General features: G+C 61.7%; 56 protein-coding genes and 1 pseudogene (1 of these 57 cut by a window edge). 41 read left to right on the forward strand and 16 right to left on the reverse strand.

The features are described from left to right. Window positions 1-204, reverse strand: the start of a protein-coding gene (locus EFD55_RS16220; protein ID WP_125846062.1) for an SDR family NAD(P)-dependent oxidoreductase. The gene continues 648 nt to the left of window position 1, outside the view; the window shows 204 of its 852 coding nt (coding positions 1-204); the start codon lies at window positions 202-204; its stop codon lies beyond the left edge, outside the window. A 178-nt stretch (window positions 205-382) separates the two neighbouring features. Between EFD55_RS16220 and EFD55_RS16225 the strand changes: the two genes are divergently transcribed. Next, window positions 383-1606, forward strand: coding sequence for an argininosuccinate synthase (locus EFD55_RS16225; protein ID WP_125846063.1), 1224 nt, complete (start codon window positions 383-385; stop codon window positions 1604-1606). An 82-nt stretch (window positions 1607-1688) separates the two neighbouring features. Here the strand turns inward: EFD55_RS16225 and EFD55_RS16230 are convergent, their stop codons facing one another. Further along, window positions 1689-3095, reverse strand: coding sequence for an adenylate/guanylate cyclase domain-containing protein (locus EFD55_RS16230; RefSeq protein ID WP_125846064.1), 1407 nt, complete (start codon window positions 3093-3095; stop codon window positions 1689-1691). A gap of 279 nt (window positions 3096-3374) precedes the next feature. On the opposite strand from EFD55_RS16230, the gene EFD55_RS16235 reads away from it, so the two are divergent. Beyond that, window positions 3375-4016, forward strand: coding sequence for a LysE family translocator (locus EFD55_RS16235; protein WP_125846066.1), 642 nt, complete (start codon window positions 3375-3377; stop codon window positions 4014-4016). Window positions 4017-4022: 6 nt separating this feature from the next. On the opposite strand, the gene EFD55_RS16240 is transcribed toward EFD55_RS16235, so the two are convergent. Beyond that, window positions 4023-4454, reverse strand: a complete 432-nt coding sequence (locus tag EFD55_RS16240) for a hypothetical protein (RefSeq protein WP_125846068.1) — start codon at window positions 4452-4454, stop codon at window positions 4023-4025. Window positions 4455-4680: 226 nt separating this feature from the next. Here EFD55_RS16240 and EFD55_RS16245 point away from each other — a divergent pair, with 226 nt between their 5' ends. The 4 genes from EFD55_RS16245 to ppa all read left to right on the forward strand — a co-directional run bounded on the left by EFD55_RS16245 (window position 4681) and on the right by ppa (window position 10138). Further along, complete coding sequence (locus tag EFD55_RS16245; RefSeq protein WP_125846070.1) at window positions 4681-6768, forward strand: M3 family metallopeptidase; 2088 nt, start codon at window positions 4681-4683, stop codon at window positions 6766-6768. Between the two features lie 160 nt (window positions 6769-6928). Continuing rightward, complete coding sequence (gene typA / locus EFD55_RS16250) at window positions 6929-8749, forward strand: translational GTPase TypA (protein WP_125846072.1); 1821 nt, start codon at window positions 6929-6931, stop codon at window positions 8747-8749. A gap of 198 nt (window positions 8750-8947) precedes the next feature. Then, complete coding sequence (locus tag EFD55_RS16255) at window positions 8948-9454, forward strand: GNAT family N-acetyltransferase (RefSeq protein ID WP_125846073.1); 507 nt, start codon at window positions 8948-8950, stop codon at window positions 9452-9454. Between the two features lie 147 nt (window positions 9455-9601). Continuing rightward, a complete protein-coding gene (gene ppa, locus EFD55_RS16260; protein WP_125846075.1) occupies window positions 9602-10138 on the forward strand; it encodes an inorganic diphosphatase in 537 nt (178 codons plus the stop codon). A gap of 4 nt (window positions 10139-10142) precedes the next feature. Here ppa and EFD55_RS16265 read toward each other — a convergent pair whose 3' ends face one another. Together EFD55_RS16265 and EFD55_RS16270 are read right to left on the reverse strand one after the other, a co-directional pair. Continuing rightward, entirely contained in the window at window positions 10143-10454 is a 312-nt protein-coding gene (locus EFD55_RS16265) for a DUF167 domain-containing protein (RefSeq protein ID WP_125846077.1), read from the reverse strand. Then, window positions 10451-10840, reverse strand: a complete 390-nt coding sequence (locus EFD55_RS16270; RefSeq protein WP_125846079.1) for a YggT family protein — start codon at window positions 10838-10840, stop codon at window positions 10451-10453. Before EFD55_RS16270 ends, EFD55_RS16265 begins: the two co-directional genes overlap by 4 nt. Before the next feature lie 64 nt (window positions 10841-10904). Between EFD55_RS16270 and EFD55_RS16275 the strand changes: the two genes are divergently transcribed. Further along, window positions 10905-12146: an MFS transporter gene (locus tag EFD55_RS16275; protein ID WP_125846081.1), complete on the forward strand. Its 1242-nt coding sequence runs from the start codon at window positions 10905-10907 to the stop codon at window positions 12144-12146. Window positions 12147-12194: 48 nt separating this feature from the next. On the opposite strand, the gene EFD55_RS16280 is transcribed toward EFD55_RS16275, so the two are convergent. The 6 genes from EFD55_RS16280 to hemC form a co-directional block, all read right to left on the reverse strand. Next, complete coding sequence (locus EFD55_RS16280; protein WP_125846083.1) at window positions 12195-12968, reverse strand: glutamine amidotransferase; 774 nt, start codon at window positions 12966-12968, stop codon at window positions 12195-12197. Next, the gene (locus EFD55_RS16285) at window positions 12937-13422 is read right to left on the reverse strand and encodes a tellurite resistance TerB family protein (RefSeq protein WP_125846085.1); all 486 of its coding nucleotides are present in this window, start codon (window positions 13420-13422) and stop codon (window positions 12937-12939) included. Before EFD55_RS16285 ends, EFD55_RS16280 begins: the two co-directional genes overlap by 32 nt. 17 nt (window positions 13423-13439) lie before the next feature. Then, the gene (locus tag EFD55_RS16290) at window positions 13440-15056 is read right to left on the reverse strand and encodes a heme biosynthesis protein HemY (RefSeq protein ID WP_125846136.1); all 1617 of its coding nucleotides are present in this window, start codon (window positions 15054-15056) and stop codon (window positions 13440-13442) included. A gap of 1 nt (window position 15057) precedes the next feature. Next, window positions 15058-16341 (reverse strand): COG4223 family protein, encoded by a 1284-nt coding sequence (locus EFD55_RS16295; protein ID WP_183736740.1) that lies wholly within the window; start codon window positions 16339-16341, stop codon window positions 15058-15060. Window positions 16342-16409: 68 nt separating this feature from the next. After that, complete coding sequence (locus EFD55_RS16300) at window positions 16410-17117, reverse strand: uroporphyrinogen-III synthase (RefSeq protein WP_125846088.1); 708 nt, start codon at window positions 17115-17117, stop codon at window positions 16410-16412. Window positions 17118-17124: 7 nt separating this feature from the next. Beyond that, entirely contained in the window at window positions 17125-18054 is a 930-nt protein-coding gene (hemC, locus tag EFD55_RS16305; RefSeq protein ID WP_125846090.1) for a hydroxymethylbilane synthase, read from the reverse strand. Between the two features lie 72 nt (window positions 18055-18126). Between hemC and tsaD the strand changes: the two genes are divergently transcribed. Genes tsaD through EFD55_RS16330 form a run of 5 tightly spaced genes read left to right on the forward strand, consistent with a single transcriptional unit; the run spans window position 18127 to window position 21586 of the window. Continuing rightward, window positions 18127-19224, forward strand: a complete 1098-nt coding sequence (gene tsaD / locus EFD55_RS16310) for a tRNA (adenosine(37)-N6)-threonylcarbamoyltransferase complex transferase subunit TsaD (RefSeq protein ID WP_125846092.1) — start codon at window positions 18127-18129, stop codon at window positions 19222-19224. Further along, complete coding sequence (locus EFD55_RS16315; protein WP_125846094.1) at window positions 19221-20204, forward strand: NAD(P)H-dependent glycerol-3-phosphate dehydrogenase; 984 nt, start codon at window positions 19221-19223, stop codon at window positions 20202-20204. Before tsaD ends, EFD55_RS16315 begins: the two co-directional genes overlap by 4 nt. Window positions 20205-20214: 10 nt before the next feature. Beyond that, window positions 20215-20508 carry a YciI-like protein gene (locus tag EFD55_RS16320; protein ID WP_125846095.1) on the forward strand — a complete coding sequence of 98 codons (294 nt, stop codon included), beginning with the start codon at window positions 20215-20217 and terminating at the stop codon, window positions 20506-20508. A 2-nt stretch (window positions 20509-20510) separates the two neighbouring features. Then, entirely contained in the window at window positions 20511-20942 is a 432-nt protein-coding gene (locus EFD55_RS16325) for an EVE domain-containing protein (RefSeq protein WP_047615609.1), read from the forward strand. Further along, window positions 20939-21586, forward strand: a complete 648-nt coding sequence (locus tag EFD55_RS16330; RefSeq protein WP_125846097.1) for a class I SAM-dependent methyltransferase — start codon at window positions 20939-20941, stop codon at window positions 21584-21586. Before EFD55_RS16325 ends, EFD55_RS16330 begins: the two co-directional genes overlap by 4 nt. Here EFD55_RS16330 and EFD55_RS16335 read toward each other — a convergent pair. Beyond that, on the reverse strand, window positions 21583-22071 hold the full coding sequence (locus EFD55_RS16335) for a hypothetical protein (RefSeq protein WP_125846098.1): 489 nt from the start codon (window positions 22069-22071) through the stop codon (window positions 21583-21585). The two genes, EFD55_RS16330 and EFD55_RS16335, sit on opposite strands and share 4 nt — an antisense overlap. 314 nt (window positions 22072-22385) lie before the next feature. Between EFD55_RS16335 and sdhC the strand changes: the two genes are divergently transcribed. From sdhC to EFD55_RS16435, 19 genes and pseudogenes are all read left to right on the forward strand, one after another. After that, window positions 22386-22781: a succinate dehydrogenase, cytochrome b556 subunit gene (gene sdhC, locus EFD55_RS16340; protein WP_125846100.1), complete on the forward strand. Its 396-nt coding sequence runs from the start codon at window positions 22386-22388 to the stop codon at window positions 22779-22781. Between the two features lie 10 nt (window positions 22782-22791). Beyond that, window positions 22792-23172 (forward strand): succinate dehydrogenase, hydrophobic membrane anchor protein, encoded by a 381-nt coding sequence (sdhD, locus tag EFD55_RS16345; RefSeq protein WP_125846102.1) that lies wholly within the window; start codon window positions 22792-22794, stop codon window positions 23170-23172. A 7-nt stretch (window positions 23173-23179) separates the two neighbouring features. Continuing rightward, the gene (gene sdhA, locus EFD55_RS16350) at window positions 23180-25021 is read left to right on the forward strand and encodes a succinate dehydrogenase flavoprotein subunit (protein ID WP_125846103.1); all 1842 of its coding nucleotides are present in this window, start codon (window positions 23180-23182) and stop codon (window positions 25019-25021) included. Window positions 25022-25039: 18 nt separating this feature from the next. Next, window positions 25040-25819, forward strand: coding sequence for a succinate dehydrogenase iron-sulfur subunit (locus EFD55_RS16355; RefSeq protein ID WP_125846104.1), 780 nt, complete (start codon window positions 25040-25042; stop codon window positions 25817-25819). 365 nt (window positions 25820-26184) lie between these two features. Beyond that, window positions 26185-26700: a protease inhibitor Inh/omp19 family protein gene (locus EFD55_RS16365; RefSeq protein ID WP_125846105.1), complete on the forward strand. Its 516-nt coding sequence runs from the start codon at window positions 26185-26187 to the stop codon at window positions 26698-26700. A 59-nt stretch (window positions 26701-26759) separates the two neighbouring features. Further along, window positions 26760-27923, forward strand: a complete 1164-nt coding sequence (gene zapE / locus EFD55_RS16370) for a cell division protein ZapE (protein ID WP_125846106.1) — start codon at window positions 26760-26762, stop codon at window positions 27921-27923. Window positions 27924-28097: 174 nt separating this feature from the next. Further along, on the forward strand, window positions 28098-29060 hold the full coding sequence (gene mdh, locus EFD55_RS16375) for a malate dehydrogenase (RefSeq protein ID WP_125846107.1): 963 nt from the start codon (window positions 28098-28100) through the stop codon (window positions 29058-29060). Window positions 29061-29096: 36 nt separating this feature from the next. Continuing rightward, entirely contained in the window at window positions 29097-30290 is a 1194-nt protein-coding gene (gene sucC, locus EFD55_RS16380) for an ADP-forming succinate--CoA ligase subunit beta (protein ID WP_125846108.1), read from the forward strand. A gap of 8 nt (window positions 30291-30298) precedes the next feature. Continuing rightward, a complete protein-coding gene (locus EFD55_RS16385; RefSeq protein ID WP_125846109.1) occupies window positions 30299-30790 on the forward strand; it encodes a DUF1579 family protein in 492 nt (163 codons plus the stop codon). A 13-nt stretch (window positions 30791-30803) separates the two neighbouring features. Further along, entirely contained in the window at window positions 30804-31706 is a 903-nt protein-coding gene (sucD, locus tag EFD55_RS16390) for a succinate--CoA ligase subunit alpha (RefSeq protein WP_008528022.1), read from the forward strand. A gap of 168 nt (window positions 31707-31874) precedes the next feature. After that, entirely contained in the window at window positions 31875-34859 is a 2985-nt protein-coding gene (locus EFD55_RS16395; RefSeq protein WP_125846110.1) for a 2-oxoglutarate dehydrogenase E1 component, read from the forward strand. Between the two features lie 18 nt (window positions 34860-34877). After that, on the forward strand, window positions 34878-35186 hold the full coding sequence (locus EFD55_RS16400) for a YciI family protein (protein ID WP_125846111.1): 309 nt from the start codon (window positions 34878-34880) through the stop codon (window positions 35184-35186). A gap of 39 nt (window positions 35187-35225) precedes the next feature. After that, window positions 35226-36473: a 2-oxoglutarate dehydrogenase complex dihydrolipoyllysine-residue succinyltransferase gene (gene odhB, locus EFD55_RS16405; protein WP_125846112.1), complete on the forward strand. Its 1248-nt coding sequence runs from the start codon at window positions 35226-35228 to the stop codon at window positions 36471-36473. 11 nt (window positions 36474-36484) lie between these two features. Continuing rightward, window positions 36485-37234: a DUF4241 domain-containing protein gene (locus tag EFD55_RS16410; protein WP_125846113.1), complete on the forward strand. Its 750-nt coding sequence runs from the start codon at window positions 36485-36487 to the stop codon at window positions 37232-37234. Further along, window positions 37231-37761 (forward strand): hypothetical protein, encoded by a 531-nt coding sequence (locus EFD55_RS16415; RefSeq protein WP_125846114.1) that lies wholly within the window; start codon window positions 37231-37233, stop codon window positions 37759-37761. Before EFD55_RS16410 ends, EFD55_RS16415 begins: the two co-directional genes overlap by 4 nt. Then, a complete protein-coding gene (locus tag EFD55_RS16420) occupies window positions 37758-38510 on the forward strand; it encodes an SDR family oxidoreductase (RefSeq protein WP_125846115.1) in 753 nt (250 codons plus the stop codon). Before EFD55_RS16415 ends, EFD55_RS16420 begins: the two co-directional genes overlap by 4 nt. Window positions 38511-38579: 69 nt before the next feature. Then, window positions 38580-38753 (forward strand): annotated as a pseudogene (locus EFD55_RS16425) (LysE family translocator); the annotation flags it as partial. 25 nt (window positions 38754-38778) lie between these two features. Continuing rightward, complete coding sequence (lpdA, locus tag EFD55_RS16430) at window positions 38779-40185, forward strand: dihydrolipoyl dehydrogenase (RefSeq protein WP_125846116.1); 1407 nt, start codon at window positions 38779-38781, stop codon at window positions 40183-40185. A gap of 102 nt (window positions 40186-40287) precedes the next feature. After that, entirely contained in the window at window positions 40288-40788 is a 501-nt protein-coding gene (locus EFD55_RS16435; RefSeq protein WP_125846117.1) for a cytochrome b, read from the forward strand. A gap of 12 nt (window positions 40789-40800) precedes the next feature. Here the strand turns inward: EFD55_RS16435 and EFD55_RS16440 are convergent, their stop codons facing one another. Both EFD55_RS16440 and EFD55_RS16445 read right to left on the reverse strand, forming a co-directional pair. Further along, a complete protein-coding gene (locus EFD55_RS16440) occupies window positions 40801-41877 on the reverse strand; it encodes a TraB/GumN family protein (RefSeq protein ID WP_125846118.1) in 1077 nt (358 codons plus the stop codon). A gap of 82 nt (window positions 41878-41959) precedes the next feature. Then, on the reverse strand, window positions 41960-42895 hold the full coding sequence (locus EFD55_RS16445) for a tyrosine recombinase XerC (RefSeq protein ID WP_125846119.1): 936 nt from the start codon (window positions 42893-42895) through the stop codon (window positions 41960-41962). A gap of 138 nt (window positions 42896-43033) precedes the next feature. Here EFD55_RS16445 and EFD55_RS16450 point away from each other — a divergent pair, with 138 nt between their 5' ends. Beyond that, complete coding sequence (locus EFD55_RS16450) at window positions 43034-43987, forward strand: GNAT family N-acetyltransferase (RefSeq protein WP_125846120.1); 954 nt, start codon at window positions 43034-43036, stop codon at window positions 43985-43987. Between the two features lie 16 nt (window positions 43988-44003). Continuing rightward, window positions 44004-44438 (forward strand): GNAT family N-acetyltransferase, encoded by a 435-nt coding sequence (locus EFD55_RS16455; RefSeq protein ID WP_125846121.1) that lies wholly within the window; start codon window positions 44004-44006, stop codon window positions 44436-44438. A 31-nt stretch (window positions 44439-44469) separates the two neighbouring features. Here the strand turns inward: EFD55_RS16455 and EFD55_RS16460 are convergent, their stop codons facing one another. Both EFD55_RS16460 and EFD55_RS16465 read right to left on the reverse strand, forming a co-directional pair. Beyond that, the gene (locus tag EFD55_RS16460; protein ID WP_125846122.1) at window positions 44470-46095 is read right to left on the reverse strand and encodes a GMC family oxidoreductase; all 1626 of its coding nucleotides are present in this window, start codon (window positions 46093-46095) and stop codon (window positions 44470-44472) included. Further along, window positions 46092-47024: a dihydrodipicolinate synthase family protein gene (locus tag EFD55_RS16465; protein WP_125846123.1), complete on the reverse strand. Its 933-nt coding sequence runs from the start codon at window positions 47022-47024 to the stop codon at window positions 46092-46094. Before EFD55_RS16465 ends, EFD55_RS16460 begins: the two co-directional genes overlap by 4 nt. A 188-nt stretch (window positions 47025-47212) precedes the next feature. Between EFD55_RS16465 and EFD55_RS16470 the strand changes: the two genes are divergently transcribed. The 8 genes from EFD55_RS16470 (at window position 47213) to EFD55_RS16505 (ending at window position 55420) form a co-directional block, all read left to right on the forward strand. Then, window positions 47213-49429: a primosomal protein N' gene (locus EFD55_RS16470; RefSeq protein ID WP_125846124.1), complete on the forward strand. Its 2217-nt coding sequence runs from the start codon at window positions 47213-47215 to the stop codon at window positions 49427-49429. 241 nt (window positions 49430-49670) lie between these two features. Then, complete coding sequence (locus tag EFD55_RS16475) at window positions 49671-50060, forward strand: AGROH133_08824 family phage infection protein (protein WP_125846125.1); 390 nt, start codon at window positions 49671-49673, stop codon at window positions 50058-50060. Window positions 50061-50315: 255 nt separating this feature from the next. Then, on the forward strand, window positions 50316-50882 hold the full coding sequence (locus tag EFD55_RS16480) for a F0F1 ATP synthase subunit delta (protein ID WP_183604880.1): 567 nt from the start codon (window positions 50316-50318) through the stop codon (window positions 50880-50882). Beyond that, entirely contained in the window at window positions 50882-52411 is a 1530-nt protein-coding gene (atpA, locus tag EFD55_RS16485; protein ID WP_125846126.1) for a F0F1 ATP synthase subunit alpha, read from the forward strand. The genes EFD55_RS16480 and atpA overlap by 1 nt, the downstream gene beginning before the upstream one ends. A gap of 28 nt (window positions 52412-52439) precedes the next feature. Further along, window positions 52440-53324 carry a F0F1 ATP synthase subunit gamma gene (locus EFD55_RS16490; RefSeq protein WP_125846127.1) on the forward strand — a complete coding sequence of 295 codons (885 nt, stop codon included), beginning with the start codon at window positions 52440-52442 and terminating at the stop codon, window positions 53322-53324. A 22-nt stretch (window positions 53325-53346) separates the two neighbouring features. Beyond that, window positions 53347-54774 carry a F0F1 ATP synthase subunit beta gene (atpD, locus tag EFD55_RS16495; protein WP_125846128.1) on the forward strand — a complete coding sequence of 476 codons (1428 nt, stop codon included), beginning with the start codon at window positions 53347-53349 and terminating at the stop codon, window positions 54772-54774. Continuing rightward, window positions 54774-55013 (forward strand): hypothetical protein, encoded by a 240-nt coding sequence (locus EFD55_RS16500; RefSeq protein WP_125846129.1) that lies wholly within the window; start codon window positions 54774-54776, stop codon window positions 55011-55013. Before atpD ends, EFD55_RS16500 begins: the two co-directional genes overlap by 1 nt. Next, window positions 55013-55420 carry a F0F1 ATP synthase subunit epsilon gene (locus EFD55_RS16505; RefSeq protein ID WP_125846130.1) on the forward strand — a complete coding sequence of 136 codons (408 nt, stop codon included), beginning with the start codon at window positions 55013-55015 and terminating at the stop codon, window positions 55418-55420. Before EFD55_RS16500 ends, EFD55_RS16505 begins: the two co-directional genes overlap by 1 nt. The last annotated feature ends 226 nt before the right edge of the window (window positions 55421-55646 follow it).

Raw genomic sequence — 55646 nt, forward strand, 5'->3', positions numbered from 1 at the left:
TTCGACCGCCATCACGTTTTCCTCGCCGGCAATGGCCTTGAGTTCGTCGGCGGCGTTCGCCAGCTGATCGCCGCCGAGATCGGCGATGACGACGCTCATGCCGGCCTTGGCAAAGTGTTTTGCTGCGGCAAGGCCGATGCCGGACGCGCCGCCGGTGATGACGGCGACATTGGATTTCTTGAAAATGTCTTGAATATTCGTCACGGCTCAGCCTCTCCTGGAGCGTTGTTCTGACGTTGCCGAATATGGGCTCCGCTTTCGGACTGTCAAACGGTATCGGCGCCATCAGCCGTCGCACTTGCCCTTGCGTCACGCGCCAATCTCGCTAAAAGTGCCGCGACACCGGGTTTTCACCGGGCTTTATGTAACGGACCTCATCACCATGGCATCATACAAAGACGTGAAGAAAGTCGTGCTCGCCTATTCCGGCGGCCTCGACACCTCGATCATCCTGAAGTGGCTGCAGACGGAACTCGGCGCCGAAGTCGTCACCTTCACCGCCGATCTCGGCCAGGGCGAAGAGCTGGAGCCGGCGCGCAAGAAGGCCGAGATGCTCGGCATCAAGGAGATCTACATCGAGGATGTGCGCGAGGAATTCGTGCGCGATTTCGTCTTCCCGATGTTCCGCGCCAATGCCGTCTATGAAGGTGTCTACCTGCTCGGCACGTCGATCGCCCGTCCGCTGATTTCCAAGCACCTCATTGATATCGCCCGGAAGACCGGTGCTGACGCGATCGCTCACGGCGCGACCGGCAAGGGCAACGACCAGGTCCGTTTCGAACTTTCCGCCTATGCCCTGAACCCCGATATCAAGATCATCGCTCCGTGGCGTGATTGGTCCTTCAAGAGCCGCACGGACCTGCTCGCTTTTGCCGAACAGCATCAGATCCCGGTTGCCAAGGACAAGAAGGGCGAGGCGCCGTTCTCCGTCGACGCCAACCTGCTGCACTCCTCCTCCGAGGGCAAGGTTCTGGAAGATCCGGCGCTGGAAGCTCCTGAGTATGTGCATATGCGCACCATCTCGCCGGAGGCAGCCCCCGACAAGGCGACCACCATCAAGGTCGGCTTCCGCAAGGGCGATGCCGTGTCGATCAACGGTGTCGAGATGTCTCCGGCGACGCTGCTTGCGACGCTCAACAATTACGGCCGCGACAACGGCATCGGCCGTCTCGATCTCGTCGAGAACCGTTTCGTCGGCATGAAGTCGCGTGGCGTCTATGAGACCCCTGGCGGCACGATCCTGCTTTCGGCGCATCGCGCCATCGAATCGATCACGCTCGACAGGGGTGCCGCCCATCTCAAGGACGAGATCATGCCGCGTTACGCCGAGTTGATCTATTACGGCTTCTGGTTCTCGCCGGAGCGCGAGATGCTGCAGGCGCTGATCGACAAGAGCCAGGAGCATGTCGAAGGCGAAGTGACGCTGAAGCTTTACAAGGGCAACGTCATGGTCATCGGCCGCGAAAGCGAAAAGTCGCTCTATTCCGACAAGCTCGTCACTTTCGAGGACGACCAGGGCGCCTACGACCAGAAGGACGCGGCCGGCTTCATCAAGCTCAACGCGTTGCGCCTGCGCACGCTCGGCAAGCGGAACCTCGCGAAGTAATCACAGTTCTCTTTCGAACGGACATGAGCCCGCCGGCGATTTGCCGCGCGGGCTTTTTCGTGGGCTGAAGAGCGGTCTCAGCTTACGACAGGGCGAAGATTCTTACTTCTCTCCCGATGCCTTGAAGCTCTTCCATCCGGGAGGCCGATGAGATGCCGCTGTTGCGCAGGATCTCTGAAACCTGGGCGTCCCCGACAATCGCCTCCGTCGTCATGATCACATTGGGATCGGCAAGACCCTGGACGCGGGAGGCGATGTTGACGGTCTGGCCGAAGTAGTCCTGCCGGTCGTTCAGGTTGACCGCGAGGCATGGCCCCTCATGGATGCCGATCTTCAGGAGAAGATCGTCGCTACCGTGTTCGGCATTCAGTCGGAGCATCGCCTGCCGCATCCGCAGCGCGGCCGCCACCGCGCGGTCCGGGCTCGGAAAGGTCGCCATGACTGCATCGCCTATGGTCTTGACGACCGCTCCGGCTTCTGTCGCGACAATCTCGTGAAGAACCCTGAAATGCGCTCTCACCAGATCAAAAGCGGCAAGATCTCCGACGCGTTCGTAAAGGGCCGTCGAACCCCTCAAGTCAGTGAAGAGGAAAGTCAGGCTTGTGATCTTGAGGCGCTGGTCGACGTCGAGAGTGTCGGTCCGATAGATGTCCCGGAAACTCTGGTTCGTCAGCAACCGTTTGGCCGTCAGAAAAGCCCGCCTGCGGCCCAGCAACTCATGAAGGTCATCTCCCGCCACGCAGACGTTCGGCACCACTCTGCGATCGGTGTGGTTCTCGAGGGTGAGCCGCAGCAAGCCAGGACGCAGCGTCAGCGTCTCGTTCAGCGCATGCCCCCGACTGATGACCATCGAGAGGTTTTGACGCTCGTCGGTCGGTTCACCCTTTACGTCGATGAACTGTGCCGAGTGTGTTACCGCATCGAAGATGATGACGAATTGCGCCGGCAGTTGCAGTGAGACGAAAGCTTTCTCGCCCGGAGCCAGCTCGATCATCTCAAGCATAATGCGTGCGAATTTCGATTCCAGATTCTCCGGCAAGTCGACTCCAGAGCTGAAGAAGATTTGGCGGTAATACTCAAGCGGAGGCAGCAGATCGGGCTCATGGGCGGCAATCCTGCGAACACGAGGATTGACCGTGAAGGTTACCTCGACCATCTCGTCAAGGGTTGGTTCATATCCAGCCGCGCAGAGTGCGCAATGGTAGGTGTCCTGGACGACCCCTTTGAGGGTTGCGCCGCTGTCAAGGACGCCGCCGCATCCTGGGCAAAGGACATTCCAGGTCATCTCAAACACGCCAATGCGCGCTGCATGGAGAAACGCCGCGATCGTTTTCTCTTCGTCGAGATGGTGCTTATCGGCAAAGGCGAGCGCATTGATGCGATTGAGATCGCGATCCAAGCCATGCATGACCACGTTCTCGATGCACTCCACCGTCTGCGGGTCGGCCGCCTGTCGCAGTGTGGCAAAAAGCACGTCCACTTCGCTCATCAGACAAGTCTCTGTGCGCAGAACCTACGGCGGACAACGCCGATACCGCATCATAACACGGGAGTTTCCCAATAGAAATCTGCAGGCCCGGATAGTGTCCGCTTCCCGATCTGCCTGGATTGCCCATATGCGGCGCCGACAGCCGACGATATCCTCGACCGTTGCTGGTCAGGAGAAGCCGCCGGTTGCAATCTGATCCCGCTTTTCATGCCGTGCAACCACCCTTGACGGACGCCTGCGATCACTTACTCTGTCACGATCATCCTCCGGAGCATCCTCATGACGCAGTCCTTGGTCTTCGGCGCCTTTCTGGCGGCGCTCTTCTATGTGCTCATTCCGGGACCCGCCTTCCTGCAACTGCTCGGCATCGGCGCCGGGCAGGGCCGCAAGGCCGGCGCCTTCTTCATGATGGGGCATCTCGTCGGGGACATCATCTGGTCGTCGCTGGCGCTGATCGCGATCGTCGGTGCGAAGACGATCGGAACCTTCGTCTTCGACCTGCTCGGCCTTGCTTGTGGCTTCTATCTTGCCTGGATCGGCTGGAGCGCCGTCAATGCCAAGCCGAAGGCGGAGGGGCAGTCGCTTGTCATGGTCGAGCGGCCGTTTCGCCGGGGGCTGATCTTCGGCGTCACCAATCCGAAGGGTTATCCGGTGGCGCTTGCCACATTCACCGCGCTGGTCGCGGGCTCGGCCGGTGCGCTCGATTTCGAGGCATTGCCGATGCTTCTCGGCGTCTCATTCCTGGGTTTCGTGACGGCCGACATCATCCTGATCGGCGTCATCGGCGCAGGCGCGGTGCGCCGTTTCTATCGCGCGCATGAGCGGCTGATCGTGCGCTGCTCCGGCGTTCTCTTCATGGGATTTGCCGCGCAGGCGCTATGGCATGCGACGCCCGGCTTGCTCGGCTGGCGCAAGGCATAAGCGCGATCAGCCATCCAGGAAATTGACGATCGATTTCAGCGTCTGAACTTCGTTCGGATCGCCGATCGACATGGCGACCTGTAGCTGGTTCTTGTAATAGTCGAGGAAATTGAAGCTGGTGCCGTCGGTGACGCTGGAGAGATCGATGACGTTGCCGAGCGGATCGATCGCATGCATCGGCAGCGGTTCGGAGATCGCGGCATAGGTGTTCTGGTCGATCAGGCCGCTGTCGAAACTCTGGCGCGCGTAATTGCGCAGTTCTCCAGGGCTGACCGCGGTAAAATCCGGGCCTTCGCCAGCATCGTCTTCGATCTGGAATGAGGCCGGGGCGGGAGCTCTGGTCTCGATTGCAATATCAGAGGTCTTCGAACTTTTTGCGTTATTAGGATTGTTTTTAAATAGCAAACTCTGAGAAGACCGCACAGAAAAAATTTCCATGCCGCATGTCCCCTTACAAGAAGATTATCGGGAATCTAGCGCTTGCGCCTGATTCGCGTCAATCGTTAACAAATGGTTAATTTGCGTGCGTCAATTTTGTCCACCAGATTTGGCGAACGTGCATCAGATTGTTGGACGGGGCAAAAGGCGCACCGCAGCGACATACCAATTCGACCGCCGCTTCCCTATATTGACGATCCATTCGCATGCCAAAAAGGATTCTTCGATGCCTTCTCCACATGATTTCAATCCGGCTCTCGTCGACTGGGACGGTCTTCACGGCCTGCCGCGTTTCGATGCTTTGAACGACGGCGACTTTGCCGCCGCCTTCGAGGCGGCGCTGGCGGCACATGAAAGGGAGATCGACGAGATCGCCGGAAATGGCGATGTGCCGACGTTCGAGAATACGGTCGTGGCGCTGGAGATTGCCGGCGATGCGCTGTCGCGCGTCTCGGCGCTGTTTTGGAGCAGGGCGGGCGCGCATACCAACGACGTCATCCAGGCGCTGGAGCGGGAGATCTCCCCGAAGATGTCGCGCCACTATTCGAAGATCGGCATGAATGCCGCGCTTTTTGCCCGCATAGACACGCTCTGGGAGAAGCGCGAGAGCCTTGGGCTGACACTCGAACAGACACGCGTGCTGGAACGGCATTGGAAAGGCTTCGTCAAGTCGGGCGCCAAGCTTGAAAAGGCCGAGCAGGAACAGCTTGCCGCGATCAATGAAAAGCTCGCCGGTCTTGGCACCCAATTCGGCCAGAACGTGCTTGCTGACGAGAAGGCCTGGGCGCTCACGCTCTCCGATGGCGCCGAACTGGACGGCCTGCCGGAATTCCTGCGCGATGCGATGGCGGCAGCCGCGCGCGAACGCGGCGACGAGGGCAAATATGCGGTGACGCTGTCACGCTCGATCATCGAGCCGTTCCTGACCTTTTCGGAACGCCGGGATCTGCGCGAGCAGGCTTTCAAGGCGTGGGTCGCGCGCGGCGCAAACGGCGGGGAGACTGATAACCGCGCCGTCATCAAGGAAACGCTGACGTTGCGCCAGCAGGTGGCGACGCTGCTCGGCTACGGCAATTTCGCCGAGCTGAAGCTCGACAACACAATGGCGAAGACGGCCGATGCGGTGAACGGCCTGCTGAGGGCCGTCTGGGCGCGGGCGGTGAAACGCGCCGGCGAGGAAGAGGCCGACATTGCGGCGCTGATTGCCGAGGAAGGCCGGAACCATGAGGTGATGCCCTGGGACTGGCGCCACTACGCCGAAAAGATCCGGGCGCGGAAGTTCGATTTCTCCGAGGCAGAGCTCAAGCCCTATTTGCAACTCGAGAAGATCATCGACGCCTGCTTCGATGTGGCGGGCCGGCTGTTCGGCATTCGCGCGGTCGAGAAGAAGGGCGTGCCGGCCTATCACCCCGACGTCAGGGTCTTCGAAATCAGGGACCGGGAGGGCCGGCTGGTCGCCCTCTTCCTCGGCGATTATTTCGCCCGCGGCTCGAAACGATCAGGGGCCTGGATGAGCTCGCTGCAATCGCAGCACAGGCTGGAGCTGAAGAACGGCCGCCACGGCGAATTGCCGATCATCTACAATGTCTGCAATTTCGCCAAGCCGGCCGAAGGCAAGCCGGCGTTGCTGTCGCTCGACGATGCCCGCACGCTGTTCCACGAATTCGGCCATGCGCTGCACGGCATGCTTTCTAATGTCACCTACCCCTCCGTTTCCGGCACCGGCGTCTCCCGCGATTTCGTGGAGCTGCCCTCGCAGCTCTACGAGCACTGGCTGACGGTTCCCGCCATCCTCAAGGAATACGCCGTTCACTTCGAGACAGGCGAGCCGATGCCGCAAGTGTTGCTCGACAAAGTGCTGGCGGCCCGCACCTTCAATGCCGGCTTCAATACGGTCGAGTTCACCTCTTCGGCGCTTGTTGATATGGCGTTTCACACGCGGGAGGCCGTCGAGGATCCGATGGCGGTGCAGGCGGAGGTGCTGGCTGAAATCGGCATGCCGAAGTCGATCGTCATGCGCCATGCGACGCCGCACTTCCAACATATCTTCTCCGGCGGTTATTCGGCGGGCTATTATTCCTACATGTGGTCGGAGGTGCTCGACGCCGACGCTTTCGCCGCCTTCGAGGAGACGGGAGACGCCTTCAACGGCGAGATGGCGCGCAAGCTCAGGGAAAATATCTATTCCACAGGCGGTTCGGTCGATCCCGAGGATGCCTACAAGGCCTTCCGCGGCAAGCTGCCGAGCCCGGATGCGATGCTGGTCAAGAAGGGACTTGCGACCTTCGAGGAATTGACAGGCAGCGACGCTTAAGACAGTTTCGTGACGGACGCACGGGCGGCATGGTGGCAACCATGCCGCAGCTTTCGCGCGCGACCCCCTTTCGCAATCGCGAAAAAACCGGTATGAGCGCGCCAAACATAAATGGCGCGTCCATTTGGCGTAGCGCCCCAGCCTCAGAGATTATGACATTATGGCACTTCGCAACATCGCGATCATCGCGCACGTTGACCATGGCAAAACCACCCTCGTCGACGAGCTCCTGAAACAGTCCGGCTCGTTCCGCGAGAACCAGCGCGTTGCAGAACGCGTGATGGACTCGAACGACCTGGAAAAGGAACGCGGCATCACCATTCTCGCCAAGGCGACCTCGGTCGAGTGGAAGGGTGTTCGCATCAATATCGTCGATACTCCCGGCCACGCCGACTTCGGCGGCGAAGTCGAGCGTATTCTCTCGATGGTGGATGGCGCGATTGTTCTCGTCGATGCCTCCGAAGGCCCGATGCCGCAGACCAAGTTCGTGGTCGGCAAGGCTCTGAAGGTCGGTCTTCGCCCGATCGTCGCGATCAACAAGATCGACCGTCCTGATGGTCGCCACGAAGAAGTCATCAACGAAGTCTTCGACCTGTTCGCCAATCTCGACGCAACCGACGAGCAGCTCGACTTCCCGATCCTCTACGGTTCCGGCCGCGATGGCTGGATGAACGTCAATCCGGAAGGTCCGAAGGATCAGGGTCTTGCTCCGCTTCTCGACCTGGTGCTCAAGCACGTGCCTGAGCCGACCGTCGAAGAAGGTCCGTTCCGCATGATCGGCACGATCCTCGAAGCCAACCCCTTCCTCGGTCGTATTATCACCGGCCGTATCGCATCGGGCTCGATCAAGCCGAACCAGGCCGTCAAGGTCCTCGGCCAGGACGGCAAGCTGATCGAAACCGGCAGAATTTCCAAGATCCTCGCCTTCCGCGGCATCGAGCGCACGGCGATCGAAGAAGCGCATGCGGGCGACATCGTCGCGATCGCCGGCCTTTCCAAGGGCACGGTTGCCGATACTTTCTGTGATCCCGCCGTCTCGGAAGCCATGAAGGCGCAGCCTATCGATCCGCCGACCGTCACCATGTCCTTCATCGTCAACGACAGCCCGCTGGCGGGCACTGAAGGCGACAAGGTGACGAGCCGCGTCATCCGCGACCGTCTCTTCAAGGAAGCCGAAGGCAACGTCGCCCTGAAGATCGAAGAAGCTGAAGGCAAGGATTCGTTCTACGTGTCCGGCCGCGGCGAACTTCAGCTCGCCGTTCTCATCGAAACCATGCGTCGCGAAGGCTTCGAGCTTGCCGTATCGCGTCCGCGCGTCGTGATGCACAAGGATGAAAGCGGCCAGCTTCTGGAGCCGATCGAGGAAGTCGTTGTCGACGTCGACGAAGAACATTCCGGCGTCGTCGTGCAGAAGATGTCCGAGCGCAAGGCCGAAATGGTCGAGCTGCGTCCGTCGGGCGGCAATCGTCTTCGTCTGCGTTTTTACGCGCCGACCCGTGGCCTGATCGGCTACCAGTCGGAGCTGCTGACGGATACGCGTGGCACGGCGATCATGAACCGCCTGTTCCACGACTACCAGCCCTACAAGGGTGTTATCGGTGGCCGCGTCAACGGTGTGCTGCTCGCCAACGCTGCCGGCGAAGCCGTCGCCTATGCGATGTTCAACCTGGAAGATCGCGGCCCGATGATCATCGAGCCGGGCGAAAAGGTTTATGCCGGCATGATCATCGGCATCCATTCGCGCGACAACGACCTTGAAGTCAACGTCCTGAAGGGCAAGCAGCTCACCAACATCCGCGCCGCCGGCAAGGACGAAGCGGTGAAGCTGACGCCGCCGATCCGCATGACGCTTGATCGCGCGCTCTCCTGGATCCAGGACGACGAGCTGATGGAAGTGACGCCGAAGAATATTCGTCTGCGCAAGATGTATCTCGACGCCAACGACCGCAAGCGTTTCGAAAAGTCGAAGGCGGCTCTCTAAGAGCGTCAAAATATCCGTTTGAAACCCCGGCCTTCGCGCCGGGGTTTTTTATTGTGCGCTGCGCCGATTCCGGCTTGTGACAATCGTTAAAAAAGCGTTAAATTTTGACAGTCGTCCACATGTTAAGTCTGTGGGCAATCGACCAGAATGTGCCATCGCATATGGTTAATTGTCCCTGGCAGGGCCAGAGTAAACGTTATGAAGACGTTGTCGATCGATGTCCGGCGGGCCGAGCCGCACGATGCCCGAGCCATTTCGGAAACGCACAGGCTCGCCTGGCAGCATACCTATGCAGGCATCATTCCGCACCGCGCGCTGAGGCAAATGATCGAGCGGCGCGGTGAAAACTGGTGGCGCAAGGCAACGCGCGGACCTGCGACGCTTCTGGTTCTCGATGTTGCTGGGACTGTCGCAGGCTACGCGACGCTCGGCCTCAACCGCGCCCGTGCCCTGCCGCAGGAAGGCGAGATCTACGAGCTCTATCTTCGTCCCGAATATCAGGGCATCGGGCTCGGCAAGATGCTGTTTGGCGAGTCGCGCCGGCTTCTGAAGTCGCTCGGCTGCAACGGGCTGGTCGTTTGGTGCCTCGAGGAAAACGAGAACGCCAGCCGGTTCTACCGCAGTCATGGCGGCATCGATTTTTGCGAAGGCATGGAAAATTTCGACCACAAGCAGTTGAAGAAGGTCGGCTTCATCTGGAACTGAACCGCCTGGCTGACGGTCGACTCATCCCCTGAAATTTTGCTGTGATTGCACGCCGGTGCCATTGGGCATTTGGCGACGTGCTATGTTGCGTTGCCGTATGAAACTGATTATCTGGCTGCGAGCAATTCAACCTTGCAGGAGTTTCCTATGCGAATTGACGCCATTTCCATCGGCAAGAATCCCCCTGAAGACGTCAACGTTATCGTCGAGGTTCCGGTCGGCGGTCATCCGATAAAGTACGAGATGGACAAGGAAGCCGGCACGCTGGTCGTCGATCGTTTCCTCTATACGCCGATGACCTATCCGGGCAATTACGGTTTTGTGCCGCATACGCTGTCGGAAGACGGTGACCCGATCGACGTGTTGATCGCTAGCACCCGCCCGCTGGTTCCGGGCTGCGTCATCAATGTGCGCCCGATTGGCGTTCTGAAGATGGAAGACAATTCCGGCAAGGACGAGAAGATCATCGCCGTGCCGTCGCCGAAGCTGACGCTGCGCTACGAGAAGGTCAAGGATTACACCGACCTTCCGGAAATCACGCTGAAGCAGATCGAGCACTTCTTCGAGCACTACAAGGATCTGGAGCCCGGCAAGTGGGTGAAGATCTACGGCTGGGGCGATTCCAAGGAAGCCGGCCAACTCATCCTCGAAGCTGTCGAGCGCGCCAAGAAGACGAAAGCCTGATCGCTCAGCGCAGAAACGCCTCGAGCTTTCTTGCCAAATCCTCCGGGTCGCCCTCGATCCGGAGGATTTTTTTGCGCGCCGTCTCGCCGGAAATGAGACTGACGGAAGATTTGGGAATGCCGAGAGAGCCTGAAATCAGGAGGATCAACGCCTTGTTGGCCTTGCCCTTCTCAGGCACTGAAGTGACGCGCGCCTTCAGATGGGTCTCACCCTCGCCATCCGCTTCGATACCGTCGATCGCATCCCGACCGCCATTCGGCGTCAACCGAACGGCAAGGCGCAGATGATCGCCGAAAAACTTCCAGGGACGGTTCAAGCGACCAGCGAGTAGATGAAGGGCTTGATCGGATTGTTGAGGACGGCCTGGATGAAGACGATGATCAGCAGCAGGATAATCGGCGAGATGTCGATGCCGCCCAGATTGGGCAGAAAACGGCGTATCGGCCGCAACGCAGGCTCTGTCGCGTTGTAGAAGAACATGCCCAGCTGGTTCACAAACTGGTTGTGCGAATTGATGACGTTGAATGCGTACAGCCACGAGAAAATCGCGCTGGCAATGATCACGTACCAATAAATGTTCAAAGCCATATCGATGATTAGAAATATGGCTTGAAAAACTCCTGCCATTACCGTCTCCAGTTCGTTGTTGACAGATATGTAGACATTGGCGATTAAACGAGCAAGGGCCGTGTGGAAACGCATGGCAAATCATGTTTAACGGGTGGCTTCGCAGGCAATTCCGCACCCGTCTTCTCGGAAAACAGCTATGTCGTTTTCGCCCACCGGAGACCGATTTGCCGCGTTCCGGCATTCGTCCTACACCCGCTTCTTCTTCGCGCGCTTTCTGCTTTCCTTCTCGCAGCAGATCGTCAGCGTCGCCGTCGGCTGGCAGATGTACGACCAGACGGGCAAGGCGATCTATCTCGGCCTGATCGGCCTGGTGCAGTTCCTGCCGTCGCTGCTGCTCATCCTCGTCACCGGCTCGGTGGCCGACCGGCACAATCGCCGGGCGATCGCAGCGCTTTGCTCGCTGGTGAGCGCGCTCTGCACGCTGGCGCTGCTTGTCATGACGGCGACGGGAACCTTCGCGCCGTGGCCTGTCTTTGCGGTGCTTCTGATCTTCGGCATCGAACGGGCCTTCATGTCGCCGGCGGTGCAGTCTCTCGCACCCAATCTCGTGCCGGAGCATGCCCTTTCCAATGCCATCGCCTGGAATTCGTCGTCGTGGCAGCTCGCGGCGATCACCGGGCCGGTGCTCGGCGGTCTGCTCTACGGCGTCAGCGCGACGACGGCCTATACGGTGGCGGTGATCTTTTCCGTTCTCGGTGCGGCTCTCCTCTTCATGATCCCGAAGCCGGAACAGAAGACGACGGGTGAGGCCAAGAGCTGGGCGATGATCCTCGGCGGCTTCAGTTTCATCCGCGCGGAAAGGGTGGTGCTCGGCGCGATCTCGCTCGATCTCTTCGCCGTGCTGCTCGGCGGCGCGACAGCGCTGATGCCGATCTTCGCCCGCGATATACTGACGCTCGGCCCCTGGGGGCTCGGACTGCTGCGCGCCGCACCTGGGCTCGGGGCCATCGTCATGGCGATCTTCCTCGCCGCCTATCCGCTGAAGCATCGCGCCGGCATCTACATGTTCATCGGCGTCGCGCTGTTCGGTGTCGGAACTATCGTCTTCGGCGCTTCGACCAATACGGAGATCTCGATTGCCGCGCTGGCGCTGATGGGGGCGGCTGATATGGTGTCGGTCTACGTGCGCGAGAGCCTGATCGCGCTCTGGACGCCGGACGAGCTGCGTGGTCGCGTCAATGCGGTCAACATGGTCTTCGTCGGCGCTTCGAACGAGCTCGGTGAATTCAGGGCGGGCACGATGGCATCGATCTTCGGCGCGGTGCCTGCCGTCATCATCGGCGGGATCGGAACGCTGGCAGTCGCGGCGATCTGGGCTTCGAGTTTCCCGAAATTGCGCGCAATCGATACGCTCGACGCGCCCACCGCCCAAGCGTGACAGCGCGCCTGCCGGCGCAAACTGCCGCACGCTTTAGTCCGACATGCTTTATGCGGGAAGGGTGATCGGGGCGGTCGCCTTCGCTGCCTTGCCTTCGAAGACGATATCGAGAAATTCGGTCAGCCAGGCTTTGAGCGGCGCGTCGAACAGCATGCGGCCCTCGAGATGTTCGCGGCCCTGCTGGGCGTTCGGCAGTATGAAGCGGTGCGCGCCGTGCACGACCCAGCGATGCATCATCGCCCTGGTGAGTTCGGCATGGAACTGCAGGCCCCAGGCGTTGCCGTCATAGCGGAAGGCCTGGTTCGGATAGGCATCGCCTTCGGCCAGGAGATCGGCGCCGTGCGGCAGCTCGAAACCCTCGCGATGGAAGTGATAGACCATCTTTGGCCAGTGCATCAGCAGACGGCCCCTTTCCGTCGGCCGCAGCGGGTACCAGCCGATCTCCGTCGAGCCGTCGGCATTCGACTGCACCTTGCCGCCGAGATGATGGACCAGCATCTGCGCACCGAGGCAGATGCCGAGATAGGGGCGTTTTTCCCGCAAGGGAATGTTGATCCAGTCGATCTCCCTTTTGATGAAATCATCGGGATCATTGGCGCTCATCGGCCCGCCGAAAACGACGGCGCCGGCATGATGTTCAAGCGTCGTCGGAAGCGGCTCGCCGAGAACCGGTCGCCGGATATCGAGGCGGTAGCCTTTTTCGACGAGCAACTGGCCGACGCGGCCGGGGCTCGACCGTTCCTGGTGCAGGACGATGAGGATCGGGCGCGTGTCGCGGTTCGGATGTTGCTCAGTCGCTGTCATCTTGCACAACCTGGACATCGGTCACCCTGGCGGCGGCTTCCTGCCGCTTCTGGATGCGCTCGCGCGAGGAGACGCCGAGCAGGTCGGCGATGCGCCAGATCACGTGGTCTTCCATCTCGCTGCGCTCACCATCGGCATAGACGATGTCCCACAGGATGCCGATCAGCTCCAACCGCTGCTCGGTATTGAGATGGCGCTTCAGATCGGAGGTGAAGCGATAATAGTCGACGGCGGAGCTTTCGGCCTCGAGGCCAGCGGCCATCAAGGCGTCGAGCTGCTTGCCGTCGAGCGCATATTGCTCCTTCAAGAGCTTGCGCAGCCGCTTCTTCTCGCTTGATTTGATCTGGCCGTCGGCCTCCATGACCTGCATGCAGAGCGCCGCCACCGTGATGCGCGGATCATCCGGGGCGAAAGCTTTCCGGGAGTGATCGGCGGTGAGCTTCTGGAAGAATGCCTGAAAGCGTTCGAACATGCGGTTCTTGTTCCATTTCAGAAAAGGCGGAGCCGCGTCTTGGGTTCCGGTTCCGCCCTGGGATCGCGAACGCCGGGATCGTCAGGTAGTCCGCCGAAGAAAGGCTTTCCTTCGTTGGCTGCGGGGGGCCGATCGCTCACGGGTTCAGGTTTTGATTTTGCCGGCGTTGGTGCCGGTGCTGGCGCCGGGCGCACGGCCTCGGCAATGGTGGCTGCGCGTTCCAGTTCGATGATGCGATGATCGTTGACCGGGCTCTCCGGCTTGACGTCTCGCAGCGGCGGCAGCGTTTTCAGAGCGGTTTCGATCGAGGCCGGATGCGATCCCTCTTCGACCGGGCCTTCGATCTGGCCGAAGGGCGCTTTCCACTCGAAGGCGTCGAGGCGGCCGGTTACGGGCGAGACCGGCAGCCATTTGTCCGACACGAAGCCATCCGCGACCCAGGCCGGATCGCGCGGCGCCTTGAGCGCCTGCGCGAGCCAATGGCGCACCCGGCCCTGGTCGCCGGTTTCGGCTTCTTCGATATCGGCAAGCAGCAGGAAGGCGGCCTCGCGCGGCTGCATGCGGGCCGCCGCTTCCGCCTTGGCGCGGGCTTTGGCGAATTCTCGCGCGTCGAGCGCTGCCTGCGCGACGACGAGAAGGGATTCGGCATTGTTCGGGCGCAGCCCCTCCAGCCGCTCGGCGCGTTTCAGCCGGTCGAGCGTGGAATCGCCACTGCGGGCCCTGACATAGGCCTGGCCGATCTCAGGATGAGGTGCCGACTTCCACGCCTGTTCGAGGATGGACGCAGCCTTGCGCACACCGCCTTCGCGGAACAGGGCCTTTGCGGCAACGAGAGCGGCCGGAATGAAATCGGCAGAGAGCTTCAAGGCCTGCTGGGCGTCGTCGCGGGCACCGGTCGGGTTGCTTTCCAGCTTCTCGCCGGCGCGCGCCGTCAGAAGGACGGCGTGCAGGCGGTTGGCTTCGGCCTTTTCGACGACGCGGGCGGCCTTCTGCTGTTCGAGCAGGCGGATCGCATCGTCCCAGCGGCCGGCCTGGCTGCGATATTCGAGCGTCGCCTGCGCTGCCCAGGGCAGATAAGGCGCATTATCGGCAGCCTTCTCGGCATATTGGCGGGCGGCCTCGTTGGCCCCGAGGCGGCGGGCTTCCAGATAGAGGCCGCGGAGACCGAGCTCGCGCGTCTCGGGATCGTTGGCCATGGCCTCGAATTTGGCGCGCGCCTCGTCATGGCGGCCTTCAATCAGGGCGGCCTGGGCTTCGAGCAGGTTGATCAAAGGCTCCTGATCGGCGCGGATGAGGCCGCGCGAGCGGGCGGCCATCTTGCGGGCGAGAGCCGCATTGCCGGCGCCGGCGGCGATCAAGCCAGTTGATAGCGCTTGATAGCCGCGGTCGCGCTTGCGGGCGCGGAAATAGCGCGTCACCGAATGCGGCGAGGTCCAGACCAGGCGGACGAACCACCAGGCGATCATCACGGCGGCGACAAGAGCGATGATCGCGCTGGCGGCGACGATCAGCTTCGTCTGGTAGATCTGGCCTTCCCAGATCAGAGAAAGGTCGCCGGGACGGTCGGCGAGCCAGGAAAAGCCATAGGCGAGAAGCAGCACGAGCAGGGCGAAGACGACAAGTCTGATCATGATCTTACCCTTGCTTGCCGGTGCCGCTGACCGCTTTCGACAGCGCCCCGCCAACCAGTTCCTCGACACGGATGCGCGCTTCCAGCGACTGCTTGAAGGCGGCGGAAGCCTGCTTGCCCGAAGCGGGCAGATTGTTCCATTCGGCCGAAGCGCCGGGCAGATCGCCGTTCTTCACCTTGTCCTCCATGCGGGCGGCGATCGCTTCGACGCTCTCGCCCTCGATATTGCCGACGGGACGGACCGTCACCAGCGATTTCGCGCTCGCCATCAGGCGGTCCGACCAGCTCTGGTTCGGATCTGGCTGGTTGACGGCTTCGACGATCGCGGTCGCAACGTCGGGAACCTGACGCACCAGTTCGGTGCGCGAGGGAATGCCGGTTTCGGCAAAGGTGCGCAGGTCGGCAACGGCTGGATCGTCGGGCGCGACGCCGGCGAAAGTATCAAGTTCGGCAAGGAAGGGCCCGCCGCGATCAATCGCCGCCTTGAGGGCTGCCGCTGCGATCGCCCGGGCGACGGCGACGTCCTCGCGCGGCTCGTTGAGCTTCTTTTCGGCTTCTTCGAGCCGCTTGGCGATGTCGGCGCCGTTGCTCGTCTGCTGCTCGGAAGACTGGGCAAGTGTGGCGCGCAGTTGATCGACCTGACCGCTGAGCTCGGCAATCTTCTGGTTGAGTGCCTCGACATTTGCTGAATCGGCCGGCGCGCCGGCTGCGGGTGCCCCTGCCGCAGTTTCCAGCGCGGCGACACGCTTTTCAAGGGCATCATCGCCGGTACCCGCTGGGTTGGCGGCGAGATTGGCGACGGTCTGTTTCAGGCCATCGATCTCACCGGAAAGATCGGCGATGTCAGACGAGGCCGTCTGCGGCGTGGAGGAACCCGGGAGATATCCGGCATATTGAATGGCGCCTGCGCCAAGCAGCGCTACGAGGCCGCCGAAGATGCCGGCCGCGATGAGGCCGGAGGTGCCGGCGCTTCGTGCTGCCGGTTGTTCAGGAGGGGGCGTAACGGACGGTTCCTGGGTTGCCGGCTCTTCCTCCCGCGCATCCGTCCCAGGCTGGTCCTCGTGTTCGGCCCGTTCATCCTCGGTCAGCGACGCAGTTTCAGTTTCGGGCGTCGCGCCGGCATCGGCTGGGCTGTTGACGGCGTCGCCAACGTCATTCTCCACCGGCTTTGCGGTATCGGCTGCAGAGGCGAAATCCTGTGCTTCGAGGTCGATCGTGACCGGCTCTTCGGCGCTCTTGGAATGGCGTGGCGGGTTTCCCGATACCATGAGGTCCTCTTTATCCTGCATTGCAACGAAACTAGACAGTGATGCCAATTAAGGGAAGAGGTTAGATCAAATTTGGGCGGCTAAAGCATTCAAAGCAGCGACAAAAGACTCTTCTCATCCGGCATCGGCGCAATCGCCGCTTTTTTTTTCAAAGCCGCCGGAATGGCTTCCGCTACCGCCTCGCTGAGGCAGAGAAGCCGGATTCCGCTCTCCTCCGACAGGGCTGAACGGAGTTCCGCCACGTCGAAAAAATCGTCGGCCGTCTGCCGGGAATAAAAGAGAACGGCCTGCGGAGGGACGCCTGCGAAGATCGCCTCGATCTCGGCTGGGCTCGGAGCGACGGGCTGCATGCGGTAACATTCGGCGATCGAAAAGCGGATGCCGAGTTCGCGCAATCTTCCTTCGAAGGTTTCCGCGCGCGGGGTGCCTGCAAGGTAGAGCAAGCCGTCCGCTCTCTGCGCCGCGACGAGATCGGCGAGATCGCGGCCGTTGCCCGAGGATGTGGCGACCGACTGGAAGCCCAGGCTTTGCGCCTCTTTCGCCGTCGCCTCCCCGACCGCGAAAAGCGGGCGGCCAAGATGCGGACGAAGCGTCTCTCCGAGAGCGGAAACGACCCTGACGGCTTCGGCGCTGGTCATCGCGATCGGGCCGTTGGTGGCTGCAAGCGCGGTTGCGGCGCCGGCGCTGTCGTGCAGCGGCTGACGCAGCGGCAGCAGCACGGGCTCGTGGCCCATCTCGCGCAAACGTTGTGCGGTTCTCGTCGCCGAATGCGCGGGGCGGGTGACGAGAACACGCATGGCCGCTTCAGTGCCAGTCTTCGAAAAAGGCGCTGCCGGCCCTTGCGCGCACGTCCTGGCCGGCACGGGTGCCGAGCGCTGCCGCATCGCGGCGGTGGCCGTCGGTCGTCACCGCGTGCTGGCTGCGGCCGTCGGGGGTGATGATGAGGCCGGAAAACCGGATCAGATCGCCTTCGCAGACGGCATAGCCGCCGATCGGCGTGCGGCAGGAGCCGTCGAGAGCGGCGAGGAAGGCGCGTTCGCAGGAGACGGTGTCGAAGGTTGGCGCGTCGTTGATCGGGGCCAAGAGATCGTCAATCCCCGTATCGCCGATACGGCTTTCGATGCAGATCGCCCCTTGCGCTGGCGCCGGCGGGAAGGTGTCGGGGTCGAGGATATCAGTGAGCACCTCGACCTTGCCGAGACGTTTCAGGCCGGCAAGCGCCAGCAGGGTCGCATCGACCTGGCCTTCTTCGAGCTTGCGCAGGCGCGTTTCGACCGAGCCGCGGAAGGTGATGACGTTGATGTCGGGCCGCATGCGGCGGATCAGCGCCTGGCGACGCAGCGACGAGGAGCCGACGGTTGCGCCGTGCGGCAGGTCGATCAGCTTGCGCGCGGTGCGGCCGATAACGGCGTCGCGGATATCCTCGCGCGGCAGATAGGCGGAGAGATAAAGGCCATCGGGCAGTTTCGTCGGCATGTCCTTGGTGGAGTGCACGGCAAAATCCAGCTCGCCGGCGGCAAGCTTCTGTTCGAGTTCCTCAGTGAAGAGGCCTTTGCCGCCGATCTCGGCGAGCGACCGGTCGGTGATGCGGTCGCCCTTGGTCGTCAGCACGACGATCTCGAACATTTCCTCGGGCAGGTTATGCGCCGCCATCAGCCTGTCGCGGGCCTCATGCGCCTGGGCAAGCGCCAGCGGGCTGCCTCGCGTGCCGATCCGGAAAGGTTTTGTTTGCATCAGCTCTGTTCCGTTGTTACCGGAGTTCTCGTAAACGGGTTTCCGTACCATCGCAATCAACGAACAGGCCATATGGTTCCCTTTCTGCGCATCCTCGGCATCGAAACAAGCTGCGACGAGACCGCCGCGGCGGTTGTCGAGCGCGATGCGGAAGGGCATTCCAAGGTGTTGTCCGATGTGGTGCTTTCCCAGCTTGACGAGCATAGCGCCTATGGCGGCGTGGTGCCGGAGATCGCAGCGCGTGCCCATGTCGAGGCGCTCGACGAGCTGATCGAGGAGGCCTTAGCGCGCGCCAATGTGTCGCTGGCCGAGGTCGATGCCATTGCCGCCACGTCGGGGCCGGGGCTGATCGGCGGGCTGCTTGTGGGATTGATGACCGGCAAAGCGATCGCGAGAGCCGCCGGCAAGCCGCTCTATGCCGTCAACCATCTCGAAGGCCATGCGCTGACGGCGCGGCTGACGGATGGGCTTGCTTTTCCCTATCTGATGCTGCTCGTCTCGGGCGGCCATACACAGCTCATCCTGGTGCGCGGCGTCGGGCAGTACGAGCGGTGGGGCACAACGATCGACGATGCGCTGGGTGAAGCCTTCGACAAAACGGCAAAGCTGCTCGGCCTGCCCTATCCCGGCGGCCCGGCCGTGGAGCGGATGGCGCGGGATGGCAATCCCGATCGGTTCAATTTTCCGCGCCCGCTGGTCGGTGAGGCACGGCTCGACTTCTCCTTCTCCGGCCTGAAGACGGCCGTGCGGCAGGCAGCACAGGAGATCGCTCCGCTCAGCGATCAGGACGTCGCCGATATCTGCGCCTCGTTCCAGAAGGCGATTTCGCGCACGCTGAAGGACCGCATCGGCCGCGGTCTGCAGCGCTTCAAGACGGAATTTCCTGTAACCGGCGAGAAGCCGGCACTTGTCGTTGCTGGCGGCGTCGCCGCCAATCTCGAACTGCGCGGCACGCTGCAGACGCTGTGCGACAAGAACGGCTTTCGCTTCATTGCGCCGCCGCTCAGTCTCTGCACTGACAATGCGGTGATGATCGCCTGGGCGGGACTGGAGCGCATGGCGACGGGCGTTCAGCCTGACACACTCGACGTGCAGCCGCGTTCGCGCTGGCCGCTCGATTCCAAGGCGGAGACGCTGATCGGTTTCGGAAAACGAGGGGCCAAGGCATGAGCGAAAACATCGCCGTCGTCGGATCGGGGGCTTTCGGAACGGCGCTCGCCGCCGTCATCGCTCTTGCCGGGCGAAGTGCGGTGACGCTCGTCGGGCGCGATCCGTTGCTTATTGCGGATCTGAAAACCGAGCGGCTGCATGAAGCGGTACTGCCCGGCATCCCGCTCCCCGATACACTGGAATTTTCGGCCGAGGCAGACGCGATCACCGGCGCCTCCATCGTGCTTTTTGCGATGCCATCGCAGGCGCAGGCCGATGCGGCGCGGCAATATGGCCCCTACCTTGCCAAGAATGCCGTGGTCGTCACCTGTGCGAAGGGTATCGAGCGGGCGACCGGCAATCTCTTGACCGACATGCTGGAACGGGAACTGCCGGACCACCCGGTCGCCGTGCTCTCCGGTCCGGGCTTTGCCGCCGATATCGCCAAGGGGCTACCGACGGCGATGGCGATCGCGGCGGCTGATATGGAGACCGCGGAGCGGCTCGCTCAGGCAATATCGGGCCGGACCTTCCGGCTCTACGCCTCGGACGATCGCATCGGCGTGCAGCTCGGCGGCGCGCTCAAGAACGTGCTGGCGATTGCCTGCGGCATCGTCGAAGGCCGCGGTATCGGCGATTCCGCGCGGGCGGCGCTGATTGCGCGCGGGCTTGCGGAAATGTCGCGGTTCGTCGTCGCCCAGGGCGGGCAGGCGGATACGGTGCGCGGGCTTTCCGGCCTCGGCGATCTGGTGCTGACGGCAACGAGCCATCAATCGCGAAACCTGCGCTACGGCATTGCGCTCGGGCGCGGCGACAAGACCGATCCCCTGCATGGCGCGCTGGTGGAAGGCGCGTTTGCCGCCTCCGTCGCCTCGCGGCTTGCGGCGAAATTGAAGGTCAGCATGCCGATCACCGATGCCGTTTCCGCCATCATCGACGGCCGTCTCGATATATCAGATGCGATCGAGCAGCTGATGACGCGCCCAATCACCACCGAATAGGAGAACAGACATGCTTTTCGCCCTTCTCTGCAAGGATAAGCCGGGGCATCTGAATGTGCGCATGGAGACGCGGCCGACGCATCTCGACTATCTCAACGGGCTGAATGCCGAGGGCACGCTGAAGATCGCCGGCCCGTTTCTCGACGATGACGGCAAGCCCTGCGGCAGCCTGATCGTCGTGGAAGCGGAATCGAAGGAGGCCGCGCGTGCGCTCGCCGATGCCGACCCCTATGCCAAGGCCGGATTGTTCGAAAGCGTCGACGTCAAGGCCTACAACTGGGTCTTCAACAAGCCGGAGGCGTGAGCATGGCGCACTGGCTCTATAAATCCGAACCGGCCTCCTGGTCCTGGGAGCAGCAGAAAGCTGCCGGCGAAAAGGGCACGGAATGGACGGGTGTCCGCAACTATCTGGCACGCAACAACATGCGGGCGATGCAGATCGGCGACAAAGGCTTCTTCTACCATTCTAATGACGGGCTGGAGATCGTTGGCATCGTCGAGGTCTGCGCGCTCTCGCATCCGGATTCCAGCGCCAAGGGCGATCCGAAATGGGATTGCGTCGATATCCGCGCCGTCATGGATATGCCGAAGCCGGTGACGCTGAAGGATGTCAAGGCAAGCGAGAAGCTTGCCAAGATGGCGCTCGTCACCTCGATGCGGCTTTCCGTGCAGCCGGTGACGGAGGAAGAATATCTCGAAGTCTGCCGCATGGGCGGGCTGGATAATCCGCCACGTTGAAAACCGATCCGGAAGCCTTCATCCGCGCCAATACCGGCCTGATGGCGCCGCCGCATGTGCCGGAGATTTCGCTCCATCTCGCAAGCGAGGCGCATGAACTCTGGCTGAAGACGGAAGAGGAACTGGAAGCGATCGGCCTGCCGCCGCCTTTCTGGGCTTTCGCCTGGGCGGGCGGCCAGGGACTGGCGCGCTATATTCTCGATCATCCGGAAATGGTGCGCGGTGCGCGCGTGCTGGATTTCGCCAGCGGCTCCGGGCTTGTCGGCATTGCCGCTGTGATGGCCGGCGCCCGCGAGGTCACGGCGAGCGATATCGATCCCTGGGCGGAAACGGCGATCCGGCTGAATGCCGGCGCCAATCGTGTTTTGCTCGGATTTACCGGCGCCGACCTGATCGGACAGACCGTCGATGCGGATATCATGCTTGCCGGTGATGTCTTCTACGACCGCGCTTTTGCCGATGCGCTCGTTCCGTGGTTCACACGGCTGGCGGCGGAGGGCAAAACGGTTTTGGTCGGCGATCCCGGGCGAAGCTACCTGCCCCGGGAGCGGCTGGAATTCTGCGCGGTTTATGAGGTGCCGGTCACGCGGGCACTGGAGGACAGCGAAATCAAGAAGACCACGGTGTGGCGCTTCTGCTCCTAGGGCCGGATGACACAGACATTGGCTTCGTAAGTGCAGGGGTCGTCCTGGACGGCGACATCGATGACCTTCGCCTTCGGCGCCGTCGGTTCGGGCCGCGGGGGATAGAAGCCATAGCCATTGCCGCCGACATAGGTTCCGCCGTCGACCTGATAGACATAGGAAGAGCCGGAATAGGTGCCGCCGCCGTCCCAACCCTGTGCCTGGGGGGCGATGATGAGGAGATTGTTGCGAAATACGCGATTTGTTGCCGCTGACGAAAACTGCGTCAGCATCGGCATCCTGTTCCTGCCTCGGTGGCCATGGAAATTGTCGAAACCTATGCCGCGGTTGCGCCAGCTCAAGCGCTCGCCAAGAAGCAACCCGCCGTGGAAGGCGTGGCGATGGCCGGGGAAGCGGTCAAAATGGCGGCGGTCGCCCGCAGTCGCGGGGAGCGCGGCAAGTGCTGCGAGCGCAAGCAGGGTGACTGCGGACAGACTGCGAAACATGGATGCCGGCCTCCGGAATTCCGATCGTTAACAAATCGTTAACGACAGATTGCGCCAAAAGCGGCGGCTTGTCCATTCGCGCGGGAGGAACGGCATAAATATTGAGCGTGAAATGCCAGTTTGGTTGGACTGCAAACTTCCCGGTAATCCGAATCGATTAAATTAAATGCAGACAGCGATTGTGCTTGTCGTCTGGCTTTTCGGTGAGTAAACGTCGCAATTGATGCAACGCACACAGAGAATTTTGTCATTCGTGTGGTTGACTGAGCATGCTCCGAAATCCGGGAGCGCAGAGAAGCCGCCGCGAGGTTCTGATGGCGAACGTGACAAATAACCGGCCCCTGTCGCCGCATTTGCAGATTTACAAACCTATTCCCACTATGGTCATGTCCATCGTCCACCGCATCACCGGAGGCGCGCTCTATGTCGGCACGCTGCTGGTCGCTTGGTGGCTGATCGCGGCCGCAAGTGGCCAAGGCTCCTATGATTGGGCCAACTGGGTACTCGGCAGCCTTATCGGCAAGCTCGTGCTCCTCGGCTATACCTGGGCGCTGCTGCACCACATGCTCGGCGGCTTCCGCCACTTCATGTGGGACCTCGGCTATGGCTTCGAGAAGGAATTTTCGACCAAGCTCGCCATTGCCAACATCATCGGGTCGCTCTGTCTGACCGTGGTGGTCTGGGTGATCGGCTTCCTCATTCGCTTCTAAAGGTCCTCTCATGGATATGCGCACCCCCCTCGGCAAGGTTCGCGGGCTCGGCTCCGCCAAGGACGGCACGGACCATTTCTGGCGCCAGCGGCTGACGGCTGTCGCCAATGTTCCGCTCATCCTTTTCTTCCTGATCTTCATGATCGCCTATGCCGGCGCGCCGTATGCGGATGTGGTTCGCGCGCTGTCGAACCCCTTTGTCGCCGTCGTCATGGGACTGATGGTGATCTCCGGCGTCATCCACATGAAGCTCGGCATGCAGGTCATCATCGAGGACTACGTGCACGGTGAGTTCGGCAAGGTCGTCCTCCTGATGCTGAACACCTTCTTTGCGATCTTGATCGCCGGCCTCTGTCTCTTCGCCATTCTGAAAATCGCATTCGTAGGATAAGCTCGACATGGCACCGACCTCCCCCGCCCAGAATGGCAAGGCCTACAAATATGTCGATCACTCCTATGACGTGATCGTCGTCGGCGCCGGCGGCGCCGGCCTGCGCGCCACGCTTGGGATGGCTGAGCAGGGTTTCCGCACGGCCTGCATCACCAAGGTTTTCCCGACCCGCTCGCACACCGTCGCAGCCCAGGGCGGCATTGCCGCTTCTCTGCGCAACATGACGCCCGACAGCTGGCAATGGCACCTCTACGACACCGTCAAGGGTTCGGATTGGCTCGGTGACGTCGACGCCATGCAGTATCTTGCCATGGAGGCGCCGAAGGCGGTCTATGAGCTCGAGCATTACGGCGTGCCGTTCTCGCGCAACGAGGAAGGCAAGATCTACCAGCGTCCGTTCGGCGGCCACATGCAGAACTACGGCGAAGGCCCGCCGGTGCAGCGCACCTGCGCCGTCGCCGACCGCACCGGCCATGCCATCCTGCACACGCTCTATGGCCAGTCGCTGCGCAACAACGCGGAATTCTTCGTCGAATATTTCGCTCTCGACCTGATCATGTCTGAAGACGGCAGCCGCTGCACCGGCGTCGTCGCCTGGTGCCTGGATGACGGCTCGATCCATCGCTTCGCCGCCAAGATGGTGGTGCTGGCGACCGGCGGCTACGGCCGCGCCTATTTCTCGGCAACGTCTGCCCATACCTGCACCGGCGACGGCGGCGGCATGGTGGCGCGTGCCGGCCTGCCGCTGCAGGACATGGAATTCGTGCAGTTCCACCCGACCGGTATCTATGGTTCGGGCTGTCTGATCACCGAGGGCGCGCGCGGCGAAGGCGGTTATCTCGTCAATTCCGAGGGCGAACGCTTCATGGAGCGCTACGCGCCGTCTGCCAAGGACCTTGCCTCGCGTGACGTCGTCTCGCGCTGCATGACCCTGGAAATCCGTGAAGGCCGCGGCGTCGGCAAGAACAAGGACCATATCTTCCTGCATCTCGACCACCTCGATCCGGCCGTTCTTCATGAACGCCTGCCGGGGATTTCCGAGAGCGCCAAGATCTTTGCAGGCGTCGACGTCACCCGCGAACCGATCCCGGTTCTGCCGACCGTTCACTACAACATGGGCGGCATTCCCACGAACTATTGGGGCGAAGTGCTGAACGCCGACGGCGCCAATCCGGAACGGATCATCCCTGGCCTGATGGCTGTCGGTGAAGCCGGCTGCGCCTCGGTGCACGGCGCGAACCGCCTCGGCTCCAACTCGCTGATCGACCTCGTGGTCTTCGGCCGCGCCGCTGCGATCCGCGCCGGCGAGGTCATCGACCGTGCCGCGCCGGTTCCGGCGTTGAACGTTGCTGCCTGCGACAAGATCATGGACCGGTTCGACGGCCTGCGCCATGCCAGCGGCGGCACGCCGACGGCTGACCTGCGCGAGAAGATGCAACGCGCCATGCAGGAAGACGCCGCCGTCTTCCGCACGCAGGAATCGCTGGAATCCGGTTGCCGTCGCATCTCGGCGATCTGGCAGGAGATGCGCGACATCAAGGTCACGGACCGTTCGATGGTCTGGAACTCGGACCTGGTGGAAACGCTGGAGCTGCAGAACCTGATGGCCAACGCCATCACGACGATCTACGGCGCCGAGGCCCGCAAGGAAAGCCGCGGCTCACATGCCCGCGAAGACTTCACCTCCGGCTCCTTTGGCGGGCGCGACGACGTCAACTGGCGCAAGCACACGCTTGCCTGGGTGAACGAGGCAGGCGACGTGAAGCTCGATTACCGGCCGGTCCACACCGACTTGATTGCGGAAGGCATCGATCCGCACAAGATCGAGCCCAAGGCCCGCGTCTACTGATCTCAAGAGGAACCTGATATGGTTGAACTCGCTCTCCCCAAGAATTCTCAGATGCGCGAAGGCAAGGTCTGGCCGAAGCCGGCGGGTGCGACGAACACCCGCGAGTTTCGCGTCTATCGCTGGAGCCCGGACGACGGCCAGAACCCGTCGATCGATACCTTCTACATCGATGTCGATGATTGTGGCCCGATGGTGCTCGACGGTCTGCTCTACATCAAGAACAAGATCGACCCGACGCTGACGCTGCGCCGCTCCTGTCGCGAGGGCATCTGTGGGTCCTGCGCGATGAATATCGACGGCACGAACACGCTTGCCTGCACCAAGGGTCTCGACGATATCAAGGGCACGGTGAAGATCTATCCGCTGCCGCATCTGCCCGTCGTCAAGGATCTGGTTCCTGATCTGACCAACTTTTACGCCCAGCATCGTTCGATCGAGCCCTGGCTGAAGACGGTCTCGCCGGCGCCGGCCAAGGAATGGAAGCAGAGCCATGAGGACCGGCAGAAGCTTGACGGCCTCTATGAATGCATCCTCTGCGCCTGCTGCTCGACCTCCTGTCCGAGCTACTGGTGGAACGGAGACCGCTATCTCGGCCCGGCCGTTCTGCTCCAGGCCTATCGCTGGCTCATCGACTCCAGAGACGAAGCGACCGGCGAACGTCTCGACAATCTGGAGGATCCGTTCCGCCTCTACCGCTGCCACACGATCATGAACTGTGCGCAGACCTGCCCGAAGGGCCTCAACCCCGCCAAGGCAATCGCCGAAATCAAGAAGATGATGGTCGAGCGCCGGGTCTGATCAACGTGCATGGCGACGGTGGTATAGACGGCTTCGATCCCGAAGCCGTCAGAGAGATCCGGTCGCGAGCAGTATCTGTGTCGGGCCGGTGTGATCCTTTCCGTAGAGCTCGTTCGAACGTCATTCGGAAACATTGCCGGAATTCGACAGGAATGCGGACAGGGATGAACGCGCCCAACACCTTGCTGACAAATTCTATGTGCAGGAAGTTTTGCAGCGGGATAGTTGAACTGTATCGTTTTTCGGTTAGTTGTTGTCACGGGCAATTTGTGCCGCCCGACTTGATTAACCAAACCGAATTACGATAATCGACCTTGTCTCACGCCCTTTTCTCTCCGGCCAATGCCGAATCCAGGAGTATGATGATGCAGTTGCGATATGCGATGACAGGTCTGGTGGTGGTTCTGTCGCTAGCCGGTTGTCAGCGTACGGCATATGATTACAGCTCCAACTCGAGCGCCGCGCCGGCGCCGTTGACGGCGCAGCCGGTTCCTTCGGTGCAGGGCGGGCAGCTTCCGCCACCGACCGGCGGTTCGCAGTTTCCAGCCGCGCCGGCGTCAACGTCGCCAATGCCGGGTGCGCAGCCGGGCGCGGTTGCCTCGAATGCGCTTGACGTCACCAAGGAATCGATGGTCGGAAGCTGGCGTGTCAACGGCTCTTGCGACATGTTCCTGACGCTCACCAATCTCGGCAGCGGTTCACGCGGCGGCACACGCGGCTGCGTCGGCGAGCTGACGGCGATGGGTTCCTGGGAGGTTGCCGGCAAGCAGGTGCTGCTCAAGGACCGTTCGGGCAACCAGATCGGCAGCGTCTACAAGACGGCCGACAACCGCTTCGAGGGACAGACCAGCACAGGTCAGCAGATCAGCCTCAGCCGGTAAACCAACCGGCGCGGTAAACGATCCGGCGGTTCCCGCCGGTGACAGGCGGATATGCCCTCATGCAGCCAATGCCAGATTATGCGCTCAGCGTCTGCGAACAGCTCAAATCGCTGACGGTTTCCGGTGCGCTGCAGGTCGATTCCGCCCAGATGGACGTGGCGAAAAGCCTGGACCGGGTGCTTGCCGGGTTGAAGCAGCAACGCCCGGCGGCAAAATCGAGCGCGCTCGGCTGGCTGTTCGCCTCGAAGAAGAAGTCCGTGGGCGGCATCAAGGGGCTATACATCCACGGCAGCGTCGGACGCGGCAAGACCATGCTGATGGACATGTTCTTTTCGATGGCGCCGTCCAGGAAGAAGCGTCGGGCGCATTTCCACGAATTCATGGCTGATGTGCACAACCGCATCGCGGCGCACCGGCTGAAGCTGAAGAACGGCGAGACCAAGCAGGCCGATCCGATGCCGCCGGTCGCCGCAGCGCTCTACGAGGAAGCGGAACTGCTCTGCTTCGACGAGTTCACGGTCACCGACATTGCCGATGCGATGATCCTGTCGCGGCTGTTTTCCGAGCTCTTTGCGCGGGGATGCGTGCTGGTCGCGACTTCGAACGTCGAGCCGGACAATCTCTACAGGGATGGCCTCAACCGCGGCCTCTTCCTCCCCTTCGTCACCCTGCTCAAGCAGCATGTCGATGTCGTAACGCTGGATTCGCCGACCGACTACCGGATGGAAAAGCTGAACAGCCAGCCGGTCTACCTGGTGCCGATCAGCGAACATAACGACATGGCGATGGAGGCCTCCTGGACGCAGGCGCTGCACGGACGCAAGGCGCAGCCGCTCGAGATTCCGATGAAGGGGCGCTCCATTCATGTGCCGCTCGCCGCCGACCGCATGGCGCGGTTCTCCTTCGCCGACCTTTGCGACAAGCCGCTCGGGGCGAGTGATTTCCTCGCCATCGCCAAACGCTTCGATACGGTCTTCCTCGATCACGTTCCCTTGCTCGGGCCGGAAAAACGGAACCAGATCAAGCGATTCATCATTCTGGTCGATACGCTCTACGATCACGCCGTGCGGCTTTACGTTTCCGCGGCGGCGATGCCGGAGGAACTGCTTCTCCACCGCCGGGGCACCGAGGGCTTCGAATTCGACCGCACGGCATCGCGCCTGTTTGAGATGCGCAGCGCGGAATATCTTGCGTTGCACCATGAGAAGCACGCCGCAGAGTAACAATCCTATGACATAATATCTTACGTTTACGTAAGAATTTTAGTATCTAAACGATTGAAAATGCTGCATCAAAAATAATGGATTGCCATTTTTAGGCTTTGGGTCTATGCGATTGCGTCATTGGGCGGTGCCTTGGCGTCGTCCGACGAATTTGATCGCAAAGGAAACGGCGAAATGGCGCGTAACAAGATCGCACTCATTGGTTCTGGCATGATTGGTGGCACGCTGGCGCATCTCGCCGGCCTGAAGGAGCTGGGCGACATCGTCCTCTTCGACATTGCGGACGGCATTCCCCAGGGCAAGGGTCTCGACATCGCACAGTCCTCCCCGGTCGAAGGCTTCGACGCCAACCTGACCGGCGCCAGCGACTATTCCGCGATCGAAGGTGCCGACGTCTGCATCGTCACTGCCGGTGTTCCGCGCAAGCCGGGCATGAGCCGCGACGACCTTCTCGGCATCAACCTGAAGGTCATGGAGCAGGTCGGCGCCGGCATCAAGAAATATGCCCCGAACGCTTTCGTGATCTGCATCACCAATCCGCTCGACGCCATGGTCTGGGCGCTGCAGAAGTTCTCCGGCCTTCCCGCCAACAAGGTCGTCGGCATGGCCGGCGTTCTCGACTCCTCGCGTTTCCGCCTCTTCCTCGCTCGGGAATTCAACGTTTCCGTCCAGGACGTGACCGCTTTCGTTCTCGGCGGCCACGGCGACACGATGGTGCCGCTCGCCCGCTACTCCACCGTCGGCGGCATTCCGCTCACCGATCTCGTCACCATGGGCTGGGTCACCAAGGAGCGCCTCGAAGAGATCATCCAGCGCACCCGTGACGGCGGCGCCGAGATCGTCGGCCTGCTGAAGACCGGCTCGGCCTACTATGCGCCGGCCGCCTCGGCGATCGAAATGGCCGAATCCTACCTCAAGGACAAGAAGCGCGTCCTTCCTTGCGCTGCCCACCTCACCGGCCAGTACGGCGTCAAGGACATGTATGTCGGCGTTCCCACGGTCATTGGCGCCGGCGGCGTCGAGCGCATCATCGAGATCGATCTCAACAAGACCGAGAAGGAAGCCTTCGACAAGTCCGTCGGCGCCGTTGCCGGTCTCTGCGAAGCCTGCATCAACATCGCGCCCGCCCTCAAGTAATTGGTGCGCTGACGTTATCGAAATAGGGACAAACCCATGAACATTCATGAATATCAGGCCAAGGCTCTGCTGAAGGGCTATGGCGCGCCGGTCGCGCAGGGTGTGGCTATCCTCAAGGTCGAGGAAGCCGAAGCTGCCGCCAAGTCGCTTCCCGGCCCGCTTTACGTGGTCAAGAGCCAGATCCATGCGGGCGGTCGCGGCAAGGGCAAGTTCAAGGAACTCGGCCCGGATGCCAAGGGCGGCGTTCGCCTCGCCAAATCGATCGACGAAGTCGTAGCGCATGCCAAGGAAATGCTTGGCAATACGCTGGTAACCGCGCAGACCGGTGAAGCCGGCAAGCAGGTCAACCGCCTCTACATCGAAGACGGCGCCGATATTGCTCGCGAGCTCTATTGCTCACTCCTGGTTGACCGCTCGGTCGGCAAGGTGGCCTTTGTCGTTTCGACCGAAGGCGGCATGGATATCGAAGCCGTTGCTCACGACGCGCCTGAGAAGATCCACACGATCGCGATCGATCCGGAAGCTGGTGTTACGGCTGCCGACGTTGCTGCGATCTCCAAGGCGCTTCAGCTGGACGGTGCAGCTGCCGAAGACGCCAAGTCGCTCTTTCCCGCACTCTACAAGGCGTTCGGCGAAAAGGACATGGCCCTGCTCGAGGTCAACCCGCTGATCGTCATGAAGGATGGCCACCTGCGCGTCCTCGACGCCAAAATGTCCTTCGACGGCAACGCACTGTTCCGCCATGACGACGTGAAGACTCTTCGCGATGAGACGGAAGAAGACGCCAAGGAAATCGAGGCCTCCAAGTGGGATCTCGCTTACGTGGCGCTCGACGGCAATATCGGCTGCATGGTCAACGGTGCCGGCCTTGCCATGGCGACGATGGATATCATCAAGCTCTACGGCAAGGAGCCGGCTAACTTCTGTGACGTCGGCGGCGGCGCCGGCAAGGAGAAGGTTGCAGCGGCCTTCAAGATCATCACGGCTGATCCCAAGGTCGAAGGCATTCTCGTCAACATCTTCGGCGGCATCATGAAGTGCGATGTCATTGCCGAAGGCGTCATTGCCGCGGTCAAGGAAGTCGGTCTCAAGGTTCCGCTCGTCGTGCGCCTGGAAGGCACCAATGTCGAGCTCGGCAAGAAGATCCTGAACGAGTCGGGTCTCGCGATCACGGCGGCTGACGATCTCGACGATGCGGCCAAGAAGATCGTCGCGGCGATCAACGGCTGAGGACGGTCATGGCTTTCCAGTCCACGCCATCGGCTGCTCATTTCCGTCTCAACGCCTTTGCCGGCGTCTGGGAAGGAGAAGAGTATATTGCGGCATCGGCGTGGACAAGGGAAGGCAAGGCCAGCGCCCAGCTTTCGGGCGAGACGCTGTTCGGCGGATTTTTCCTCGAGCAGCGTTACCGCCAGATGCGCGACGGAGAAGTTTCGTTCGAAGCCCGCAATGTTTTCGGCTTCGACAGTTCGGACCAGGCCTACAAGCTCTACCAGTTCGATACTGCGGGTTTTGCGCCGCCCTCGCCGGCTTCCGGCCACTGGAACGGCAATGAACTCGTGCTGATGAAGACTTCACCGCGCGGCAGACAGCGCACCGCATTCGCATTCGAAAATGAAGACTGCTACCGGATGGGCGTCAGCTTTTCGCCTGCAGGCAGCGATACTTGGCAGGAGGTCGTCAGCGGCACCTATCGTCGCGCGTCCCTCACGTCTTCCCACCTCTCCTAAACAAAGGCCTCGCATGTCCATTCTCGTCAACAAAGACACCAAGGTTCTCGTTCAGGGCCTGACCGGCAAGACCGGCACTTTCCACACCGAACAGGCGCTCGCTTACTACGGCACCCAGATGGTTGGCGGTATCCACCCGAAGAAGGGCGGCGAAACCTGGACTGGCGCGAAGGGCGAAAGCCTGCCGATCTTCGCAACCGTTGCCGAAGGCAAGGAAAAGACCGGCGCCGACGCGACCGTCATCTATGTCCCGCCGGCCGGTGCCGCCGATGCGATCATCGAGGCGATCGACGCCGAGATCCCGTTCATCACCTGCATCACCGAAGGCATCCCTGTCATGGACATGGTGCGCGTCAAGGCTCGCCTCGACCGCTCCAAGTCGCGCCTGCTCGGCCCCAACTGCCCTGGTATCCTGACGCCGGAAGAATGCAAGATCGGCATCATGCCGGGCTCGATCTTCCGCAAGGGTTCGGTCGGCATCGTTTCCCGCTCCGGCACGCTGACCTACGAAGCCGTCTTCCAGACTTCCAACGAAGGTCTCGGCCAGACGACGGCTGTCGGCATCGGCGGCGACCCGGTCAAGGGCACCGAGTTCATCGACGTGCTGGAAATGTTCCTGGCCGACGAAGCCACGACCTCGATCATCATGATCGGCGAAATCGGCGGCTCGGCTGAAGAAGATGCGGCCCAGTTCCTGAAGGATGAAGCCAAGAAGGGCCGCAAGAAGCCGATGGCAGGCTTCATCGCCGGCCGCACGGCGCCGAAGGGCCGCACCATGGGCCATGCCGGCGCAGTGGTATCAGGCGGCAAGGGCGATGCGGAATCGAAGATCGCGGCGATGGAATCGGCAGGCATCAAGGTGTCGCCGTCTCCGGCCCGCCTCGGCAAGACGCTGGTTGAAGTCCTCAAGGGCTGAAGCCACCTATAGACCGGGCGGAGGAACGGCATCTGCGCCTTCCGCCCGGCTCGAATACCAGACCAGCAGATGCGCCGCGGACAGGCGGCGATCGGAATGCGGCAGCCGGCGATGAAGCCGGCAAATTCATCAAAGTCAGGAGGCGGACGGAAGCGTCCGCATATCACCATGGCACGGCAAGAAGCCAACGAGCAGTTTCAGATCACTTCGTTTCTGGATGGCGCCAACGCCGCCTATATCGAGCAGCTCTATGCGCGCTACGAAGAGGATCCGGCGTCGGTCGACGACCAGTGGCGCACCTTCTTCAAGGCGCTGGAAGAGGACCCTGCCGATGTGAAGAAGGCAGCTAAGGGAGCTTCCTGGCGCAAAAAGAACTGGCCGCTGCAGGCAAGCGGCGATCTGGTGTCGGCTCTGGACGGCGACTGGGGTATCGTTGAGAAGGTCATCGAGACCAAGGTGAAGGCCAAGGCCGCAGCCGAGGGCAAGCCTGCTGACGGCATCGACGTTCTGCAGGCGACGCGCGATTCCGTGCGCGCCATCATGATGATCCGCGCCTATCGCATGCGCGGTCACCTGCACGCGAAGCTCGATCCGCTCGGCATCGCCGCTGCTGTCGAAGACTATCGCGAGCTGTCGCCGGAAAATTACGGCTTCACGGCCGCCGATTACGATCGCAAGATCTTCATCGACAATGTGCTCGGCTTGGAATACGCGACCATTCGCGAGATGATCGAGATCCTTGAGCGCACCTATTGCTCGACGCTCGGCGTCGAATTCATGCACATCTCCAATCCGGAGGAAAAGGCATGGATTCAGGAACGCATTGAAGGTCCGGACAAGGGCGTCGCCTTCTCGGCTGAAGGCAAGAAGGCGATCCTCGCCAAGCTCGTTGAGGCTGAAGGCTACGAACAGTTCCTCGACGTCAAGTTCAAGGGCACCAAGCGCTTCGGCCTCGACGGCGGTGAATCGCTGATCCCGGCGCTTGAGCAGATCCTGAAGCGCGGCGGTCATCTCGGTCTCAAGGAGGCCGTATTCGGCATGGCCCATCGCGGCCGTCTGAACGTGCTCTCCCAGGTCATGGGCAAGCCGCACCGCGCCATCTTCCACGAGTTCAAGGGCGGCTCCTACGCGCCTGACGAAGTCGAAGGTTCCGGCGACGTGAAGTACCATCTCGGTGCATCCTCCGACCGTGAATTCGACGGCAACAAGGTGCACGTCTCGCTGACGGCGAACCCGTCGCATCTCGAAATCGTCGACCCCGTCGTCATGGGCAAGGTTCGCGCCAAGCAGGATATGAGTGCCACCGTCTGGGACGGCGACATCATTCCGCTTTCGGAGCGCGCCAAGGTTCTGCCGCTCCTGATCCACGGTGATGCGGCCTTTGCCGGCCAGGGCGTCATTGCCGAGATCCTGGGTCTTTCCGGTCTGCGCGGCCACCGCGTTGCCGGCACGATGCATGTCATCATCAACAACCAGATCGGCTTCACCACGAACCCGGCATTCTCGCGCTCGTCGCCCTATCCGTCCGACGTCGCCAAGATGATCGAAGCGCCGATCCTGCACGTCAACGGCGACGATCCGGAAGCGGTCGTTTATGCAGCCAAGATCGCGACCGAATTCCGCATGAAGTTCCACAAGCCTGTGGTGCTCGACATGTTCTGCTACCGCCGCTACGGCCACAACGAAGGCGATGAGCCGTCCTTCACGCAGCCGAAGATGTACAAGGTCATCCGCGCCCACAAGACGGTGCTGCAGCTCTATGGGGAACGTCTTGTCCGCGAAGGTCTCCTCACCGATGGCGAAGTCGAGAAGATGAAGGCCGATTGGCGCGCGCATCTCGAGCAGGAGTTCGAGGCCGGCCAGCACTACAAGCCGAATAAGGCCGACTGGCTTGACGGCGAGTGGTCGGGCCTGCGCACGGCAGACAATGCCGACGAACAGCGCCGCGGCAAGACCGCCGTGCCGATGAAGACATTGAAGGAGATCGGTCGCAAGCTCTCCGAGATCCCGGCTGGCTTCAATGCGCATCGCACGATCCAGCGCTTCATGGAAAACCGCGCCAACATGATCGCCACCGGCGAAGGCCTCGACTGGGCGATGGCCGAAGCGCTGGCTTTTGGTTCGCTCTGCATCGAGGGCCACAAGATCCGCCTGTCCGGCCAGGATTGCGAACGCGGCACCTTCTCGCAGCGCCACTCGGTTCTCTACGACCAGGAGACCGAGGAACGCTACATTCCGCTCGCCAACCTGTCTCCGACGCAGGCCCGTTACGAAGTCATCAACTCGATGCTTTCGGAAGAGGCCGTGCTTGGTTTCGAATATGGCTATTCGCTCGCCCGCCCGAATGCGCTGACGCTCTGGGAAGCGCAGTTCGGCGATTTCGCCAACGGCGCGCAGGTGGTCTTCGACCAGTTCATCTCGTCGGGCGAACGCAAGTGGCTGCGCATGTCGGGCCTCGTCTGCCTGCTGCCGCACGGCTACGAGGGTCAGGGTCCGGAGCACTCCTCGGCTCGTCTGGAACGTTTCCTGCAGCTCTGCGCGGAAGATAACATGCAGGTCGCCAACGTCACGACGCCGGCGAACTACTTCCATATCCTGCGCCGGCAGCTGAAGCGTGACTTCCGTAAGCCGTTGATTCTGATGACCCCGAAGTCGTTGCTGCGCCACAAGCGGGCAGTCTCCACGCTTGCCGAACTGGCGGGCGAATCCTCCTTCCATCGCCTGCTCTGGGACGATGCTGAGGTGATCAAGGACGGCCCGATCAAGCTGCAGAAGGACAACAAGATCCGCCGCGTCGTCATGTGCTCCGGCAAGGTCTATTACGATCTTCTCGAAGAGCGTGAAAAGCGCGGCATCGACGACATCTATCTCCTGCGCCTCGAGCAGCTCTATCCGTTCCCGGCAAAGGCGCTCATCAACGAGCTGTCACGCTTCCGCAACGCCGAAATGGTCTGGTGCCAGGAAGAGCCGAAGAACATGGGCGCCTGGTCGTTCATCGACTCGTTCCTCGAGTGGGTGCTTGCGCATATCGATGCGAAATACCAGCGTGTCCGCTACACCGGTCGGCCGGCCGCCGCCTCGCCGGCGACGGGTCTGATGTCCAAGCATCTGTCGCAGCTTTCGGCATTCCTCGAGGATGCATTGGGCAGCTAAAACCACGGGGAGGGCGCAATGGCTTATTTCTTTTTGAGACTGCTGTCGCCGCGCCCAACCTTCCCGCATGACGGGACCGGAGAGGAAATGGCGGCAATGAAACGCCATGCCGAATACTGGCAGCGGAACGCCTTTGCGGGATCGGCGATAGCAGTCGGCCCCGTCTTCGAGGGTGAAGGCGCCTGGGGCATGGCGGTCGTCGAAGTCGAAGATCAGGCAGCAGCGCAGGCTCTTGCCGACAGCGATCCGATCATCACTTCCGGTCTCGGTTTCCGTTTCGATATTCTGCCGATGCCTTCGATCATCTCGCGGCCGCCCGCCGTCTGAAACGCATAAACGAACACACACGAAATCAGGATCTGAACAATGGCCACAGAAATCCGCGTTCCAACTCTCGGTGAATCCGTCAGCGAGGCAACCGTCGGCACCTGGTTCAAGAAGGTCGGCGACGCCATCAAGGCTGACGAGCCGATTCTCGAGCTTGAAACCGACAAGGTGACCATCGAAGTTCCCGCACCCGCCTCCGGCACGCTTTCGGAAATCGTCGCCGCTGCCGGCGAAACCGTCGGCCTCGGCGCGCTGCTCGGGCAGATCGCCGTAGGCGCTGCCGCTGCTGCCGCGCCGGCTGCCACTGCACCGGCCGCAGCCCCCGCTGCTCCAGCGCCGGCCGCCCCGGTCGCTGTTGCCGCATCGTCGTCGAGCGCTTCCGTCTCCGCCATGCCAGCCGCCCCGGCGGCTGCCAAGATGCTGGCCGAAAACAATCTGTCCGCCGATCAGATCGACGGCAGCGGCAAGCGCGGCCAGGTGCTGAAGGGCGATGTCATCGCCGCCGTCGCCAAGGGTATTTCCGCTCCGGCGGCAACACCGACAGCGACGCCGGTTGCCGCGCGCGGCCCCTCGACGGTCCAAGACGCCTCGCGCGAAGAGCGCGTGAAGATGACGCGCCTGCGCCAGACGATCGCCAAGCGCCTCAAGGACGCGCAGAACACCGCCGCTATGCTGACCACCTACAACGAGGTGGACATGAAGGCGGTCATGGACCTGCGCAACAAGTACAAGGACGTTTTCGAGAAGAAGCACGGCGTCAAGCTCGGCTTCATGGGCTTCTTCACCAAGGCGGTGACGCATGCGCTGAAGGAGCTTCCGGCTGTTAATGCCGAGATCGACGGCACCGACATCATCTACAAGAACTACTGCCATATCGGCGTTGCCGTCGGCACCGACAAGGGCCTCGTGGTTCCGATCGTGCGCGATGCCGACCAGATGTCGATCGCCGAGATCGAAAAGGAAATCGGCCGCCTCGGCAAGGCAGCCCGCGACGGCCAGCTTTCGATGGCCGACATGCAGGGCGGCACCTTCACCATCTCGAACGGCGGCGTCTACGGCTCGCTGATGTCCTCGCCGATCCTCAACGCGCCGCAGTCCGGCATTCTCGGCATGCACAAGATCCAGGAGCGTCCGGTGGCGATCGGCGGCCAGGTGGTCATCCGTCCGATGATGTATCTGGCGCTTTCCTACGATCACCGCATCGTCGACGGTAAGGAAGCGGTGACCTTCCTCGTGCGCGTCAAGGAGAGCCTCGAAGATCCCGAACGTCTGGTTCTCGATCTCTAAGGGAGCTTTCCATGCGGAACCGGATCATGCGAGCGGCGCGCCTTCTTCTTTGCGCTGCCAGCGTGCATGCTCCGGTTTCCGCATCGGCAGCCGGCTGGGATATCGGCAAGGCGAGCAGCAATTTCGAGCTGGCGGCTCTGAGCGACTTGGAACTGTCCGGACGGTCGATCGAGGTGATTCATATGGGCAATGTCGAGTTGACCTCGGGGCGCATCGTCGCTGCCGATCTGCTCGCCCAGCCGGATCGTCCCGCATTCGCCAGAACGGTTGTGCCGGGACAATATCCGGTGACGCTCTACCGGGTCCGCGGACGCATCGCGGCCGCCAGCATGCGGTTTGCCGAAGGCAAGCCGGATCATTGGGAGCTTGCGGTCCTGCCCGGGCAGGACACGGCAACGCTGAAGGATGGCGAGATCTTCGGCTATCCCGTCGATGCCGGCCTCGGCTGCTACATGGATGCAGATACGCTCGATCTGATGGGGGAGCGGGAGGCGCAGGTTCAGGCGCAAAAACCTGATGCCGACGTCAACTATTATGACGACGTGCTGGCCTCGGACCTCAATGCCAACAAGGGCGCCTATGCGCTGCACCGGCCGGTCGCTGATAAAAAGGGCAATGTCGCCGTATTCCGGAGCGGCTGGGGCGACGGTTTCTATCCCGTCTTCTGGGCGCTCGACAAGGACGGCCACCCGCTGGTGTTGCTGACCGATTTCAGCGTGATCGAGAATGCCGACGGGCGGCGAGAGCCGAAAGTACAATGAGCGGAAGGATCGGTATCACGACGGGAGGTAAGAGTGTGGCCGCGCTGGCAGCCGCAGCGTTTCTCGCCGTTCCCGCTACCGCGTTCACTGCAGCATGCAAGCAGGAACGGGCCGTCTACGTCGATCGTGACGGCGCCTATGAGCTGCGCTTTGCGCCGCTGAATTCTGCCTCGGCTGCCGCCAGCAATCAGTTCAAGATCAGTGCGCTCAAGACATCCGTCATCATGGAAGGCTATGTCATGCCATCGGAAGATCCGGTGCGCGCCATCGGCATCCTGATGTTCAATTGCCCCGAGGGCGACGCGACCGGTGCCGATCTCGACGCCTGCACGGTCTGGCAGGGCGCCGTCTACGGTGTGGATGCCAAGGGCGAGATGGACAATCTGCAGCCGGAAGGCGCCGAGGCCGCCGAAAAGCTCGTGCTTCCCGGCCTCGGTCCCGCCATCCGCGAATCGAGCGCCTGGGGCGAGGGCAAGGCTTCCGTGGCGCCCTGGGATGTGCTGACCTTCAAGGAGTGCGCGACATGAGTGATGCACCTGTTGTTCTCGTGACCGGCGGAAGCCGGGGCATCGGCGCGGCCGTCTCGCGGCTTGCCGCACGCCAAGGCTGGCGTGTTGCCGTGAACTACGCCGCGAACCGTCAGGCGGCGGAGGTGGTCGTTGCGGCGATCACCGAGGCCGGCGGCGAGGCGATTACGATCGAGGGGGACGTCGGCAAGGCTGCCGACATCGTCTCGATCTTTGCCGCCGTCGATCGTCATTTCGGCCGGCTGGACGGGCTCGTCAACAATGCCGGCGTCGTCGACTATCCGCAGCGGGTCGACGAGATGTCGGTGGAGCGGGTCGAACGAATGCTGCGCATCAATGTAACCGGCTCCATCCTTTGTGCGGGAGAAGCCGTGCGCCGCATGTCGAGCCGTCATGGCGGCGGGGGTGGCGCGATCGTCAATGTCTCGTCGATGGCGGCGGTTCTCGGCTCGGCGACGCAGTACGTCGATTATGCCGCCTCGAAGGCGGCCATCGATACGTTCACGATCGGGCTTGCGCGTGAAGTCGCGGCAGAGGGTGTCCGCGTGAATGCGGTCAGGCCGGGCATTATCGAAACCGATCTGCATGCTTCGGGCGGGCTGCCGGACCGGGTGCGCGAAATGGCGTCATCAATCCCGATGCAGCGCGCGGGGACGGCCGAAGAGGTGGCGGAAGCGATTCTCTATCTCCTTTCTCCTTCGGCTTCCTATGTAACGGGCGCGATCCTCAATGTGAGCGGCGGCCGCTAGAGCGACAGGGCGAAGAACAGCATGCCATATATCTTCGAATTTCTCGGCCTGATGGCCGTCTTCTCGATCGGCATCGGCGTGGCGACGGCGCTGGTCGCCTTGGTTGCCGGCGCCTCTGATTTCTTCACGGTCAAGGCGATCCGTGACCGCTTCATCGCCAGCGGCAAATGGTTCAACCGCATCACCGGAGCGGCGCTCGTCGGCTTCGGCTTCCGCCTCGCGCTGTCGCGCGCGGCCGACTAAACGAAAAATCCAAAGGGAAAAAGCAATGTCCTACGATGTGATCATTATCGGAACCGGCCCGGGCGGCTATGTCTGCGCGGTCAAGGCGGCTCAGCTCGGCCTCAAGGTTGCCGTCGTCGAAAAGCGCGCGACCTATGGCGGCACCTGCCTGAACGTCGGCTGCATTCCGTCGAAGGCGCTGCTACATGCTTCCGAAATGTTCCATCAGGCCGGCCACGGATTGAGCGCGCTCGGCATCGAAGTGCCGGCGCCGACGCTCAACCTCGTCAACATGATGGCGCACAAGGATGCGACGGTGAAGTCGAATGTCGACGGCGTCGCCTTCCTCTTCAAGAAGAACAAGATCGATGCCTTCCAGGGCACCGGCAAGGTCGTCTCGGCCGGTAAGGTTTCCGTGACGGCGGAAGACGGCACGGTGCAGCAGATCGAAGGCAAGAACATCGTCATCGCCACCGGCTCCGACGTCGCAGGCATTCCGGGCGTCCAGGTCGAGATCGATGAAAAGACCATCATTTCGTCCACCGGCGGCATTGCGCTGGAGAAGGTGCCGGAGACGCTGATCGTCGTCGGCGGCGGCGTTATCGGCCTCGAACTCGGCTCGGTCTGGTCTCGCCTCGGTGCCAAGGTCACGGTCGTCGAATATCTCGACACCATCCTCGGCGGCATGGACGGCGAAGTCTCCAAGCAATTCCAGCGCATGCTCGCCAAGCAGGGCATCGATTTCAATCTCAGCGCCAAGGTCACCGGCGTCGAGAAGGGCGGCAAGGGCGCCAAGGTCACTTTCGAGCCGGTCAAGGGCGGCGACAAGGTGACGCTCGATGCCGAAGTCGTGCTGATCGCCACCGGCCGCAAGCCTTATACGGCAGGCCTCGGCCTCGAAGAGGCAGGTGTGGCGCTCGACAATCGTGGCCGCGTCGAGATCGACGGCCACTTCAAGACGAATGTCGACGGCATCTATGCCATCGGCGACGTGGTGAAGGGTCCGATGCTAGCGCATAAGGCGGAAGACGAGGGTGTGGCGCTTGCCGAAATCCTTGCCGGCCAGCATGGCCATGTCAATTACGAGGTCATTCCGAGCGTCGTCTACACCCAGCCGGAAATCGCCTCCGTCGGCAAGACCGAGGAAGAGCTGAAGGCGGCAGGCATCGCCTACAAGGTCGGCAAGTTCCCGTTCACGGCGAACGGCCGCGCCCGCGCGATGCTGGCGACCGACGGTTTCGTCAAGATCCTCGCCGACAAGGAAACCGACCGCGTGCTCGGCGGCCATATCGTCGGCTTCGGTGCGGGCGAAATGATCCACGAGATCGCCGTGCTGATGGAATTCGGCGGGTCGTCGGAAGATCTCGGCCGGACCTGCCACGCGCATCCGACGATGTCCGAAGCGGTCAAGGAGGCTGCGCTCGCGACCTTCTTTAAGCCGATCCATATGTAAGCTTACATCTTCGTAAGGAAGCATGCAGCCGCTTGCCGAAAGGTGAGCGGCTGTTTTAGTTGTCTGGGATCGCAGAGTTCGAGCATCCCACGGAGATCAGGAATGCAGCAACCGTCCATCATGACTTACAGTGTCAGCCAGCGTTTCCTTCACTGGGCGGTGGCGCTGCTGATCTTCTTCAATCTGTTGTTTCCCGACGGAATGAATATCTGGCACCGGCTCATTCGCAGGGGTGAGGTGCCGACGCCCGAGCAGATTTCGTCGGCGAATATCCATGCCTATGTCGGCATCGCTATCCTGGTGCTCGCCATCCTGAGGCTCTGTCTGCGTTTTATCCAGGGTGTGCCGTCCGAGGTCTCGGAGGAGCCGGCGATCTTCCGTCTTGCGGCGAAGCTTGCCCATGGCGGGCTTTATATCCTGATCTTCGCAATGCCGCTTTCGGGTATCGCCGCCTACTATTTCGGCATTCATTCCGCCGGTTCGCTCCACGCGGATATCCTGAAGATCATTCTCTGGGCGCTGATCGCGGCCCATGTCGCCGGCGCGCTCGGCCATCAGTTCTATTGGAAAAGCAACGCGCTGCGCCGCATGACGCTTGGCTGATCGCCTGTCGGCTCAGTTGAGCGCGGTGACGGTAAAGCCCTGCTTGCGCAGCAGTTCGATGACACCCTGCTCACCGGGCAGGTGTAGGGCGCCCACGGCCATGAAAACGTTGCCGCTGTCGAGGATGGGGGCGGCGCGCTCGGCCATCACCTTATTGCGGTCTAGGATGACGCGCTGTTCGAAGGCGGCGTAGTCGCTGCTTTCGTCTTTTTCCTGCGGCGTCACGGTCTTCAGCATCGGCATGGTCATACCGATGTCGCCGGAGAGATAGAGATCCGTCATCGTTTCGACGACGTCGTTCATCTTGTCGCCGAGCTCCAGCGTCTCGATCAGCGACTTCACATGGAATTCGACCGGCAGGTCGGCCATGGCCTGGATCTGCTCGGCAAGGGTTTCCAGCCCCTTGACCTGCTTTCCCTGGGCAACGGCGTCGGTGGCGATTTTCTGGTCGAGGAACTGCACGCCTTTCGCCTTGCGGGCGATTTCGCAGGCCGGAAGGGCAACGGCGCTTGATATCATCCAGGGCCGCATGCGAGAGACGGCGCTAAGCGGGATGCCGCGCTGCTTGAGGCCGGTTTCGAGGCGCTTGTAATCCTCCGGCGAGAGCAGCTTGTCGATCGTCGTGCCGTCGGTGAACATCGTCAGCTCCGGCTTTGCGAGCAGGGCTGCGGTCGCTTTGCGTTCATCGAGGATTTCGTCGGATTCGATGATGATCGTATCGGCGGCGTCGTGGGCGGCCTGGGCGCGCGGCGGCAGGGCCAGCACACGCGGATCGGTGACATGCATGCTGCCGAGCAGCCAAGAGGGCTCAATTCCAGGTTTCTCGATCTTCCAGAAGATGCCCTTGCCGTTCGGCGTCGCGTCGGCTTCCTTCAGCGCTTCGGCGTAGCGGGTGGGGTCGTTCTGCTGAAGCTCGACCATCAGGTTGCGGCCGGTACAGGTCTCATCGGCGGCCGTCGCCGGCCGCGCAGCTAGAAGCACGGCAAGCAGGGCCGCGAGAAGCAGCATGTGAAAGGCTGCCATCAGCCAGAGCAGCAGATTGCCCGGCGCTGCAAGGTGAAACGTCCGGCGGCCGATTGATGTCGTCATGATGGTATTCCCTACATGCCTTTGCATCATGCTCTACGCCCGGCTTGCGCATATTCCTTTAAGAGAATGCGTTAACAGAAAGTTACGCGCGCGGATGGGCGCGATCATACACCTCAAGCAGCCGCGACGCATCGACGCCGGTATAGACCTGCGTCGTGGAAAGGCTGGCATGGCCGAGCAGTTCCTGAATGGTGCGCAAATCGCCGCCGCCCGCAAGCAGGTGCGTGGCGAAGGAGTGGCGCAACGCATGGGGCGTTGCTGTTTCCGGCAGGCCGAAAGCGCTGCGCATCTTCTGCATGGCCCGCTGGATGATTGCCGGCTGCAGCTTGCCGCCGCGGGCGCCGCGAAACAGCGGTTCGCCACTTTCGAGATGATAGGGGCAGAGCGCGCGATATTTCTCGACGGCGTCGAAAACCACCGATAGCAACGGCACCAGCCGGGTCTTGTTGCCCTTGCCGGTGATGCGCAGCGTCGTTGCGCCCTTGTGGAGATCTGTGGGTACGAGATCCAATGCCTCGGAGATACGCAGGCCGCAGCCGTAGAGCAGCGTCATGACGGCCGCATCGCGCGCGGCGATCCAGGGTTCGTCGTGAAGCTGGGCTTCGCCGCTGACGACGGTGATCGCCTGTGTGTCGGAAAGCGGCTTGGGCAGCGATTTCGGCTGCTTGGGCGAGCGTATCGCGCCGGCGCCAGCGGCATTGACCAGCCCTTTCTTTTCGAGGTGGCGCAGCAGCGAACGAAGACCGGCCAGATTGCGGCCGAGCGAACGGGCACCGGAGCCCTGCTTGCGCCGGGCTGCGAGGAAGGCGCGGAAATCGGCCGGGCGCAATTCCCTTATATCGCCGAGTGTCACCGGGCCGGCGAGATGACCGGTCAGGAAGGTCAGGAACTGGCGGGTGTCGCGCTCGTAAGCGTCGAGCGTGTGCTCTGAAAGACGACGCTCGCGGGCGAGGTTTTCGAGCCATGCGGCCCGTTCCGCCATCAGGCTCGGGTCGGCGATGATCAATAGTTCATTCACGTCACTGGCCTTGAATTTGCCTTCAAGTCCGCCAATTTGAAGCAGGAACGGTTATGGAATTGCTAATGCCGGCCAGGCCTTGTCATCCTTAGATCATATTGTACTGCGATAGCTTATTCCCCATAGACAGGATCTTTCATGGCACGGCGCGGCTCCATGACGGCTTTCGGACAACTCGCGGAAGCGATCGCTCTCGTCTCACAGGGAAAGCCCGGTCATATCGTCGATACGCTGATTGCCGAACGTGGCCAGAGGATTGTGAAAAATCCGCTCTGGCCCGTCATGCGGCCGTTCCTCTACACGCTTCTGCGCTACAACAAGGCGATCGAATTCGCCAACGCCGTCGCCAAGATGCCGGGCTTCCAGTCGTTCGAATATCTGAGCGACGTGCTGAAACTCGACATCAGCATCAACAACGGCGAACGCATTCCCGCTTCCGGCGGCTTCATCCTCGTCAGCAACCATCCGACCGGTATTGCCGATGGCGTCGCGGTGTTCGATCTCCTGAAGGCGCGCCGGCCCGATATGATGTTTTTCGCCAATCGCGACGCGATTCGCGTCAATCCGCGCTTTGCCGAGATGATCATTCCCGTTGAGTGGCGGGAGGAGTACAAGAGCAAGCTCAAGGCGCGCGAGACGCTTCAACTGACAAATCATGCGGTGAGGGAAGGTAAGGCGACGGTGCTCTTCCCCTCGGGCCGCATCGCCTACTGGGCCAACGGCCGGCTGAACGAACGCCCATGGAAGACCTCGGCCGTCGGGCTGGCGCGCAAATACAATCTGCCGATCCTGCCCGTCCACATGACGGCGCGCAATTCCGGCCTGTTCTACTGGCTGGCGAAATGGTCGACGGAACTTCGCGACATGACGGTTTTTCACGAGCTGCTGAACAAACGCGGGGACCGCTTCGATTTCGTGATCGGCAATCTCATTCCCGCCGAACAGCTGGACGGTGACCTCAACGAGGTGACCAAGGCTCTGGAGAAACATACGGTGCACGACATGGCTGGGGATGGAGATGCCGTATTCCGGCCGGTGAACAAAGCGGCTACGCCGGCGCTGCACCGGAAGGTCCCTGTTCCCGCCGTCTAGACAGGTCGGCATCGCCATGACGATCGATATCCGCGAAATCCGCGATCGACTGCCGCAGGAGATCGTAGCTCTCGAGAGCGAGGCCCGGCGGGAAGGCTATCAGCATATCACGCGCCTCATCCAGGAATGGTCGGCCGGCGAGACCAGATTCGAACATGACGGCGAAAGGCTGTTTGGCGCTTATGTCGGCGAGACGCTCGCCGGTATAGGAGGCATGACCGTAGAACACGATGTGGCGGGAGCGTTGCGGATGCGGCGTTTCTACGTTCATCCCGCAATGCGTCGGTACCGCGTCGGCCGGACGATCGCGCTCGCTCTGCTCGACCATGCACGATCCTTCTGCAGCATCGTCACCGTTCATGCGGGAAACGACGACGCGGCAAAATTCTGGGAATCGCTCGGGTTTCAGCCCCGCGGGCGGGACGGCCATTCTCATGTTTTCGAGCTTTAGAAGGTAGGGCCTCGACGTGTAGCCTACGGCATTATTGATGATCCTCGGCGATCATGCTTGCCGCTTTGGAGCCTATCGCCATGGCCGGGGCGTTGGTGTTGCCCGACGGGATGAAGGGGATGATGGAGCAATCGATCACCCGCAATCTGTCAACGCCGCGTACACGCAGCCTGCCGTCGACGACCGACATCGGATCGTTGTCCGGTCCCATCCTCAGGCTGCCGGACGGATGGTAGTTCGTCTTGACCGTCTGTCCGGCGAATTTCGCCAGTGATTGCTCGTCCTGCAGCGATCGTCCCGGAAGGATCTCGTCAGCGATCTTGCCTTTGAAGGGTTCGGTTTCCAGAAGCCGGCGTGCCGTCTTCAGCGAGGCGAGCGTCAGGCGGAGATCGTCGGGATCGCCGAAGAAATTGCAATCGACCAAGGGCTGATCATCAGGGTTCGCCGAGCGCAGCTTGACGCTGCCGCGCGCGTTCGGCCTCAGCAGGCAGGAGGTGAAGGTGACGCCATAGGTCGGCTTTGCCGAGGAGACGTCGCGGTCGAGATAGACGATCGGCGCACAATAGAGCTGGATCGTCGGGCGGTCGCCACCGTCGGGATCGTAGAACAGGCAAGACTCGATGCCCGTCGTGGTGACCGGGCCGGAATTGAACAGCAGATATTGCAGGCCGTTGCGGATCATCGGCCAGCCGCGGTCCTGGCCGAAATACCCGGATTTCGATTTCGTCGAGGCGATGACCGGCACCTCGTGATGATCCTGCAGATTGGCGCCCACACCTGGAAGATCAGCGACAACGGCAATGCCATGCTCGCGAAGATGGTCGGCTGGGCCGATGCCGGAGAGCATCATCAGCTTGGCGCTGTTGTAGGTGCCGGCGGCCACGAGCACCTCGCGGTTGGCCAGCGCCTTGTGGCTCTCGCCGTTGCTGGTATAGACGACGCCGACGGCGCGGCCGTCTTCCACGAGAACACGATCGACCCTCGCCTGCGTGGCGATTTCCAGCCTGCTGTCGCCGGCAAGAGGATCGAGAAACGCCTTCTTGGCATCCGATCGCTCGATCCGTCGACCCCATTGCGCGAAAGTATGCTGCATGATGCCGACGCCGTTCTGCCGCGCGCCGTTGAAATCCGGATTATAGGGATGGCCGAGCCCCTGCGCCGCCAGGATGAAATCCTCCGTCGTATCGGAGATGTGGCGCGGTTCTGAAACCCTCAGATTGCCCGAAATTCCGTGATACCGGTCGTTGAAGCGGCTATTGGCCTCGATGCCCTTGAAGTGCGACAGCATGTCCTCATAGGACCACTCGCTACCGTTGCCGAGATGGGCGGCCCAGCCGTCGTAATCCTCTTTCTGGCCGCGCATATAGACCATGGCATTGACGGCGCTGCCGCCGCCAAGGGCTTTTGCCACGGGCACGATCGGTCCCCGTCCACCGAGCTGGGGTTGTGGCACCGTATGATGCATTTCGAGGAAATCGTCGCGGGCAAGATATTTCATATAGCCGGCGGGAAAGGACATCAGCCTCGTCGTATCGCGCGGCCCGCGCTCGACGATGAGCACCGAAAAACCGAAGTCGCGCACCAGACGCATGGCGGCAACGCACGCGGCGGACCCGCCGCCGGCGATGATGAAATCATAGCTTTTGCCGGCCGTCATGCACCGATCTCCTTGAGGCGGATGGCCTGGCGCGCCAGCAGCCGCTCGACATCGACGATGTCGGGCGCCGAAAGCCGGGCGCCCGGCTTGCGCAGGGTGGCGGACTTGATGACGCCGCGTTTGGCAAGGACGTATTTGCGGCAGGCAAGCCCGATGCCCTGCTGCTGTTCGTATCGAGCGAGCGGGAGATAGGCGTCGAAGATCTCATGGGCGCGATCGGGATTTCCGGCGGTATAGGCCTCGACGACGCCGACCATCATCTCCGGATAGCAGAAGCCGGTCATGGCGCCATCGGCGCCGCGCCCCAGCTCTTCCGGCAGGAAAAGCCCGCCATTGCCGCAAAGGATCGAGATGCGCCGCATGGCGCCGCTGTCGCTGGCGACGCGAAGCGCTGATATCTTTGCAAGACCCGGCCAATCCTCATGCTTGAGCATGACGCAATTGGGCACTTCCCTGACGATACGCTCGATGACCTTGGGCGCAATCGTCACATTGGTGGTGAGCGGATAATCCTGCAGCACGAAGGGCGTGTCATCCAGGGCTTCGCCGACCGACTGGTAGAAGGCGAAGGCCTGGTCGTCGGTCTTGACGGTCCAGGGCGGCGCGACCATGACGCCGGCCGCGCCAGCCCCCATGACGGCTTCGGCCAGTTCGCGCATCGGTGCAAGTCCCGGCGCCGACACGCCGACAATGACGGGAAGACGGCCGTCGAGGCGCTTCAGCACGCGCTCGACCACGATCCGCGATTCCTCCGCCGTCAGCTTCGGGGCTTCGCCGAGCTGGCCAAGTACCGTCAGGCGGGTGACGCCGGCGCTTTCGTAGAAATCAACCATGCTGTCGATGCTGGTGAGATCGAGCGCGCCGTCATCGGCAAAGGGTGTCACGGCAATCACATAGACGCCCTTGGCATCTTCGGTCAGTCTGGCCATTCGTTCCTCTCCCATTCCGTCGCCAAATAAAATCGTCCGGCAATCTATGCGGCTGATCGCTTACGCAGCAACCTCTTCGTAAAGGTGCGGGCAATCTTGGCAAGCCTTCGCAGTTCACATTCTCGCCAGATGCGCCGCTTCGTCTTTGCGGTTCCAATTGCTATGATTTGCGGGCATGGTCTCGCCCGATGAGCACAGATTCGTCCGATCTCTTTGGCGCGCTTTTCGAGGCACCGCCCGCGAACCGAACGGTTCCGGTGCTGGTGCCGATGCCGGCGCCGAAACCCTATTCCTATTCGGTGCCGGAGGGCATGGCGGTCGAGCCCGGCTCGGTCGTGCAGGTGCCGCTTGGGCCGCGGCAGGTGATTGGCGTCGTCTGGGACGGCGGCGAGGATGGCGTCGATCCGAAGAAGCTCCGGCCGATCAGCCATGTCTTCGACTGCCCGCCGCTCTCCCGGGAAATGCGGGATTTCATCGACTGGGTGGCGACCTATACGCTCTCCCCGCCCGGCCTAGTCGCCCGTATGGCGCTCCGGGCGCCGAATGCCTTCGAACCGGAGCCGATGGTGGAGGGGCTGAAGCTCGTCGGCAGCGAGCCGGAGCGGATGACGCCGGCGCGTGCCCGAGTGCTCAATACGGCCTCCGACGGTTTTTCGTGGACGCGCAGCGGCCTGGCGCATGCGGCGGGTGTTTCGACAAGCGTCGTCGACGGGCTGATCACGCTCGGCATTTTCGAGACGGTGTTCCTGCCGCCGGCGCCTGTTGTGGCTCTGCCGGATCCGGATTTTGCTGCCGCGCGCCTGGAAGGGCCGCAGAAAGAGGCGGCCGAGGAGATCGTCTCCGAAATCCGCAAGGGTGAATTCTCGGTTTCGCTGATCGACGGGGTAACGGGATCGGGCAAGACCGAGGTCTATTTCGAAGCGATCGCGGAAACGCTGAAACGCGGCAAGCAGGTGCTGATCCTGTTGCCGGAGATTGCGCTGACCGCAAGTTTTCTGGAGCGCTTCCAGGATCGCTTCGGGGCGAAGCCGGCCGAATGGCATTCCGATCTCGCCTCACGCATGCGGGAGAAAGTATGGCGCCAGGCGGTGACCGGCGAGGTCAGGGTCGTGGCCGGCGCGCGCTCGGCACTTTTCCTGCCCTTCGAAGATCTCGGCCTCATCATTGTCGACGAGGAGCACGATCCCGCCTACAAGCAGGAGGACCGCGTCTTCTACAATGCCCGCGATATGGCCGTGGTGCGTGGCCGCATCGGCGATTTTCCCGTCATCCTGGTGTCGGCGACACCCTCGGTCGAAAGCCAGGTCAACGGACAGAGCGGGCGCTACAGCACCGTCCATCTGCCGACGCGTTTCGGCGATGCGGCGCTGCCGGACCTGCATCTCGTCGATATGCGTAGGCACGCGCCGGAGCGGGGCAGCTTCCTGTCGCCGGTCCTGATTCGGGCGATCGGCAAGACGGTGGAAAGGCGCGAACAGGCGCTGCTCTTTCTCAACCGCCGCGGTTATGCGCCGCTGACGCTCTGCCGGGTCTGCGGCCACCGCTTTCAATGCCCGCAATGTTCGAGTTGGCTGGTGGAGCATCGGTTCCGCAAACAGCTGCAATGCCACCAGTGCGGCCATGCCGAGCGCACCCCCGAGGCGTGCCCGGAATGCGGCACGCTCGACCATCTCGTCGCCTGCGGGCCGGGGGTCGAGCGCATTGCCGAAGAGGTGGAGCGACACTTCCCGGAGGCGCGGACGATCGTTCTCTCCTCGGATATCATGGGCGGGGTAAAGCGGCTGCGGCTGGAGCTGGAAGCGATCGCCAAGGGCGAGGCCGATATCGTCATCGGCACCCAGCTCGTCGCCAAGGGGCACAATTTTCCGCTGATGACGCTGGTCGGCATCGTCGATGCCGATCTTGGCCTTGCCAATGGCGACCCGCGGGCTGCCGAACGCACTTTCCAGCTTCTGTCGCAGGTGACGGGCCGGGCCGGCCGCACCGGCCTCAAGAGCCATGGGTTGCTGCAGACCTACCAGCCGCAGCATCCCGTCATGCAGGCGATCGTTTCCGGGGATTCCGGCGCCTTCTACGAGCGCGAGATCACCGAGCGCGAACGTGCAGCGCTGCCGCCGTTCGGCAGACTTGCCTCGATCATCGTCTCGGCCGAAACCCGCCACGACGCTGAAAACCATGCGCGCGGCATGCGCAACGCTGCACCCCAGGTGTCCGGCATTTCGGTGCTCGGGCCGGCGGAGGCGCCGCTTGCGCTGGTGCGCGGCCGCCACCGCTTCCGCCTTCTGGTGCATGGGCGGCGGAATTCGGACATGCAGGGGTTCTTGCGCGCGATGCTGTCGCAATCGCCCAGGGAGCGCGGATCGGTGCAGGTGCAGCTCGATATCGATCCGCAGAGTTTTCTGTAGATCAAATTGGAGCCTCCTCTCGCTACCAGGCAGGCTTGCGAAAGGGATAAGAGCTCGTTCGTCGCAATTCGTATATTTATCCCCATCGCATGCATAATTTATCAAAAGGGATAATGCCAATATTTACATGATGTTGCCCTGCCAGAGTGAGCTAGTCGCTTTTCTGGTGCCGCTGCCATTTCCTCCTTTTCCGGCCCATGTCATAAAACACCGTTTCATCCGGGTGATTTGGGGTTGATGCATGGAGTTCTATTTTCCGACCGAGCTTGGCGAGCAGCTTGCATTCTGCTCCGCAGCCTTCACGGCGCTGGCGGGCTTTGTCATGATGTTCGCGCCGGGCCAAGCCCTGCGTCTTCTTGGTCTTGAGGCGCGGGAGGGGCGGCCGGAGGGCTTTGGCGAAGCGCGCTCGATGGGCGGCTTCTATCTCGGCTTCGGGCTGTCGGCGGTCATGCTCGCCCAGGACTGGATCTATATGGCGCTCGGCGCCTCCTTTGTGATGGCCGCCTTCGCCCGCGTGATCTCGATCCTGTCCGATAAGGGGAGCAATCTCGTCAACTATTTACTTTTGGTTGTACAGATTGCCCTGGCCGCGTTGCCGCTGCTTTATGTCTTCGGCTTCGTCCCGGCGTGAGTTTTGCTGCCGGCGGGCGGCTTCTCATGCATGGCTGTCGGTCATTCTGCAATTTTGCGGACAGAAATTCATGTGAAAGGCTTATTCGGGCATTACGCGTGTTGCGAGTCCGAACTTCCTATGTTAGACGGACCCCGAATTTCGGAAGAAGCAAGAGGCTTCTCTTGTGATTTCTGGGGGAAATCAAAACGAATTCAAGATCATAGGTTCGGCGCCCGCCGAGAGCCGGATTTTGGGTTGAAATCAGGGAAATTTGTGCCAGTGGCAGACACGTCCCAGCTTACTTCTGGTGTTGCAGAGCGCTATGCCTCGTCGCTTTTCGAGCTGGCGCTCGAGCAGGGCGCCGTTGACAGCGTAACTGCAGATCTTGACCGTTTCCAGGCGATGCTGGATGAGAGCGCCGATCTGAAGCGCTTCGTCGCAAGCCCGGTTTTCTCCGCTGAAGACCAGTTGAAGGCGATTGTCGCCATCAGCGAGAAGGCCGGCATCAGCGGTTTCTTCGCCAATTTCCTGAAGGTCGTGGCGCGCAACCGCCGCCTGTTTGCCCTGCCAGGCATGATCAGGGCCTTCCGCATCATCGCCGCGAACCATCGCGGTGAAATCTCCGCCGAGGTCACCTCGGCGCATGCGCTTTCTGAAGCGCAGGAAACCGAATTGAAGGTGGCACTCAAGAGCGTTACCGGCAAAGACGTGACGATTGCCGTCACGGTTGATCCGTCAATTCTTGGTGGTCTGATCGTAAAGGTCGGGTCCCGTCAGATTGATACGTCTCTTCGTACCAAACTCTCTACCCTTAAGCTCGCATTGAAAGAGGTTGGCTGATGGATATCCGCGCCGCGGAAATTTCCGCAATTCTCAAAGACCAGATCAAAAATTTCGGCAAAGAGGCAGAAGTCTCGGAAGTCGGCCAGGTTCTCTCCGTCGGTGACGGTATCGCTCGCGTTTACGGTCTGGACAATGTTCAGGCCGGTGAAATGGTCGAGTTCCCCGGCGGCATCCGTGGCATGGCGCTGAACCTTGAATCCGACAACGTCGGTGTCGTTATTTTCGGCTCCGACCGCGACATCAAGGAAGGCGACACCGTCAAGCGGACCGGCGCCATCGTTGACGTTCCGGTTGGTCCGGAACTGCTCGGCCGCGTCGTCGACGCGCTCGGCAATCCGATCGACGGCAAGGGCCCGATCAACGCGACGCGCCGTTCGCGCGTCGACATCAAGGCTCCGGGCATCATTCCGCGCAAGTCGGTTCATGAGCCGATGTCGACCGGCCTCAAGGCCATCGACGCGCTGATCCCGGTCGGCCGCGGCCAGCGCGAGCTCGTCATCGGCGACCGCCAGACCGGCAAGACCGCGATCCTTCTCGATGCCTTCCTCAACCAGAAGGCCATTCACGACAACGGTCCGGAAGGCGAAAAGCTTTACTGCGTCTACGTCGCCATCGGCCAGAAGCGTTCGACCGTCGCGCAGTTCGTCAAGGTGCTCGAAGAGCGCGGCGCGCTGAAATATTCGATCATCGTCGCCGCCACTGCTTCCGATCCGGCGCCAATGCAGTACCTGGCCCCGTTTGCCGGCTGCGCCATGGGCGAATACTTCCGTGACAATGGCATGCATGCGCTGATCGGTTACGACGACCTGTCCAAGCAGGCTGTTTCCTACCGCCAGATGTCGCTGTTGCTGCGCCGCCCGCCGGGCCGCGAAGCCTATCCGGGCGACGTTTTCTATCTGCACTCGCGTCTCCTCGAGCGCGCTGCGAAGATGAACGACGACCAGGGCGCCGGTTCGCTGACCGCTCTGCCGGTTATCGAAACGCAGGGCAACGACGTGTCGGCCTTCATTCCGACCAACGTGATCTCGATCACCGACGGCCAGATCTTCCTTGAAACCGATCTGTTCTACCAGGGCATCCGCCCGGCCGTGAACGTCGGTCTGTCGGTTTCCCGCGTCGGTTCGTCGGCACAGATCAAGGCCATGAAGCAGGTTGCCGGCTCGATCAAGGGCGAACTCGCCCAGTATCGCGAAATGGCTGCCTTCGCCCAGTTCGGTTCGGACCTTGACGCTGCGACGCAGCGCCTCCTGAACCGCGGCGCACGCCTCACCGAACTCCTGAAGCAGCCGCAGTTCTCGCCGCTGAAGACGGAAGAGCAGGTCGCCGTGATCTTTGCAGGCGTCAACGGCTATCTCGACAAGCTGCCGGTCGCTTCGGTTGGCAAGTTCGAGCAGGGCCTCCTCTCGTATCTGCGTTCGGAAGGCTCCGCCATCCTCGACGCGATCCGCACGGAAAAGGCAATCAGCGACGATACCAAGGGCAAGCTCACCGCTGCTCTCGATAGCTTCGCAAAGTCTTTCTCGTAATCAGGCCCTAAGTTAGGACGGATAACGGATGCCTTCACTTAAGGATCTGAAAAACCGGATCGCCTCCGTCAAGGCGACGCAGAAGATCACCAAGGCGATGAAAATGGTCGCCGCGGCGAAGCTTCGGCGTGCGCAGGAGGCGGCCGAGGCCGCCCGGCCCTATTCGCAGCGCATGGGTGCGGTTCTGGCGAACATCGCCAAGGCCGTCACCGATGCGGACGGCGCCCCGGTTCTCATGACCGGTACGGGCAAGGATCAGGTGCATCTGCTCGTCGTCTGCTCGGCCGAACGCGGCCTGTGCGGCGGCTTCAATTCGCAGATCGCCCGTTTTGCCCGTGACCATGTCCGTAAGCTGGTCGCCGAAGGCAAGACGGTAAAGATCTTCACCGTCGGCAAGAAGGGCTACGACATCTTGCGCCGCGAATACGCGTCGTTGATCGTCGAGCGCAAGGAGCTGCGCGAAGTCAAAAAGATCGGCTTCGAAAATGCAGACCAGATCGGCAAGCGCATCATCGATATGTTCGAAGCCGACGAGTTCGACGTCTGCACGCTGTTCTACTCCGAATTCAAGTCGGTAATCAGCCAGGTCCCGACCGCACAGCAGCTGATCCCGGCAAAGGCTCCGGAAGCCGTCGCTGAGGATGCGGAACATGCCGGCGCCGTCTACGAATACGAGCCGGATCCGGCGTCGATCCTCGACGATCTGATCCCGCGCAATATCTCCGTCCAGATCTTCCGCGCTCTCCTTGAGAATGTCGCGGGTGAGATGGGCGCCAAGATGAGTGCGATGGACAATGCGACGCGCAATGCTGGTGAGATGATCAACAAGCTGACGCTGAGCTACAACCGTCAGCGTCAGGCTCAGATCACCAAGGAACTGATTGAAATCATTTCGGGCGCGGAAGCGCTCTGAGTTAGGAAAAGAGGGTAAGAAAATGGCTGAGGCAGCTACCCGCTCTGTCGGCAAAGTCACCCAGGTTATCGGCGCCGTCGTCGACGTTGCTTTCGAAGGCGAACTGCCGGCGATTTTGAACGCGCTTGAAACCGACAACAACGGCAACCGTCTGGTTCTCGAAGTCGCCCAGCATCTGGGCGAAAACGAAGTTCGCACGATCGCCATGGACTCGAGCGAAGGTCTCGTTCGCGGCCAGGTGGTTACCGATACCGGCGCTCCGATCATGGTTCCCGTCGGCAACGAAACGCTCGGCCGTATCATGAACGTCATCGGCGAGCCCGTCGACGAAGCTGGTCCGCTGGTCACCGCTCATAAGCGCGCCATTCACCAGGATGCGCCGTCTTACGTTGAGCAGTCGACGGAAGCGCAGATCCTCGTTACCGGCATCAAGGTCGTCGATCTTCTCGCTCCTTACGCACGCGGCGGCAAGATCGGCCTCTTCGGCGGCGCCGGCGTCGGCAAGACGGTTCTGATCATGGAACTGATCAACAACGTCGCCAAGGCGCATGGTGGTTATTCGGTTTTCGCAGGCGTCGGTGAACGTACCCGCGAAGGCAACGACCTTTACCACGAAATGATCGAATCGAACGTCAACAAGCACGGCGGCGGCGAAGGCTCCAAGGCTGCGCTCGTCTACGGCCAGATGAACGAACCGCCGGGCGCCCGCGCCCGCGTCGCTCTGACGGGTCTGACGGTTGCCGAACATTTCCGCGACCAGGGCCAGGACGTTCTGTTCTTCGTCGACAACATCTTCCGCTTTACGCAGGCAGGTTCCGAAGTGTCGGCTCTGCTCGGCCGTATCCCGTCGGCGGTCGGCTATCAGCCGACGCTCGCAACCGACATGGGCCAGATGCAGGAGCGCATCACCACGACGACGACAGGCTCGATCACCTCTGTCCAGGCCATTTACGTTCCGGCCGACGACTTGACCGACCCGGCGCCGGCAACCTCGTTCGCTCACCTTGACGCAACGACGGTTCTGTCGCGTTCGATCGCCGAAAAGGGCATCTATCCGGCCGTCGATCCGCTCGACTCCACCTCGCGCATGCTCGACCCGATGGTTGTCGGCGAAGAGCATTACGAAGTTGCCCGTAAGGTCCAGTCGACGCTGCAGCGCTACAAGGCTCTGCAGGACATCATCGCCATCCTTGGCATGGACGAACTGTCCGAAGAGGACAAGATCGCTGTTGCTCGCGCTCGCAAGATCGAGCGTTTCCTGTCGCAGCCGTTCTTCGTCGCCGAAGTCTTCACCGGTTCGCCGGGCAAGCTCGTTGCGCTCGAAGACACGATCAAGGGCTTCAAGGGCCTCGTCAACGGCGAATACGACCACCTGCCGGAAGCTGCCTTCTACATGGTCGGTTCTATCGATGAAGCTGTCGAGAAGGCCAAGAAGCTCGCTGCTGCTTGATGAGTGACGCTCAGGACGAGATATTCTGCTGCGACTCCCTCAAGGGAGCCGTGGCAGAGCTTCCTGAACCGGCGGTGCCGACCATCTATCGTGCCGATAACGGCGTGCTGATGATGGTCGTCGGGCTGGTTCAGACCGAGGAAGGTCTCGGATATCTTGACCAGGCGATAATCCACTGCCCGTTCTGCGGGATCAAACTGCAAGATGCAAAAGCCATAGCCGAGAAGGTAAGTCACTGATGGCTGACAATTTCAACTTTGAGCTCGTTTCGCCGGAGCGTCTGCTGCTGTCGGAAATGGTGACCGAGGTCGTCATTCCCGCCACCGAAGGCGAGATGACTGTTATGGCGCACCATGCCCCGACGATGACGACCATCAAGCCCGGCATCGTAAGCGTTCGTTCCGCTTCCGGCTCGAAGCAGGATTACGTCGTGTTCGGCGGCTTTGCCGATATTCTGCCGACCGGCTGCACGCTGCTTGCCGAATCCGCCGTACCGGTCGAAGAGCTTAACAAGGACGAACTTACTCGCCGCATCGAAGCTGCGAAGAAGGAACTCGAAGATGCCGTGCATCACGAGCACAAGTCCAGGCTTGAGCACTTCATCTTGGAGCTGACCCATCTGCGCGGCGTTGTCGCGCAGGACTGATGGGTGCTGACAGCGTTGATGAAAAGCGGCCTTAACGGCCGCTTCAGACTGCTGACAAACCCGTCGATTTTTTCGGCGGGTTTTGCTTTTTTGGCGATTGGATTCTTTGCCGGTCGTGTTGGCAGAGGGCGAAGAAGGAGGTTTCGGCTTACGCCGTGGCCGGTTTTGGTGCTTTTGTCAGGGCCATTGCGATCTTCTTGATGTTTTGGGCGGCCGCAGCCAACAG

Source organism: Rhizobium pisi (assembly GCF_003938655.1).
Lineage (GTDB): Bacteria > Pseudomonadota > Alphaproteobacteria > Rhizobiales > Rhizobiaceae > Rhizobium > Rhizobium pisi.

Excerpts from the sequence above, each read along its gene's own strand:
- EFD55_RS16225 (WP_125846063.1), top strand. The coding sequence starts at position 383 with ATGGCATCATACAAAGACGTGAAGAAAGTCGTGCTCGCCTATTCCGGC.
- EFD55_RS16230 (WP_125846064.1), bottom strand. The coding sequence starts at position 3,095 with ATGAGCGAAGTGGACGTGCTTTTTGCCACACTGCGACAGGCGGCCGAC.
- EFD55_RS16235 (WP_125846066.1), top strand. The coding sequence starts at position 3,375 with ATGACGCAGTCCTTGGTCTTCGGCGCCTTTCTGGCGGCGCTCTTCTAT.
- EFD55_RS16240 (WP_125846068.1), bottom strand. The coding sequence starts at position 4,454 with ATGGAAATTTTTTCTGTGCGGTCTTCTCAGAGTTTGCTATTTAAAAAC.
- EFD55_RS16245 (WP_125846070.1), top strand. The coding sequence starts at position 4,681 with ATGCCTTCTCCACATGATTTCAATCCGGCTCTCGTCGACTGGGACGGT.
- typA (WP_125846072.1), top strand. The coding sequence starts at position 6,929 with ATGGCACTTCGCAACATCGCGATCATCGCGCACGTTGACCATGGCAAA.
- EFD55_RS16255 (WP_125846073.1), top strand. The coding sequence starts at position 8,948 with ATGAAGACGTTGTCGATCGATGTCCGGCGGGCCGAGCCGCACGATGCC.
- ppa (WP_125846075.1), top strand. The coding sequence starts at position 9,602 with ATGCGAATTGACGCCATTTCCATCGGCAAGAATCCCCCTGAAGACGTC.
- EFD55_RS16270 (WP_125846079.1), bottom strand. The coding sequence starts at position 10,840 with ATGCGTTTCCACACGGCCCTTGCTCGTTTAATCGCCAATGTCTACATA.
- EFD55_RS16275 (WP_125846081.1), top strand. The coding sequence starts at position 10,905 with ATGTCGTTTTCGCCCACCGGAGACCGATTTGCCGCGTTCCGGCATTCG.
- EFD55_RS16280 (WP_125846083.1), bottom strand. The coding sequence starts at position 12,968 with ATGTCCAGGTTGTGCAAGATGACAGCGACTGAGCAACATCCGAACCGC.
- EFD55_RS16285 (WP_125846085.1), bottom strand. The coding sequence starts at position 13,422 with ATGTTCGAACGCTTTCAGGCATTCTTCCAGAAGCTCACCGCCGATCAC.
- EFD55_RS16295 (WP_183736740.1), bottom strand. The coding sequence starts at position 16,341 with ATGCAGGATAAAGAGGACCTCATGGTATCGGGAAACCCGCCACGCCAT.
- EFD55_RS16300 (WP_125846088.1), bottom strand. The coding sequence starts at position 17,117 with ATGCGTGTTCTCGTCACCCGCCCCGCGCATTCGGCGACGAGAACCGCA.
- hemC (WP_125846090.1), bottom strand. The coding sequence starts at position 18,054 with ATGCAAACAAAACCTTTCCGGATCGGCACGCGAGGCAGCCCGCTGGCG.
- tsaD (WP_125846092.1), top strand. The coding sequence starts at position 18,127 with ATGGTTCCCTTTCTGCGCATCCTCGGCATCGAAACAAGCTGCGACGAG.
- EFD55_RS16315 (WP_125846094.1), top strand. The coding sequence starts at position 19,221 with ATGAGCGAAAACATCGCCGTCGTCGGATCGGGGGCTTTCGGAACGGCG.
- EFD55_RS16320 (WP_125846095.1), top strand. The coding sequence starts at position 20,215 with ATGCTTTTCGCCCTTCTCTGCAAGGATAAGCCGGGGCATCTGAATGTG.
- EFD55_RS16325 (WP_047615609.1), top strand. The coding sequence starts at position 20,511 with ATGGCGCACTGGCTCTATAAATCCGAACCGGCCTCCTGGTCCTGGGAG.
- EFD55_RS16335 (WP_125846098.1), bottom strand. The coding sequence starts at position 22,071 with ATGTTTCGCAGTCTGTCCGCAGTCACCCTGCTTGCGCTCGCAGCACTT.
- sdhC (WP_125846100.1), top strand. The coding sequence starts at position 22,386 with ATGGCGAACGTGACAAATAACCGGCCCCTGTCGCCGCATTTGCAGATT.
- sdhD (WP_125846102.1), top strand. The coding sequence starts at position 22,792 with ATGGATATGCGCACCCCCCTCGGCAAGGTTCGCGGGCTCGGCTCCGCC.
- sdhA (WP_125846103.1), top strand. The coding sequence starts at position 23,180 with ATGGCACCGACCTCCCCCGCCCAGAATGGCAAGGCCTACAAATATGTC.
- EFD55_RS16355 (WP_125846104.1), top strand. The coding sequence starts at position 25,040 with ATGGTTGAACTCGCTCTCCCCAAGAATTCTCAGATGCGCGAAGGCAAG.
- EFD55_RS16365 (WP_125846105.1), top strand. The coding sequence starts at position 26,185 with ATGCAGTTGCGATATGCGATGACAGGTCTGGTGGTGGTTCTGTCGCTA.
- zapE (WP_125846106.1), top strand. The coding sequence starts at position 26,760 with ATGCAGCCAATGCCAGATTATGCGCTCAGCGTCTGCGAACAGCTCAAA.
- mdh (WP_125846107.1), top strand. The coding sequence starts at position 28,098 with ATGGCGCGTAACAAGATCGCACTCATTGGTTCTGGCATGATTGGTGGC.
- sucC (WP_125846108.1), top strand. The coding sequence starts at position 29,097 with ATGAACATTCATGAATATCAGGCCAAGGCTCTGCTGAAGGGCTATGGC.
- EFD55_RS16385 (WP_125846109.1), top strand. The coding sequence starts at position 30,299 with ATGGCTTTCCAGTCCACGCCATCGGCTGCTCATTTCCGTCTCAACGCC.
- sucD (WP_008528022.1), top strand. The coding sequence starts at position 30,804 with ATGTCCATTCTCGTCAACAAAGACACCAAGGTTCTCGTTCAGGGCCTG.
- EFD55_RS16395 (WP_125846110.1), top strand. The coding sequence starts at position 31,875 with ATGGCACGGCAAGAAGCCAACGAGCAGTTTCAGATCACTTCGTTTCTG.
- EFD55_RS16400 (WP_125846111.1), top strand. The coding sequence starts at position 34,878 with ATGGCTTATTTCTTTTTGAGACTGCTGTCGCCGCGCCCAACCTTCCCG.
- odhB (WP_125846112.1), top strand. The coding sequence starts at position 35,226 with ATGGCCACAGAAATCCGCGTTCCAACTCTCGGTGAATCCGTCAGCGAG.
- EFD55_RS16410 (WP_125846113.1), top strand. The coding sequence starts at position 36,485 with ATGCGGAACCGGATCATGCGAGCGGCGCGCCTTCTTCTTTGCGCTGCC.
- EFD55_RS16415 (WP_125846114.1), top strand. The coding sequence starts at position 37,231 with ATGAGCGGAAGGATCGGTATCACGACGGGAGGTAAGAGTGTGGCCGCG.
- EFD55_RS16420 (WP_125846115.1), top strand. The coding sequence starts at position 37,758 with ATGAGTGATGCACCTGTTGTTCTCGTGACCGGCGGAAGCCGGGGCATC.
- lpdA (WP_125846116.1), top strand. The coding sequence starts at position 38,779 with ATGTCCTACGATGTGATCATTATCGGAACCGGCCCGGGCGGCTATGTC.
- EFD55_RS16435 (WP_125846117.1), top strand. The coding sequence starts at position 40,288 with ATGCAGCAACCGTCCATCATGACTTACAGTGTCAGCCAGCGTTTCCTT.
- EFD55_RS16440 (WP_125846118.1), bottom strand. The coding sequence starts at position 41,877 with ATGACGACATCAATCGGCCGCCGGACGTTTCACCTTGCAGCGCCGGGC.
- EFD55_RS16450 (WP_125846120.1), top strand. The coding sequence starts at position 43,034 with ATGGCACGGCGCGGCTCCATGACGGCTTTCGGACAACTCGCGGAAGCG.
- EFD55_RS16455 (WP_125846121.1), top strand. The coding sequence starts at position 44,004 with ATGACGATCGATATCCGCGAAATCCGCGATCGACTGCCGCAGGAGATC.
- EFD55_RS16460 (WP_125846122.1), bottom strand. The coding sequence starts at position 46,095 with ATGACGGCCGGCAAAAGCTATGATTTCATCATCGCCGGCGGCGGGTCC.
- EFD55_RS16465 (WP_125846123.1), bottom strand. The coding sequence starts at position 47,024 with ATGGCCAGACTGACCGAAGATGCCAAGGGCGTCTATGTGATTGCCGTG.
- EFD55_RS16470 (WP_125846124.1), top strand. The coding sequence starts at position 47,213 with ATGAGCACAGATTCGTCCGATCTCTTTGGCGCGCTTTTCGAGGCACCG.
- EFD55_RS16475 (WP_125846125.1), top strand. The coding sequence starts at position 49,671 with ATGGAGTTCTATTTTCCGACCGAGCTTGGCGAGCAGCTTGCATTCTGC.
- atpA (WP_125846126.1), top strand. The coding sequence starts at position 50,882 with ATGGATATCCGCGCCGCGGAAATTTCCGCAATTCTCAAAGACCAGATC.
- EFD55_RS16490 (WP_125846127.1), top strand. The coding sequence starts at position 52,440 with ATGCCTTCACTTAAGGATCTGAAAAACCGGATCGCCTCCGTCAAGGCG.
- atpD (WP_125846128.1), top strand. The coding sequence starts at position 53,347 with ATGGCTGAGGCAGCTACCCGCTCTGTCGGCAAAGTCACCCAGGTTATC.
- EFD55_RS16500 (WP_125846129.1), top strand. The coding sequence starts at position 54,774 with ATGAGTGACGCTCAGGACGAGATATTCTGCTGCGACTCCCTCAAGGGA.
- EFD55_RS16505 (WP_125846130.1), top strand. The coding sequence starts at position 55,013 with ATGGCTGACAATTTCAACTTTGAGCTCGTTTCGCCGGAGCGTCTGCTG.